Genomic DNA, 44,519 nt, shown 5'->3' on the forward strand with positions numbered 1-44,519 from the left:
GCTTAGGCGTGGCATGGGGGCACTTGTGAGGCCGGGAGGTACGGTCAGTCAACCCTTCTTCCCCCTCTTCCTTAAAGCGCTTGAGCCATTTGTAGGCCGTTCGGACGCTGACACCGGCCGCATGCGCCGCTTCTTCCACACGCAACCCCTGAACAAGGATGCGATCCACAAGCAGGGCTCGACCGCGAGGGCTCAAACGGGCATGTTTATGCAGGTTCATTCGGGGCTCCTGGGGGCTGGGTTGGCTTGATAACCCCCATCTTCCAGAGATGCCCCGGATGAACAACCTACTGAGAGATCACACCTAGCGGCGGCATCTGGCGGTGTTGGCCCACCCCTCGGGACCCTTTCCGCTCGCGGGAAGAAGGCAGTGCGGTTGTGGTGATTGCCATGCACCTGTCGCGCAGCCCATACGACCTGGTGCTGGACCCCTCGCATACCTGGCTCACCATCCACGACCTGGTGCTGAGTCCTTCGCATACCTGGCTCACCATCCACGAGTCGGTGGGCCACCCGCTGGAGCTGGACCGTGTGCTCGGCCACGAGGCCAACGATGCCGGTACCAGCTTCGCCACGCTGGACAAGCTCAAGGCCGGCTTCCTGGTTCGGGCATCCAGCGGGCGGGTATCTGGCAATGGGTGATGCCCGTCCGCGTCGGGACCTTCTCCCGCACGCTGGGAAGGCAGCGAGTGGGGTACGTCACGCTCGCCTGTCGCATATCCGACCCATCCACTCAGATCTCCGGCAGGTAACGTCTGCCCCATCACCGTGCAAGGTTGTGCAATGCCAGTCGCGATGCATCACCGTCGCGATCGGCCGATGATGCACCGGCCCACCTGGTGTTGGCCGGCTCCCCTCTCCCGCCTGCGGGAGAGGGTGCCCGAAGGGCGGGTGAGGGCCGGGGGCCGCTCAAACCGGCAGGCGCACCTGCACCCGATACACCTGGCCGGCGGTGATGTCGTGCACCCGCTGGTCGGCGCAGACCACGCCATCCACCAGCACCTCCATCGCCACGCGTCCGGCCTCGCGCTGCAGCTGCACCTCGAACTGCGCACCGCGGAACTGGCGCGTCACCTGCGCCTGCGGCCAGTGCGACGGCAGCTGCGGGCGGATCGCCAGCGCATCGCCCTCGCCGACCAGGCCAAACAAGCCCTCCAGCACGCAGCGATAGACCCAGGCCACCGTGCCGGTGTTGAACAGCTGGCTCGAGCGCCCGGCGGTGCGCGGGTATTGATGCCATGCACCACGGTAGTAGTTGGGCAGCGACACCGGCAGATGACCGCGCTGCAGCACGTCCTCGCGGGTCGGGCCGGGCAACAGCGCGCGCAGGATCTCCCAGGCGCGGTCGGACTCGCCGATCTGGTAGAGGCTATACAGATAGAACGCGGCCGCATGGTTGTACACCGCGCCGTTCTCCGCCGCGCCCGGCCACTTCTGGGTCAACCGGCCCACGTCGTCGCGCATGTGCGTATACGCCGGCGCCAGCATCACCGGGCCGTACGGCGTGTGCAGCTGCTCACGCACCGCCTCCAACAGCGCTGCGCGTTGCTGCGCATCGGCCGTGCCGGCGAGCAACGCGAAGCTCTGCGGGTTGAGGTAGATGCGACCTTCCACATCATCGGCGATACCGAACCGCACGCCGTCGTCGGTGATGCCGCGCGCATACCAGTTGCCGTCCCACAGCTCGCGGTTGGCATCGGCGTTGACGGTGCTGACCGCTTCGCCGAAGGTCTGTGCCTGCACGCTGCGGCCGTGCGCAGTGCAAATGTCCGACCACAGCCGCAGCGCATAGGCGGTGGCCACGGTGAGCCAGCCGGACACGCCCTTGCCGCGCCAGCCAACCATGTTCATCGGGTCGTTCCAGTCGCCTTGCGCGATAAAACTCAGGCCGCGTGCGTCGCGTGCATCCAGCAGCCACTGCATCGCCGCATCCAGCCGCTCGGCCACACTCAGGCGCTGCCCGTCATGGGTCTGCACGATCGCATCCAGGATGCTGGCATCGCCGGTTTCGGCAAGGTACGCGCTCAGGAACATCGGCAACCACACGCAGTGGTCGGTATGCGGCACCTGGTTGATGTACTTCAGCTCGGCGCCTTCCACCAGCAGGATGCCGTCCGGCATCGCGCCGCTGGGCTCCTGCTGCGACAAGGCATGCAGCAACGCCGCACGTGCGGTGGCCGGCTGCAGATAGGCCATGCCCATGTGGTCCTGCAGATAATTGCGGGTCTGCGGATCGGTGGTCAGGCGGTTGACGTCACCGTGGTAGAACACCTGCCGCGGCAGCCAGTGGTTGACCAGGTTGTCCAGCGCCGGGTCCGGCGTGGCGATCTGCACGCAGCCACGCCCGCCCTGCAGGTACTGCGCGTAGTCGCGCGCAGCGGCAGCAAAACCGTCCTGGGACAGATAGCGCGCGCGCAGCGCGGCGATCTCCGCATCGTCCTTGGCCGGCCCGAACGCGAAGCGGTACACGCTGCCTGCATCCGGCTCCAGCTGCAGGCGATATTGCAGCGCAGCCGCAGGAGTTTCGTAATGCGCTTCGTGGTTGCCCAGCTGCTCGGCCTGGATCGCCGACGGCGCATGCAGCCCGCCCTCGCCTTCGAAGGCCAGTTGCTGCGCCTCCCAGGCGACTGGCGGCTGTTCGTGCAGCAGGAAGGTGCAGTCCTTGAAATTGCGCTGGCGAAAATAGTCGTCGATCTTCTGGTACGGCGCCACGCTGCGGCAGACGATGCCGCCCAGCGCCGGCTCATAGCCGCCGGCCTGGTGCATCCACGACATGTAGCCGACCGGGAAGTACGCATACAGGCTGAGCCGGCGGGCGCGCCCGGACTGGTTATGCACGCGGCATTCCCACAGCTCCACCGCATCGTCGGTGGGCAGGGCCACGCACAGTTCCACCACGATGTCGTCATGGCACACGCGCCACCGCACATCGTGCTTGCCGGCGGAGAATTCGAACGCCTGCGGCGGTGCGCGCACCGGTTCGTGTGGCACCGAATACAGCGCCCCGCTGTCTTCGTCCTTGAGATAGAAGAAACGCCCGGGATGGTGCGCGTAATACGGCTGCTCCGGCATCATGAAGTTGCGCGCTTCCAGCATCGGTGCATGCGCATACTTCGATGGCTCCGGCTGCATGAACTGGCCGGTGGCGTAACCGCGGCAGGTGAGCTGCAGCATCATGCGGCGGTTCCACAAGAACCCGCCGGCGTTGGGCATGGCGGTGGGGCTGTACAGCGCGTAGCGCGCGCCGTCGGCGCTGGGCCCCAGCAAGGTGGACAGATCGTCGGAAGCAGCAAGAGGCGTTGCAGACACGGTCAGAGGTGCTCCTGTTCGTCGCGCTTGCGCGCAGCCAGTTCATGCTGGATACGACGCAGCAACGCGTCGTCCAGCGGATAAAAACGCATGGTCCATGCCGCCAGCAGGGCAACCGCACCGGGAATCACCGTCAGCAGCAGCACGATGCCGGTCAACGAGCCGCTGGACTGCGCACTGTTGGCGACATAGCCCATGCCGGCCAGCACCCAGGCAATGCCGGCCGAGGCGAGCGCGCCGCCAAGTTTTTGCGAAAAGGTCGCCGCCGCGAAGGTCATCGCGGTCGCACGCCGGCCGGTGCGCCACTCGGTGTAATCGGCGCTGTCGGCATACATCGAAAACGCCAGCGGCGACTTCGGCCCCAGTGCCAGGCCGATCAGCATGTTCAACGCAAAGATGGCCCACACCGCATCGGCCGGCACGAAGAACATCGCACAGCTCAACAGGCCGACGATCACCATCAGCCCGCACATCAGCTGGCGCTTGTCCCAGTGCCGGGTCAGCAGCGGCGTGATTGCCGCGCCGACACCCAGCGCTACCGAATAGCAGCCCAGGAACAAGCCGACCAGATCCGGACGTTGCACGTAGTACTTGAGGTAATACACGCCTGCACCACCGCGCATGGTGATGGTGATCATGATGATCAGCGACAGCACGAACAGCACGCACCAGGGCTTGTTCTGCAGCAGATCGGCGATGTCCCGGCCAACCGGCGTGCGCTGTTGCGGCGGTGGCTGCACGCGCTCGCGCGTGGTCAATGCCACGCTGACGAACAGCGCCACCGCAATGGCGCCGTACAGCATCATCGTGCGCTGCCATCCCAGCGCATCGTTGCCGCCGCCGAACCAGCGCACCAGATCCATCGTGAAGTAATTGACCAGCGTGGTGCCTGCAAACGCGCCGATGAAACGCAGGCTGATCAGACCGGTACGCTGCTTGCTGTCGGCGGTGATCACGCCCGACAGCGCCGAGTACGGAATGCTCACCACGGTGTAGGCCAGCATCATCACCAGGAAGCTGATCGTGGCCCACCACATGCGCCCGTTCTGATCCAGGTCCGGGGTGGTGTAGGCCACCACTCCCGTCACCGCCATCGGCACCGCACCCCACAGCAGATACGGGCGGAACTTGCCCCAGCGACTGCGGGTACGGTCGGCGATGGCGCCCATGGCCGGGTCCGCGATCGCATCGGCGATCTTGGTCAGCAGGATCATCGTGCCCACGGCCGCGGCCGGTAGATGCATGGTGTCGGTATAGAAGATCAGCAGGAACGCGGAGATGTTGGCCCAGTACAGATTCAGGCCCAGATCGCCGGCGCCGTAGCCCAGCTTTTCGCGCCAGCGCAGGCGCGCCGATGCAGGAGACGGTGCGGGTGTTGACGTCATCAGGTGACCTTCGGATGCGTTGTACCCGGCCGGTCACGCCGTTACGCTGGGCGCCCGCTCACCTGGCAAGGAGCGCCGACGCTACACCACGCATCGGCTGCCGCCAACGTGAAATCCGCTCAAATGCCGAATCGATCCGGAGATATAACCTGACGTGATGGACACCGCCGTCCCCACCACGCCCGCGTTCGCTTCCCCCTTGGCCATCGTCGTGATGGGCGTGTCGGGCAGCGGCAAGACCACCATCGCGCAGGCACTGGCCGCACACTACGGCTTCCGTTTCCTGGATGCCGACGACTATCACAGCGTGGCTGCGCGCGCGCAGATGGCCGCCGGCCAGCCGCTCACCGACGCCATGCGGGTGCCGTGGGTGGAACTGCTGTCGGCCACCCTGCGCGAGTGCGTGCAGGCCGGCGAATCGGTGGTGCTGGCGTTCTCCGGATTGCGCCACACGCATCGCCAATTGCTGCGCAGCAGCGGCGTGCCGATGCGCTTCGTGTTCCTGCATGCCGCACCGCACGTCATCGCCGCGCGCCTGGGTGCGCGCGCCGGCCACTTCATGCCCCCGAGCCTGCTTGACAGCCAGCTGCAGACGCTGGAACTGCCGCTGGACGAAGCAGACGTGGTGTCGGTGGACGTGGACGCCAGCGTGCCGGAGGTGGTGCACGACGCGATCGCACAACTAGCGCTCATCGACACCGCAGCCGCCAACGCCGGCACACCTTCGTTGCCCAGCGCGCCCTAGCGGCGCCGCCATGGCAGCGGAATCGCCAGGACGCTCACCACCACCAACGCAAGGCGCGCCGATAGCGTGTCGTGGCGTGCATGCGGCAACGGCGCCTCGTCAGCACCGTCGGGCAAGGCGTGTGCGCCGGCTTCCAGGTCGGCCAGCACGGCACGGGCCTGCGCCCAGTGCGTTGCCTCCACGCGAACCTTGATCCCACCCAGTGCCTGGCACAGATACCACTGCGCAAGGCATTGCTGTTCGTCGGCCAGATAGACCGCGATGCCTTCGGCCTGCAGACGTCCGGCCACCAGTCTTGCCTGCAGGGCATTGTCGTAAGACACCAGCGTCAGCCATGTCGACATGCGGGCTCCGTGCGCCATCGGACGCCGACATCTTAGCGGCGGGCGCACGCTATTTGGCGTCAAGCCGCCCGCTCACACGCTGGCGATGCCGGTGAAGGCCCGACACGCATACAGCCGGCACAACGCGCGTTCGCCAGGATCACACGCGTTCCATCCATGGCCGCGCCGCACGTTGCATGCCACGCCACGCACAGGCGTGGCCGTCCGCAGTCCACAGACCGCTAAACAAGGTGGCGCAAGATGTCCTGGTTACTTTTTGCAAACCGATGATTTTCCTGCCAATTCGACGTTGCCGTCCTGAATGATTTTTTCTATCGCAGATCCGCGAAATAGTGATGGATCATCACCATTTGCGCGATTAACGCACACGCTGAACGCAAATTTTTCGACTTGGTCATACCAGATCCAGGCAGACCCGACCGCTATCTAAATGCAGGTCCGCACCACTGTTGCAGGGGCGCGGTGATCGGCGATCTTCACCACGCAGATCCGGGGGGATCCAGCGCTTCCTTCCATCAATGGATACGCCGTGATGACCAACTCCAATCGCCGCTTGCGGTTACGCAGTTTGACGCTCCTTCCCTGCCTGCTTGCCAGCGCAGTAGCTTTCGCCCAGTCCAGCCCAGCTGCCGCACAACAGTCGGTTTCCTCCCTGGATGCCCAGGCGTTCGCGCGCTCCGGCCAGGTGTGGAGCGCCTTCGGCAGCAACCTCCCGTTCGCGAGCCCCTCCAATTGGCCCACCGCCGGTGGCGGTTACTTCAACGCGCGCTTCGCGCCGGGTGAGTGGAAGATCAATCGCACCACCGTCAAAGGCCTCAAGCCGGCCTGGACCCTGACCACCACCGGCGACATCTCGGCCACGCCGAGCGTGGAGGGTGGCACCCTGTACGTGCCCGACTGGGGCGGCACCCTGTACAGCGTCGATACCCAGACCGGCAAGCCGAACTGGCAGGCCAAGTTGTCCGACTACACCGGCAACGCCGCCTCGGTGACGCGCAACACCCCGGCCATCAGCGCCAAGAGCATCATCGTCGGCGACCAGGCTGCAGGCACCGTGCTGGCGATCGACAAGAAGACCGGCAAGCTGCTGTGGAAGACCACCGCCGAAGCCAACCCGCAGGCGCGCATCACCTCCTCGCCGGTCATCTACGGCAACCGCATTTACGTGCCCGTGTCCTCCGGCGACTGGGGCAATCTCGACCCGACCCATACCTTCAGCTTCCGCGGCAGCGTCGTGGCGCTGGATCTGAACACCGGCAAGAAGCTGTGGCAGTTCTACAACGTACCCGAGGGCTATACCGGCGCCTCGGTGTGGGGCCAGGTGGCGATCGACCCGATCAGCCGCCGCCTGTATTTCGGCACCGGCAACAACTACAACATTCCGCAGAGCGTGGGCAACTGCGTCTCCAATGCGCGCTCCTACCGCGGTAGCGAACTCACCGTGCAGGACGAACTGAACTGCATGGCGCCGGATAACTACGTCGACTCGGTGGTGGCGTTGAATCTGGATACCGGCAAGCTGGCCTGGGCCAATCGCGCACAGGGGTACGACGCCTGGAACCTGTCGTGCATCGTCGCACCCACCAACGGCCTGTGCCCGAATACGCAGGCAACCAACCTGACCGGACCCGATTACGATTTCGGTGGTGCCGGCGTGCAGTTGTTCACCGTGTGGCGTGACGGCAAGCCGCAGCAGTTGGTCGGCGCAGGGCAGAAGAGCGGGATCTATTGGGCCTTCGACGCCAGGACCGGCGCCAAGGTGTGGTCCACCCAGGTCGGCCCCGGCGGCACCACCGGCGGCGTCGAATGGGGCACCGCGTTCGACCCGTACAAGTCGCAGGTCTATGTGGCCATCAACAACAGCTCCAACGCCACTTACACCCTGGGCCCGGCCAACACCGTCAGCCACAATGGCGGCTCGTGGGCAGCGCTGGATGCCGCAACCGGCAAGATCAAGTGGCAGGTCAAGGTGCCCGGCATCAACCGCGTGAATCCGAACGTACCGGCCGGCGGCCAGGGCTCGCTGACGGTGTCGCCGAACCTGCTGTACGCCGGTTCGATGGCCGGCAACATGGTCGCCCTCGACACCGACACCGGCGCCACGCTGTGGAACTACGACGCCACCGGCTCGGTCATCAGCTCGCCGGCCGTGGTCAATGGTGCGTTGTATTGGGGCGCCGGCTACGGCCGCTTCAACTTCGGTACTGCAGCGACCAGCAACCAGCTGATCAAGTTCGTGCCCGAGAGTGGTGCGGCCAAGTAAGCGGTGACCGCATGCTCTGCGTTGAGTAACGCGCAGTGATAGCAAAACGACGGCGCCACCTTCGGGTGGCGTCGTTGTATGCGGTCGTAACGTGTGTCGGTGCTGGCTGCCACACCGACGCAGATGCCGGCCACGTTGCGGTAGCGGCATGACCGCTACAAACGCGTGACCTGGCACAGCCGGATCTGCCCCGCTTCCAGCCCATGCGCCTCGGCCGCGCGACGGCGCAACGCGCACACCAGTCCTGCGGCATCCAGCACACCGTCGGCAGGCACCTCCACGCTATGGGCGAGTTGCCCCCACAGCACCGGTCGACCATCGCAATAGCCTTCGTAGTCGGCGAAATAATGCAGCTGGCGCAGCTCAGGTACCGACGTGGACATCGCCCTGGATCTCCGTGCAGCCCAGATGTTCCAACGCGATTTCCAGCCCGAGCAGATAACTCTGCGCGCAGTAACCGCGCACCGTCGCAATGCACTCGCCCAGGCCCGCCGGCAGGCAGCGCTCCGGCCGGTCGGTGCTGTCGTCATGCGCCTCCACGTAGGGGTAGCGCAACGACGCCAGCACCCGGTGCAGGCGTACGCTGTCCACGCAACTGCCCGGATCGATCAACGCAATTTCCATCCGCGCCTGTCCGGCCACGCGCAAGGCATCCAGCAACTCCTGCTCCGACCCGCAGGCACGCAAGGCCACCGTCTTGCCCGCGTCGCCGGCACACTGCACCAGCTGCCGGATCACGGCCCGCGGCAACGGCTGCGGCCCACGCACCAGCGGCGACGATGCTTCCGGCCCGCGTACGATCATGATCGACATGCCGGCGTCCTCAGGCAGCCACGCGCAACGGCGCGTGCAACGACGGCAGACAACGCGCGGCAATGCCCAGCGACATCGCATAGGCACGCGGCGCATCGTGCGGCGCAATTACCACCGCCAACGGCGCATGCTGCGGATGCAGCCACGGCTCCAGTTCCTGCGCCGCATCGGCATGCAGCTCGATGTACGGCGTGGGCAACGCATCCACCGCCGCACGCAAGGCCCTGGCGCAGCTACGCTCGGACAAGGGCAGATCGCCCGAGTCCAGCAACACCAGTTCCACCTCGGCATCGCCACCGGCCGCATGCAGCTCGGCAATCAAGCTATCCACATCGGCACACGCCAGCGTGCGCAACGCACGCCCGGCACACTCAGGCAACTGCACCGGCACCAACCGCGCCGGATCGGCCTGAGGACCTCGCAAAATCAGGATACACATCGTGTTTGGCTCAACGCACCATCGTGCGGGAGTGCCAAGGTAGGGGCGGGCGCCATAAAGGCGCTATCCGTGCGCGCCAGCGCCGGCGTAAAGACTGTGTAATGGCGCCGCTGGGCAGCACGCATCGCGTTGGTAATCAAGTTCCACCGGTTGGGGCCGATAACCCGGCACCGGATACTAGGAGCAGGCCTGGGATGGAACGCAGACAAGGTAGCGATCACGCAGAGCCGTGCCGGTGAGCTGGGCTGTCGAGGCGCTTGGACTGACACACGACGCGGACGCACGTGCGATCAAGCGCGCCTACGCTGTGCGCCTGAAGACAACACGTCCCGACGACGACCCCGCCGCGTTCCAGCAACTGCACGAGACCTACCAGGCCGCACTGGCGTGGGCAGCGGCAATCACGCGCTCGCACGCCGAGGCAAGCGCCGAAGAGGTTGATGCCGGCAGGCCTGTAGGGGTCAACGCAGGTGTCGCGTCGCTGACCGAAGAAGTACGCACCAGGCGCCAGCCGTGGGCCGAGGCGATAGAGGGGACAGCCGAAGACATTGATGCCCACATGCCCGAAGCGGCGCACGCAGGCGCAGCGCCACCGGCCGAGGAAGCACGTAGCAGGCGCCAGCCACGGGCCGAGGTCATACAGGATCCGATCCTGAAGGCCGAACTGGCAAGGTGGCAGGACAATGCGTACGTGCAGGACGGCGTCACGCGTATCCTTGCTGCGGCGGACTCACTGTCAGCGGCAGACTTCAGTGCCTGGTTGCGTGCCCTGCCCGAAACCTGGTCCCTGGAGCTGCGCCCACGCATTGGCTACGCCATCGCCAGCCGCATCGCACACGACGGCGTTGCGCTCTCGGACGCCACATTCGATGCCTTCATTGCCTGCTTCTCCGACGACGAGGACAGCGACCTGGGTCATGCGCTCTGGGCGGGCCGAGTGATGGCCATCGTGCTGGGGCAGTCGCCGGATTTTCTGGCGCACTGGATGGAACACCGAGTCACCGTGCTGCCCGACGAAGAGCGTGGCGCGATCGGTACGCTTGTCCTGCGCGCACTGCGCGAGCGGCAGGCAACGTTGCAATTGAAGGCGATCGACGCGCTATCGAGGGCCCTGTGCTGGAGTCAGCTCGATCACAATCGCCATGATCGCGCGTGGCTGCACGATGCGCGCAAGGTGGCGCAGGTGCAGGGACGTAGTCGGCGACGGCTAGCCGCACTGTCGCCTGGCGGAGACGCAGCCGTGCTGGCCCAAGAACTGGAGGCATCCCACTGGCGACATATGACGCCGCAATGGGCCGCGGCGCTGAGGGCGCGCGTGGTCGGGCCACCCTCTTGGCGGGCGTGCTTGCTGTCCGCCCTGCTGCCGATGCGGCCGGCATGGATGTACCGTTTCTGCGGGATCATCAACCATTGGTTCCCGGATGGTTTGCCCACAGCGCTGCAACCACAACACGTGCGTTTCTGGAAACAGCTCGGCAATCGGCGTCGCCCGCACGGCTGGCAGTTGGCGGTCGGCATCGGACGCGGACTGGCAGTCGCCGTCCTGCTCGCCGTCGGCGCGACCCTGATGCTTCCGATTGCCGGTATCGCCGCCAGCGCCTGGGTATTCCCCACCCTGGGAGCGGGCCTCATGATCTGGAGTGCGCTGGTGATGGTCCAGATGGCAGCACGCTGGCAGGCATGCACCGCATTCTCGAGCGAAGGCAAGCGTGTCGCGCATCGCTGGGCGATACCGGTCACCAGCGCAGTTATTCTGGCAGTGATGCGCAGTGGTGCTTCGGGAGCTGCCAGCAGCGCAGCGCTTGCGTACATCGCTATTTTTCGCCTCACTGGACGCATGGACCCTGATTCACGCTCCGCGGTCATGCCCATGCTCACGTTCGTCGGCCTTGGCACGCCGATCCTGATGGTGACGCAAGCCGGGGCCTGGTTCGGCACGGTGTTCGCTCTGCTGCTCTGGGTGGTTTCGTTGATCCAGGACGCACAGCACCGCCGCCTGCAAGGCGGCCAATAGACTTCTGCAACTGAAGGGACACAAGGGATCTGCTCATGATCGTAGGTATCGACCTCGGCACCACACACTCGCTGATCGGCGTGCACGATGCCGAGGGTGGTCGGTTGTTCACCAATCCGCACGGCAGTCTGCTGACACCGTCGGTGATCAGCATCGGCGATGACGGCAGCCTGTTAGTGGGCCAATCCGCCCGGGAGCGTCTGGTAACGCATCCAAAGCACAGCGTGGCGGCGTTCAAACGTTGGATGGGGAGCCCGCGCGAGACCAAGCTGGGTGAGCGCAGCTTTCGTCCCGAAGAATTATCGGCGCTGATCCTGCGCTCGTTGATCGCCGACGCCGAAGCGGCGCTAGGCAGCAAGATCGAAGAAGCGGTCATCAGCGTGCCGGCGTACTTTTCCGATGCGCAGCGCAAAGCCACGCGTGTGGCCGGTGAACTGGCGGGTATTCGCGTGGAACGGCTGATCAACGAGCCCACGGCTGCCGCGCTGGCCTACGGGCTGCAGGAACGTGGCGGCGAAGGCCGGGTGTTGGTGCTAGACCTGGGCGGCGGCACGTTCGATGTGTCGCTGCTGGAAATGTTCGATGGCGTGGTCGAAGTGCACGCCAGTGCCGGCGACAATTTTCTCGGCGGCGAGGATTTTCTCGAGGTCCTGGTGGAAGGCTTCTGTGCCGAGCATCGCCTCGATGCCGCCAAGCTTGCGCCTGGCGACAGCGCGCAGCTGCGCCGCCGGCTGGAACAGCTCAAGCGCGAGCTGAGTACGCAGGCGCAAGGTGCCATCAACCCGAGCATGGCTGGACAGAGCTATGCCTGGGAGATCGACGAAGCGCGCTTTGCGCAGCTGGCCGAGCCGCTGTTGCAGCGGATGCGCACTCCGATCGAGCGCGCCTTGCGCGATGCCAAGCTCAAACCGTCGGAGCTGGACGATATCGTGCTGGTTGGCGGCGCAGTGCGCATGCCGATGATCAGCCGCCTGGCCACCCGCATGCTTGGCCGGCTACCGCTGCGTCACGTCAATCCGGATCATGCCATCGCGTTGGGCGCGGTCGTTGCCGCCGGCCTGAAAAGCCGCGACGAGAGCCTGCGCGAAGTGGTGCTCACCGATGTCTGCCCATACACGCTCGGCACGCAAATCGCACGTCACAGCAACGACGGCCAGGTGCGCTCCGGTTACTTCCATCCCATCATCCCGCGCAACAGCGTGGTACCGGTGAGCCGCGAGGACCGCTTCTACCCGATCAACGAGCAGCAGAGCCAGGTCATCATCGATGTCTACCAGGGTGAAAACCCCATGGTGGAAAAGAACATCAAGCTCGGTGAAATACGCGTCCCCCTGGACCCCAGGCGCGCACGCAGCGAGCAAGGCGTGCTCACCCGCTTTACCTATGATGTCGATGGGCTGCTGCAAGTCGAGGTGATCGAGGATGCCACCGGCAGGCGCCACGAACTGGTGCTGGAACAGAACCCCGGGCTGCTTGATCGTGATGAAATCGCGCGCCGGCTGCAGGCCCTGGAGGCTCTCAAGATACATCCACGCGACCAGCAGCAAAATATCGCACTGATGGCACGTACCGAGCGCGTCTATGAGGAATATATCGACGCGCGCCATCTGGTGCAGCAGTGGATCGTGCAGTTTCGGGAAGTGCTTGAGAGCCAGGATCTGCGACACATCGAACGCCACCGCGATGAACTTGCGCAGGCACTGGACGAACTGGAAGCACGCGCGTGAGTTGGGCGTTGGACGCGCTGGGGTTGGACAAGGATGTAGATGAGCGCGCCATCAAGCGGGCCTACGCAGCACGCCTGAAAGTGACTCGCCCGGATGAGGATCCGCAAGGCTTTCAGCGACTGCATGAGGCGTATCAGGCTGCGCTGGCCTGGCGACGCGCACGGACCTCACGCCTGGACGCGGCCGCATCGCTGCATGGTGATGACGATGTTTCATCGTCGCCGATTGCGGTCGAGTGGGTGATCGACCCGCCCATACCCAAAACCGCGCCTGCGAATCCGGCCGGCGACGACATGGCAGCAAGGCCGGCGGCTAGGCAAACTCCCGATCACGTCGACGTCATCGCTCCGCCGGCACCGGTCGACATCACCGCCACCGTCCACGACATCCTGGTCCAGGCCTGCATCCTGACGCCAGCCGCACTGGCGAGCTGGCTGCAGGCGCAGCCAGCGTTGTGGTCGCTTCAACACAAGCCGCTCATCGGTCATGCACTCGCCAACCGCTTGTTCCAGTCCCGTCCCGGCATGCACGAAGACAACTGTACGCTGCTGGTCCGCTGTTTCGACTGGGACCAAGTGGGGAGCGAGGTCGATGCGCTGGCGCTCGGCGAGCTGCGCCAGCGCATGCACAAGCACTGGTTGCTGGAGCCGGCGGGCGAGCAGACCCTGCACTGGCACCTGATCCAGCGCATGCGACTGGCGTCCTCCACCGGCCAGGCGCGCTCCCTGGTCGGTCAGCTGCAAGGCGCCTTTTCCTGGAGCCGGCTGTTGGGTGCCGCGCTCTTGCCCAGCAAGGTCGCCAAGGTGCTGCAGCTCCTTGCAGCTTTCGGTCATCCACGCGAACCGCTGCCTGCGCAGTTCAACCTGCGACGTGTGGCGTTCTGGTCGGCATTGGACCAAGCCGGACACGCCAACCTTCCGCGCCTGCTGGTCGGACTGGCACGTAGTGCGCTGGTAGGCACGGCGATCGGTCTGCTCACCCTGCTGCTCACCCTGTCCAGCGGACGGATGGACGCGGTCAATCTCTCGCTTGGTCTGGCGATAGCCACCGTCTTCGCCTGGTTGAGCTGGTTTGGTTTCGCTGCGCTGATAGGCTGGCAGTCGCAGGACGAAAATATGCGATCCAGTCGACAGGCCATCTTCTGGCGACTGGCCTTCATTCCTCTGCTGGTATGCCTTGGCATGCTGCTGATCCATCTGGGCGGCCAACGCATCCTGGGCAGCATTGTCTTGATACCTGGGCTGATACTTGCCGTGCGCCGCTACATGCAACGGGCCCGCCTTGCGTTCGAGCTCAAGGGCTGGAGCCTTCTGCTGTTGTTGCCGATATTCAAAATGGGGGCGGTCATTTTCGTCTTCAGTGAAGTCGCCGCCCTCGGCGCATTGGTTTTGTGGATCATGGACACGATCAAGCACCGCCAAACCATTGCCCGGACCTGGCGCGCTGGGTAAGCACGGAGACGGGTCACGGCACTGACTCCTGTCGCTTCCAGAGCAAATTACATGTGCTCAGCGGCCCGTCCCGTCGCGGCTTCGCTCGGCAACATCGCCAAGGAACGAGCGATGTTGCTGATGAAGAGTGGTCAGCTGGTGCGCCGTTCGACGCAGGGTTGGCAATGCATCTTTGGACGTACGCATTGCGCTTTGCTCAAGCGCCACCTCTGACGATGCCCGAACCTCTCACACGTAGCGTTTCTTGCCCCATTTGCTGGGCGGCTGTCCCTTGAACACCGGAGGACCATCCATGCTGAGAACCAGGCAATCGAGCTTGCGCGAAAGCCAGGGCGTTTCTTCGCTGCCATCATCGGAGGTCACGCCGGCGGGACGGATATCGATCGTGTCGCCATCGATATCGATCAAGCCGATGACATAGGTGTAAATCCCGTAATCCTCGTCGTGCTCGAAGGCATACGCACTCCACGACGTGCTGGCCATACTCGATACGCATTTGCGGCTTGAGCGAAGCGACCGACACGGCACCGTTGGAAATTGCAGAATAAACGCTGAAGACCAGCCCGACCTTGCCGCCCAACTTCTTGGAAATGTCCGGGTTGACTTCAACCTTCTCGGTGCCGGGAGCGGACACACTCGCGCTCACCACATCTCCGGTATGAAACACATACGGCGCCGACAACAGGGATCCGGCCTTATCGGGTGCCTGGATGATGCCCATGCGGCCATCCGGATACAGGATGCCAACCCGCAGATCCAGATCATCGTTATCCAGGCCGTCGCCATTATCGATCCAGGTGGCCTTTACCACGATTTTCTCTGGACGGCTTGGCCCCTTTGCAAGCGAAATGCGATGGGATTGGTCGCTCTTGCTCAACGTCACCTTGGCAACTGACACCGGAGCGGGGGCGGGGGCGGCAGTTGCAGGTTCATCGCTGACGCTGACGCCATAGTGATCGCATAGCCCCTTCAGACCTGAGGCAAAGCCCTGCCACACCGAGCGCACTTTGGCTTGGCCATTGCGCAGGTACATCTCCAGGACGATGATGCCTTTCTCGGCTGCGAATGTGGCCGGCATTAACTCGAAGACGTTGCCGTTGACCGTAACCTTCGCGACAAGCTGCTCTACCGATGCAAAGCCTGCGCTGCTGCCATCCTCGCTGAGTGTCACTGCAATGCGTGCGATTCCCGGCGGCAGCAGCGCAAGATCAAACAAAAGCCGATGCTGGATGGACGCACCGGATTGCACCGGCAATTGATAGGTTGCGGCTCCGGAAGGATGCCGGTCGGCGTTGAAAAAGACCATGTCGCTGTCTTTGGAAATCTTGCCGCTCTCATCGACAAGAAACGCCGTGAGATTGATGTCGAGGTTGGCAGCACTTTGGTGGGAAATGACAATTTCGCCTGCCGCGGCAGGTAGCTGGGTATTTTCACCGGCACGTAAAACCTGAGTCATGCTATTCCTTGAGCATAGGGACGACCGGAGCAAGGGCAATGCCGGACCGGACTGCAATCCAGGCACGCATGCACTCACCGGGTCTTTCGCATGATAGCCAATCCGGCATGGCCCGAAACGGTCCTGGCCGGGGCAAGGCAGCCATTGCCGGAGCATCCCATGCCGTCCCGTGGCGGTCCTGCTTCGTCAGGTCGACAGGCAACGGCACACGAGGTCTGGTGTGATGCCTGTCGGCGGCAACGCGTACCGCATCCACTCGTGCGGGCGCGAATACGCGGCTGGTCCGCCTTGCAACGCAGTGCGACCGATGGCCAAGGTTGTGGAATACCCCAGCGAGATGGGCGATACATCCACGTTCCAACCACCCGGCATGCGATTGCCTGCCGCATCGGCGGCCTGGTGCGGCCGATCGACCCGTCAGGTGCATGCAGGCCAGAGCGTTTCGCTTCGTGACTCGCCCACCAGAACTGGCGGCATGCACAGGGCGAGCGCAAGTGACAAGCCGCTGTCGCCTCCCGGCGGTTCTACTTCTCCCGCCGCCAGTTCACCGACCCCTTGGTCTCCACCGTGCTGGATTCGGCCTCGATGTCGAAGCCGCGGCTGAGCAGGTATTTCAGCGTCAGGACCGAACCGCTGCCGATCATCGAGACGCCGTAGCCGACGTAGAGTTTGGGCGAGAGGTATTTGCCGAAGCCCACCACCGAGCCCAGCGTGCTGGATTGGCTGACGCCGGCGTCGTCCAGGCCGAGCTTGGCGCCGATCTGCGAGGCGATCAGGCTGCTGCCGGCCGACAGCGCGGCCGAGGCGGCGCTGACCTGCTGGGTTTCGTCGCTGCTGGCGGTGGACAGGCCGCGACCGAGCACCAGGTAGGACAGCGCTTCGGATTGCGACATCGCCGGTTCCGACCACACATCGGCACGCGGCGATTCGGCGCGGCCGCTGACGTCGATGCCGGCGGTGACGTCGCCGATCTTGCGTTCGGCGCGCAGGCTCACGCGCGGGTCGGAGACGATGTTGTTGTTCCAGGTCAGCTGGCCGCGGCTGATGGTCAGGTCCTGACCATAGGCCTTGTAGCGGCCGCGCACATCCAGCCCGCCGTTGGCAGTCATTTCGCGGCCCGGGCGCGCGCGGATCTGCATCTGCCCGCTCAGCCCGCCCTTCAGGCCGAAGCCGCTCATGTTGACCTTGTCGCCGAGCACGATGGCCAGGTCCATATCCAGCGGCGAGGCCGGAGTTTCTTCCGGGTCCACCGGGTCCAGCACCACCACGTCTTCGGACACCGAGGTGCCGCGATCCAGGCGTTCCAGATCGATGTCGGCTTCGGGCACGGTGACCTTGCCGCGCAGCTGCATGGTGTTGTCGGTGATGCCGAACTGCATGTCCGGGTTGGCGATGATGCGCAGCTCGCTGGTGTTGTAGGCCAGCACGTTGTCGCCGCGGATATTGAGCAGCAGCGGCGTGCTGGTGCCGAACCACGACAGCCCGCCGTCGATGGTGAGCGTGCCGGGGCCGGACTTGGCCGAGGCGGTGATCTTGGCCGAGCCATCCGGCAACGCGTCGAAGCGGCCCTTGCCCTCGCTCAGGGTCAGGCCCATCGATGGGTATTCGGCGGTGAAATCGCTCAACGTGGCATCGCCGCCGAGCAGCGGCTTGTCGCGGGTGCCGCGCAGGCTCACGTGGCCTTCGACCAGACCCTTGGGCCGCACCACATCGGCCACCACCAGCTCCAGCCAGTACAGCCGCGACATGTTGAGATACAGCTCGCCGTTGAGCGGCGCGTACGCGTCCCAGCCGGTGGTGAACTTGGCATCGACAAAGCCTGCGCCCTGGAAGCCGATACCCAGCTTGGCCTGGATCTGCTGCTGGGTGAAGTCGGCCTGCATGCTGAACTGGTCGTAGCGCAGCAGTTCGCCGCGATTGGGATTGCCGGCCACCGCCGCATAGCGGGTTTCGCCCAGGCGGATGCCACCTTCGGGCGAGGCGATGCGCAGGCTGCCTTCCCAGGCATTGCCGCGCGGCTTGAAGCTGCCATCCAGCGACAGCTCGCCGCGCAGATAGATCTGCCGGCCTTCCTGCTTGGGCAGCCACGGCTGCACCAGCGACAGCGGCAGCGCGTCGCCATGCACCACCATCCCCTCGCGCGGCCAGTTGGCGCTGGCGCACAGCGCGCCACCGGTGGCCGCACCCAGGCAGGTATCGGACAGTGTGAAGGCCGCGCCGTCGGTGCTGAACTGCGCCGGCTGACGCAATGCCCAGGCATCGCCCTTGGCCGGTGCGATCCGCAGCGTGGCGACCTGGCCCTGCCAACGCTCACCGTTGCGTTTGACGTCGCCCTGCAGCGCGACGCTGGCCATGCTGTTGGCGATGTCGGCATCCAGACGCAGCGCTTCCACCGCGCCGCGTGCCTGCACGCGCACGCTGTCCAGCACCACGCCGGCCTCGATTGCGCTGCCCTGCAAGGCCAGCTGCCCGTCGCTGCCGCGCCACGGCAGCCGGCCGCGCAGGCTGAGACTCTGCGCGCTGTAGGTGTTCCAGCGCAGGCCATTGCCGGCGATGTCGGCGGTGATGTCCGGTGCATCGCGCTTGCCGCTGACCTGCAGCTGCCCGCGTACCACGCCGGTGGCGCCGGGCAGCACGTCGTCCAGTTGCAGCGGCTGCAATTGCGCGGCGATCTCCAGCTGGTCGCCGACCTTGCCCTTGGCGGTGACGCGGCTATTACCCAGCGCCAGTTGCAGCTCGCCCTCGCCCTGTTCGCCACGCAAGGCGAACTTGCCGTTGGCCGACAGCGCGCGCTGGCGCAGCTGGCCGCTCAGGCCGGGGATGTCGGCAGTGGCCTCGAAACCCGGCGACATGCCACCCGCCGGCGCCGGCAACTGCCGGCCCTTGGAGGCGATCTTGCCGGAGAGGTTGCCGTTCCAGCCCGGCGCGAAATAGCCCGGATCGAACTTGGCCAATTGCGCAGTGACATCCCATTGCAGCTCCGGCGCCCAGGCCACTTCGCCGGTGACATCCAGCGAGCCGCCCGGGGTGGTGGCCTGCACCTGCTTGAGCTGCGCGCGTTGCTCGTTGCCACGGCTGTCGAACACCAGCGCGGCCTGCTGGCCGTCGCGCTCCACGGTGGCGCGGCCGATCGCCGCCCAGGCCTTCAGCGTGCCGGCAACGCCCAGGCGCGCGTCGATCAATTCCACCGGCACCACCGGCGCATCGGGGGTGGCCGGGTCGGCCGCAGGAGTGAAGCGTAGGCCCTTGGCATTGACCGCAAAGCGGAAGCTCGGATTCTGCGTGTCGCGGAAATCGGCGGTACCGCGCAGCTGGGTGCGCCCTTCGAAGGTGTCGATCACCAACGGTTCGACCGTCAACACCTGCTCCTGCAGGCTGATGTGCGACGGCTGCAAGGTGGCGCTCAGCTCGCCCTGTTTGACGCTGCCCTGCAGGTCGGCATTGCCGCCCTTGCCGGAGGCTGTCAGGTTCAAGGCGATCGGCGTGGCCGGTGCGGCGGCCGCACCATCGGCGGCCGGCATCAGCAGCGAGGTATCCAGTGCCTCGGTGACGGCCTTGAGCGCCCAGGTCGGGTCGTCGCGGCCGGTGAACACCAGGCTGGCCTGCAGCGGGGCCGGCGCACGGCCGGCGATGGCCACTTCCATCTTGTCCAGGTCACCACGCGCCACCAGGCCCAGGCTGGCCGGCGTGCGACCACGCGCGGCCGGCAGCACCGCGGTGGCGGTGAGATCGGCGTGGTAATCGTCGTTGGGGATGTAATCGCCATGCAGGCGGAAATCGCCCATGTCGGTATCGATCACCAAGCCGCGCGTGCGCAGTTCGCCGGTCGCCACTTCCAGCCCGCCCTGCATCTTGTGCAGCACGATCATCGGCTGCTGCAGCTGGGTGATGCGCAGGTTCTGCACATCGATCTTGTCGGCCTGGATCGCCAGCGGCACCTCGATCTGCGGCAGCGATTCGGGCCAGCTGGGAAGTTTGAATGGCTCCTCGCTCTTGCCCAGGTTCAAGGTGGCGTTGCTGACCTGCACCGCGTCCAGCTGCAGCTTGCGCCCCAGTAGCGGGCGCAGATCCGGCTCCAGATACACGCGCTCGGCGGTGAAGTGGATGTCCTGGTATTTGAAGTCGACATTGCGCAGGGTCAGCGGGCCGGCGACCGGGCCTTCCACGCTGCCGTAGGTGAAACTGGCACCCACCGGCAGGCGCGCCACCACCTGCGCCAGCAACACGTCGCGCCCGGCCACGGTCTGCAGCAACCAATAGATCGCGATCAAGGCCAGCAACACCAGCCCGAGCACGGTCAGCCCCGAGCCCACCCAGAACCGGCGCCGGCGATAGAAACGCGCGCGGCGCGGTGCGGCAGGTGGCGTGGGTGTGCTCACAGGTTGGCCCCGATATCGATATAGAGCTGGAACTGCGAGTCGGGGTCGTTCAAGCCGTGTGCAATGTCCACGCGCACCGGCCCCACCGGCGAGCGCCAACGCAAACCGAAGCCGATACCGGTATGCCAGTCGGGCGTGTCGTCGAAGGCGCTGCCGCCATCGACGAATACCGCGCCGCCCCAGGGGCCGCCCTTGAGGTAGTGCTCGTATTCGGCGCTGGCGGTGACCACGTTCTTGGCACCCAGCGCAAATTCGTCCGGCTTGGGCGTGCGCGGGCCCACTTCGCGGAAGGCGTAGCCGCGGATGCTGTTGGCGCCGCCGGCAAAGAAGCGCAGGCTGGGCGGCATCGCCACCAGGTCGCTGGTCCAGGTGGTGCCGCCTTCGCCGCGCAGGATCACCCGGCCGTTGTCGCCGGCGCCCAGGAACCAGCGCAGCTGGCCATAGAGCTGGCCGAAATTGGTATCCGAGCCGGCGCCTTCGGCACCGCCGCGGATGAACGCCTGCCCGGACACGCCACTGCGCGGAAACAGCCGGTCGTCGACGTTGACGTAGTTGGCCTGCAGCTGCGGGTAGACCAGGGTGGAGGTCTCGTACACCGCGCCTTCGAAGTCGTCGCCGCTGCTGAAGCGCCAGCGCTCACGCAAGGCGTTGATCGAGGCGATGGCGCTCCAGCGCTCGTTGATCTGGCCGCTGCGGCTGCCGGTGAGTTTGACGTTGCGCAGGTCGATATACTCGGTTTGCTCGTCGTACAACCGCGCCGAGGCGGTATACCAGCCGTCGAGCCAGCGGAACGCCGGCACCCGGTAGCTGGTGGTCAGGCTCTTGCGGTTCTGTGCGTAGTCCAGCTGCGTGTCCATCTTGTGGCCGCGCGAATTCACATAGCGCCGCTCCACACCGCCGCGCACACCGGCCCCGCTCTCGCTGCCGTAGCTCAGGCCCGAGGTATAGACGGTGCGCTTGGCGCGGGTGAGCTTGACGTCCACCGGTACGCGGCCATCGGCATCGGCTTCTTCGGGCTTGGGCTGGATGTCGATGGTGCTGAAGTAATCCAGCTTGGTCAGCGACTCGCGTAGCCGATCCAGCTTGCCTTCGTGGTAGTAGCTGCCTTCGTCCCAGTACACCAATGGGTCGAACAGGCCATCGCGAAAGTAGTCGTAGTCGAAGCGTACCTTGCCCATGTCGTAGCGGCGGCCGCTATCCCAGTTCAGGTCGATGTCGGCAGCGTGCTCGGCACGCGTCACCGCCACCCGGCGCTGGGTGAAGTCGGCATCGAAGTATCCGCGCTCGGCCAGGCGCCGTGTGATGCGCACCTTGCTGGCTTCGTATTGCGGGTGGCTGAAGACCTGGCCTTCGCGCGGCTCGAACTGCTTGAGGTCCTGCCCCAGATAACGGTCCTGCTCGGCCCAGCCGGTGATGGAGATATGCGAGGTGCGTACCCGGACCGGCTCGCCACGGTTCACGGTGATCACCACCGTCACCCTGTCGCCGTTGCGCGGCGCGGCAAGTTCGATGGTCGGCGAGTAGTAACCGAACGGTTCCAGCGCCTCGCGCGTCTGCCGTTCCGCCTGCGCCAGCAGGTACTCCAGTCGCGACTCGCCCTGCTCCTTGCCGACGGCCTCATACAGAGACAACGAGACCTCGATGTTCTCGATCATCTCGGCATCATCGCCGTCGTCCAGCCCCTTGATCTCGATCTTGTCGATGGTCGCCCGGGCAACCGCTTGCAACGGAACGAACAGGGTGCACAGCAGGGAGAGAGCAAACGCGGCTTTAAGCATCGGCAAAGGATACCCAGCCTGGGCGTGAAGGGACAAAAAATCTGAGGAAACACGCCTATACGGCACCGGACGGAACTCGTACAGTCGGCACGTTGTTAACGTTTCGTTGACACCCATTGCGTGCGGACCCCCGATTGCCGCACGCCCGTTCAGACCTTTGGAGAGAGAGGTGCGTTTCATGAAGCGTCATTTATTGGTGACCGCCGTGTGTTCCGCCCTGACCATGCCATCGCTTGCGATGGCACAGCAGCAGGGCGAAGTGACTCAACTGGACAAGGTGACGGTGACAGGGTCGTTGATCCCCCGTTCCCAGGTAGAAACCGCAACCCCGGTGTTTTCGATCACCGCCCAGGACATCCAGCGTCGCGGCTTCAAGGACGTCTACGACGTGCTGCGCTCGCAACCGATGGCCACCGGCGCGGTCCAGGACGGCCAGTTCAATGGCGGCTTCACCGCCGGCGCCAAATCGCTGAGCCTGCTCGGCCTGGATCCCGGTTTCACCCTGGTCCTGATCGATGGCCGGCCGATGGCCGACTACCCGTTGCTCTACAACGGCCAGAGCAACTTCGTCGATCTGGCCAGCGTTCCGGTGGGCATGGTCGAGCGCATCGACGTGGCGCCCGGTAACCAGTCCTCGATCTACGGCTCCAGCGCCATTGCCGGTGTGGTCAACATCATCCTGAAAAAGCGCATGGACGGCGTGCAGATGAATTACCGCATGGGCACCTATGACGGCGGTGGCGGCAACAACCAGCGCTTTCAGCTCACCGGCGGCAACGAGATCGGCGGCGCCAACATCGTCTGGGGCCTGCAGCTCAACAACCAGGATCCGATCTACGGCTATCAGCGCCGCGATTTCGATTCCACCGACGACAATCCGGACCCGACCCTGCGCTATGGTTCACGCATTGCGCTGCACAGCCTCCCCGGCCCCCCGGCCAGCTATGTCGATCCAGGCGCAGACAACTGCGCCGCGTTGGGCGCATTGTTCAATGGGTCTGTGCAGTACGACAACCGCGCCAACCGCGGCAACTTCTGCAGCAGCCGCACCGAGCCGGGCTATGCCAGCATCCTCAACAAGGAACGCAGCGCCAGCGGTTATGCCAACCTGAGCTATGCGTTCAACGATAACGTCGAGCTGTACTCGACCCTGCTGCTCAACCGGACCAAGGTCGAGGTCAATGGCGGATCCCGCTTCTGGCAGAGTTCTGTCGACACCGGCGGCTTGTTCTACAACGGCGACAGCCAGCAGCTCGAAGGCTATCAACGCGTGTTTGCACCGGAAGAAACCGGCAGCAACGATTTCAACAACAACCGCCAGACCGCCGACTCCTACAACATCGCGCTCGGTCTGAAAGGCGGCCTGGGTGCCAGCAACTGGACCTACGATGCGTACTACGCACGCTCGGAATACCGCATCGACAGTCGTCAGCAGTGGCCGCTGGCCGACCGCATCGAAGATTTCTTCCGCGAACAGTTCCTTGGTGCGCCGCAAGGCGAGTACTACGGCTACCCGATCTATTCGCCCAACGACGCCAACTTCTACCGCGCCTTGACGCCGGCGCAGTACCGCAGCTTCAACGACGAAATCCGCACCAAGTCCAGGACCTGGACCCAGAACGTCAACCTGCAGCTGACCAACACCGAGTTGTTCAACCTGCCGGCCGGTGCGGTCGGTGTCGCCGGTGTGTTGCAGGCTGGGAATCAGTACTGGACCAACCCGACCGACCCGCGCGTGATTGCTGGCGACTTCTACCAGCTGACCGGCACCCAGGGCAGCGGCAAGCGCGAGAACTGGGCGGCGGCGTTCGAAATGCGCGTGCCGATCCTGAGCACCTTGACCGCCAACCTGTCCGGCCGTTACGACGACTACAAGAACCAGGGCGGCGGTGGCGACTCCAAGTTCACCTACAAGGCCGCGCTGGAATTCCGCCCGATCGATTCGCTGCTGTTTCGCGGCAACTACGCCACTGCCTTCAAGGCGCCGGACATGGCGTTCTCCTTCGCTGGCGACAGCGGCTTCTTCCAGGGCGTCAACGACTACTACCGCTGCGCGGTCGAGGAACCCGGCGTGCCGATCTCCGACTGCACCTATGCCGGCACCAGCATCCAGGGCCGTCGGTCCGGCAATGCGGATCTGAAATCGATCACCGCCAAATCCTGGGGCGCCGGCGTGGTGTGGTCGCCAAGCGCACGCTTCAGCGTCAATGCCGATTACTACAACATCAAGATCGATGACAAGGTCAGCGACCTGAGCACCGATGCGTTGCTGCAGAACGAATCGGCCTGCCGGCTCGGCGCCCTCGACATCAACTCGCCCACCTGCGTCGACGCGCTGTCGCGCATCGATCGCACCGCCGCCGATGCGCTGGTACCCAATCGCCTGAGCAACATCCGCATCAACCCGGTCAATATTTCCAACGAGGAAATCTCCGGCGTGCTGACCAAGGCGACCTACAACCTGGCCACCGAATCCTGGGGCCTGTTTGTGTTCGACGCGCAGTACAACCTTACGCTCAAGCACGAAAGTCAGCAGTTCCCGCAAGACCCGGTGCGCGACCTGCTGAGCGAGCCGTTCTTCTCTTCCGAGTTCCGCAGCATCACCAATGCCTCGATCACCTGGCAGAAGGATGCGTGGACCACCACCTTGTTCGGCCAGCGTTACGGCCGCACGCCCAACTTCACCGCGGGCCAGAGCACCGATGGCTATGCAGTGGAAGGGGCGCGCAAGGTCGGCGCCTGGACCACCTTCAATGCGACGCTGGACTACGCGATCAACGACGACATCTCGCTCACGGCCACGGTCAACAACCTGACCAATGAGCGTCCGCCGCGCGACCGTACCTACACCGACTACCCGTACTACAACATCTTCAACTACACCGGCTACGGCCGTTCCTACATGCTGGAATTGAACTGGCGCTTTGGCGCGCAGTGAGTCATCGGTTGTGACCAACGACCGGCAGTCATCATGACTGCCGGTCTTTTTTGATGCACCCACGCCGACCCGGATGCGCCTGGATTGGACTTGGAGCAGCGATCGACGGCGCTTGAATGCACGCCGGTGGGCCAAGGCGCGCAGATTGGCCAGACCCACCAATGACGTGTTCACCGCGCCGGATCCGGTCTCTGTCGCAACGCGCAGCCGATGTGCACCCCAGCCAACGATGCCGGCCTGCGCAAGAACGGCTACTACCCGCCATCGGCTGGGCATTGCACGACACGCCGCGCATCGGTCTACGTGTTCTCACGCCGCATCCATCCGGCCACAGGGTCCGGCAAGCAGCGAGGGCATCGGCACCTGCCAACCCGGCAGTACGCTGATCAGGATCAAACAGCAGGCCGCACCCACCTGGCCGCGAGCGCAAGCGCTCTGTCGGCTGGGCTTAGCGCGTATTGCCCGTTTCGATCATGCCCGCCTGCAACAAGGCCTGCTTCAGCGGCTCCAGTTGCGTTGCGTAGCGGCGCCACGCTTCCACATTGCGTGCATGCACACCCTCGCGTACCTGCACGCTGCTCAGCGTGGCCGACGCGGCCGTATTGCGGGTGATATCGATCTGTCCCGGCTCTATCGCCAACCCGCAGCGCGTCATCAACTGCTCCAGCAGCGCCGACGGATCGCGCACCATCTGCGCATAGTCCACATCGATCACCCGGCCCGGTAGCGCAGCGCGCCACTGCGCCATCAAGCCGTGATACGCCTGGTAATGACGCGCCAGTGTCTGCAGGTCGTAGCTGTAGGCATAGGAATCGCCGAACAGCGCGCGATAGTTGGAAAAGCACACCGCCATCGGCTCGCGCACCAGATGCACGATCACAGCGCCCGGCAAGGCACGTGCGATCGGCCCGATCGCCACCGCATTGGCAGGCAACTTGTCGATGTACCAGCGCGCCGACCCCGCACGCCACTGCGTCTGCTCCAGATAGCGCTGCCCGATCTGTGCGTAGTCCAGCGTGGGCAGCGCCTGCAACAGGCCTGCATCCAGCAGGCTGCGCCCGGCCTGGTCTGCGCCCCAGCGCAATTGATGGCCGAAGTCGGTCAGCTCGCCCGCAGAGACAACCTGCGAATGATTGCCCAGCATGCGCTCCAGCACCGTGGTCCCCGAGCGCGGCAGGCCGAGCACGAAGATGGGTTGCGGGCCGTGTGCAGCATCGGCCGCCTGGGCCGCAAACACGCCCTGATCGGCCAAGCCGCCCAATTGCGCGTACAGCGCTGCCTCGGCCTCGGCATCGTGGCGCAAGCGTGCGTGCATGACCGCATTGCCCTGTTGCAACGCATCCCAGGCGGCATCGGTCTCGCCCAGATCTTCCAGCTCCTTGTACAGCGCGAACGCCAGCCCGGCCCGGTCTTCGCTCCCGGGCGCAGCGCGCTGCAACTGCTGGCGCAGTGCAGCGACATGGTTATCGCTCGCGCTCTGGCGGCGCAAGCGTGCACGCGTCAGCGCCGCACGGCCGTAGCCAGGCTGCTGCGTCAAGGTCTGTTCCAGCGCCTGCGCTGCCGCATCCAGCTGCCCGTTGAACTGCAATTGCACGGCAAGGAAAAAGCGGAAATCCGCGCCATCGAATCCGCACGCCTGCGCGCGCTGCATCATCGCCAACGCCTCGGGATGTTCGCCCAGCGATTGATGCACATGCGCCAGCAAGGCCAGCGTCGCGCCATCGCCACACTGCAGCACCGATGGATGCCGCAGCAGCGCATGCAACGGTCGATGTTCGCCAACGCGCAGCAGCGCTTGCGCCACACGGCAACGCAGCGTCACATCGTCGCCCAGATCGCGCGCGGCCAAGCGCAGCTGCGTGACTGCCTCGCGCATTTTGCCGCTCGCCAGCACGGTGCCGGCCAACAGCACCCGGGCCGACACATGCGTCGGCTCCACCGCCAACACCGCCTGCAACGCCGACGCCGCTGCGGCCATGTCGCGGCGGGCCAGCGCGTCCTGGGCACGTTGCCACTGCGTCGCGCCGGCAGCGGTGGACATCAGCTGGACAGATGCTCGATGGCGGCAACGCTACCGAGGCGGTCGCCGAGCTTTTTCAGCAGCGCCAGGCGGTTGGCACGCAGCTGCGGGTCTTCGGCATTGACCATCACGCCATCGAAGAACGCGTCCACCTGGGGGCGCAGGCGGGCCAGGCGCGCGAGCACGGCAACGTAGTCGTGGCGGTGCAACGCATCGCCGGTGTCGCCGATGGCCGCTTCCACCGCTTCGGCCAGCGCTTCTTCGGCCGGTTCGCGCAACAGCATGGTGTCGATGTCGCCGGGGATCTCGCCGTCGACCTTGCGCAGGATGTTGCGGATGCGCTTGTTGGCCGCGGCCAGGGCTTCGGCCTCGGGCAGCGTGGCGAAGATGCCGATGGCATCGATGCGGCGGTCGAAGTCGTAGAGGGAGCCGTGGGTCGCGCCCAGGTGCGCTCCTACGCCACGCGGTGCAGGAGCGCCCTCGGGCGCGACCGAGAACAATGCAGCGACTGCATTGAAGTGCGTGGCAGGGACGCCTTTGTCTGCGTAGTAGCCTTTTAAGCGGTCGAGGATGAAGTCAACTAGTTCGTCGGCGAGGCCATTAGGGACTCCAATCTCGTCGAACTCGATGCCAGATATTTTTACTCCGTCCTTCTTTGCTTTTTCTGAAGCCTGTGCACGTGCATCGAACTTCAAGAAGTTTTTCATCATTGCAATCTGGGTAACCGCTTCCTCGACAAGCGCGCGGATATTCAGATCAAACCCACTCTCAATCACCGTCCGCGCCAAGCCCAGCGCATTACGCCGCAGCGCAAACGGGTCCTTGTTGCCGGTTGGCTTCAAGCCGGCTGCAAAGCCACCAGCCAAGGTATCCAGACGCTCGGCAATCGCCAGCACCTTGCCCAGCGGCGACAGCGCGATGTCGTCGCCGGCAAAACGCGGCTGGTAGGCCTCGTCGATGGCCAGCGAAATCTCGCTCGGCTCGCCTGCGGCCTTGGCGTAATGACGCCCGGCAATGCCCTGCAGTTCCGGGAATTCGTTGACCATGCGCGACTGCAGGTCGTTCTTGGCCAGCTGCGCAGCGCGACGCGCCTGCACCGGATCGGCGCCGACTTGCGGCGCAATCACTTCGGCCAGTGCCGCCACACGCGCCACCTTGTCGGCCACCGTGCCCAGCTTGGCCTGATACGTCACGCTGGCAAGGCCCGCACCCATCGCTTCCAGCCCCTGCTTGAGGTCTTCGTCGAAGAAGAACTTGGCATCGGCAAACCGCGGACGGATGACCCGCTCGTAGCCCTTGGCCACTTCGGCCACGTCCTTGGAGACGATGTTGGCGATACCGATGAACTGCTCGGTCAACTTGCCGCCGTCGTCCAGCACCGGGAAGAATTTCTGGTTGATTTCCATGGTTTCGATCAACGCTTCCTGCGGCACCGCCAGGAACGCGCGCTCGAAACTGCACAGCACCGCCGACGGCCATTCGACCAGGTTGACCACCTGTTCCAGATTGTCGTCGCTGATGCGCGCGCTGCCGCCAGCCTGTTTGGCAGCCGCTTCCACTTCTTCAACGATGCGGGTACGGCGCGCATCGGCATCCACCAGCACATGCGCAGCACGCAGCGCATCCACGTAGTCGCCGGGCGCCGCCAGCGACACCGGACCCTCATGCATGAAGCGATGCCCGCGCGTCACGCGGTCGCCACGCACGCCCAGCAATTCGGCCGGAATCACCTCATTGCCGAACAGCAGCACCAGCCATTGCACCGGCCGTGCGAAGGCATATTCGTGGGCGCCCCAGCGCATCGGCTTGGGGATCGGCATGGCGGCGATGGCCTCGCGCAGAATCTCCGGCAATAGCGCGGCGGTTTGCGCGCCCGGCGTCACTGCGCGATGCACGAAACGCTCGCCCTTGGCGTCGCTGGTGCGCTCCAGCGCGGTCCAGTCGATACCGGCCTTGGCCGCAAAACCGGACAGCGCCTTGGTCGGCTGGCCTTCGGTGTCGAGGGCGATGTTGAGGTACGGCCCCAGCACTTCGGAGCGCTGCTCCGGCTGCTCGGTGGCCACGCCCGGCAGCAGCACCGCAAGGCGCCGCGGCGTGGACAGCGGCTTGGCGTCGCCACGGGTGACGGCGATGCCGCGCTTTTCCAGCCCGCTCAACACGCCGTCGAAGAAGGCCTGCGCCAGGCCCGGCAGCGCCTTGACCGGCAGCTCTTCGGTGCCCAGTTCGATCAGCAGGGGGTGCATCTGAGTCATTGCGTCCGACCTTGGTTTTCGCTTCGTTCGTCACCGGACGAAGGTGGCTTGATGATGTCCTTCTCCCGCGTGCGGGAGAAGGTGGCGCGATGCGCCGGATGAGGGTTGTAAGACGACGGCGAAGGCGTGCTGCCCCCATCCGCCCTGCGGGCACCTTCCCCCGCCAGCGGGGGAAGGCAACAGCATCAGCGTTTGACCCCGGGAAACCCCAGCTTCTCCCGCTGCGCGTGATACGCCTGCGCTACGCCCTGGGCCAGCGCGCGCACGCGCAGGATGTAGCGCTGGCGCTCGGTCACGCTGATCGCGCGGCGCGCGTCCAGCAGGTTGAATGCATGGCTGGCCTTGGTGACCTGCTCGTACGCCGGCAGCGGCAGGCCGACCTCGACCAGGTGTTTGGCCTCGGCTTCGCAGGCATCGAAGCGATGGAACAGCTCGGCCACATTGGCATGCTCGAAGTTGTAGGCGCTCTGCTCCACCTCGTTCTGGTGATACACATCGCCGTAGCTCACCGGGGTGCCGTCCGGGCCGTAGGTCCACACCAGGTCGTAGACGTTGTCGCAGCTCTGCAGGTACATGCACAACCGCTCCAGTCCGTAGGTGATCTCACCGAGCACCGGCTTGCACTCCAGTCCGCCAGCCTGCTGGAAGTAGGTGAACTGGGTCACCTCCATGCCGTTGAGCCAGACTTCCCAGCCAAGGCCCCAGGCGCCGAGCGTGGGCGATTCCCAGTTGTCTTCGACAAAGCGCAGGTCGTGCACCAGCGGGTCGATACCCAGCGCCTTCAACGAGCCCAGGTACAGGTCCTGGATGTTGTCCGGGTTGGGCTTCATCGCCACCTGGTACTGGTAGTAGCGCTGCAGCCGGTTGGGGTTTTCGCCGTAGCGGCCGTCGGTGGGGCGGCGCGAGGGCTGCACGTAGGCGGCATTCCACGGCTCCGGGCCCAGCGCGCGCAGGAAGGTGGCCGGATGGAACGTGCCCGCACCCACTTCCAGGTCCAGCGGCTGGATCAGCACGCAGCCCTGATCGGCCCAGTACTGGTTGAGGGTCTGGATCAGGCCCTGGAACGTGATTGGAACGCGGCGGGAATCGGACATGCAGCAGGGGCCGTGCGAAAGGGGTGCGTTAGTATACCGGCCCACCCGCGGCGCTTTGCCGCGGGTGCATCGCGGCAGGGGAATCACCAGCATGGAACAGCGGCGCAACGCCGACCCGGACAGCGCAGCGGCCATCCTGCCGCGTGGCCGGTTGATGTTCGACCCGGTCGCGGCCGCCCTGCTGGCCGACGGCATGGTGGTACCGCACGAACACGAACGCGTGCAGTTCTCCGCTGCGGGCGTACGCAACGCCAGCGAAGTGCATCCGCTGGTGCTGCTGGCCAACCTCAAGCTGCATGCCGCGCAGGCGCCGGCCGGCGAGCTGGGCCTGGAACGGCTCACCGAATGGCTGGCCACCCGCACCGGCCTGCGTTATCTGCGCATCGACCCCACCCGCATCGACGTGGCCGCGGTCACCGGCGTGGTCTCGCATGCCTACGCACGCCGCCACCGCATCCTGCCGCTGGCGCTGGATGCCGAGCGCGTGCTGATCGCCACCAGCGAGCCGCTGGCGCTGGACTGGCTGGCCGACGTGCAGCACCTGAGCCGTCGCCGCATCGAACTGGCGCTGATCAACCCGCTGGACCTGCATCGCTACACGATGGAGTTCTTCGGCGTGACCCAGTCGGTGCGCGGTGCGCGTGGCGATGCGCGCGGCGCCGAGTCGAGCTCGGGCCTGCCCAGCTTCGAACAACTGGTGGAACTGGGCCGCGCCGGCGACGTCAATGCCGACGACCACCACATCGTGCATATCGTCGACTGGCTGCTGCAGTACGCCTACGAACAGCGGGCCAGCGACATCCATCTGGAGCCGCGTCGCGAGGCCGGGCGCATACGCTTTCGCATCGACGGGGTGCTGCACAAGGTGCTGGAAGTACCGCCGTCGGTGATGACCGCGGTGGTCAGCCGCATCAAGGTGCTCGGCCGCATGGACCTGGCCGAACGCCGCCGCCCGCAGGATGGCCGCATCAAGACCCGTTCGCCGGGTGGGCGCGAGGTGGAAATGCGCCTGTCCACCATGCCCACCGCGTTCGGCGAGAAATGCGTGATGCGCATCTTCGACCCGGATTCGGCGTTCAAGAGCATCGAACAACTCGGTTTCAGCCCCGAAGAAGCCACCGGCTGGAGCGCGCTGGTCGAGCGCCCGCACGGCATCGTGCTGGTCACCGGCCCCACCGGCTCGGGCAAGACCACCACGCTGTATTCCACGCTCAAGCGCTTGGCCACGCCGGACGTGAACGTGTGCAGCGTGGAAGACCCGATCGAGATGATCGCGCCGGAATTCAACCAGATGCAGGTGCAGCAGAACATCGACCTGGATTTCGCCAGCGGCGTGCGCACGCTGCTGCGCCAGGACCCGGACATCATCATGATCGGCGAAATCCGCGACCTGGAGACCGCGCAGATGGCGGTACAGGCCTCGCTCACCGGACATCTGGTGCTGTCGACGCTGCACACCAACGACGCCGCTTCGGCGATCACCCGCCTGCTCGACCTGGGCGTGCCGCATTACCTGGTGGCGTCCACGCTCAACGGCGTGCTGGCGCAGCGGCTGGTGCGCACCCTGTGCGTGCACTGCAAGCGCCCGCACACGCTCAGCGACGACGACTGGGCGGCGATCCGCGAACCCGGCGAAGCGCTGCCGGAGGTGCTGAACGTACACGCCCCGGTCGGCTGCCTGGAATGCCGCCGCACCGGCTATCTGGGCCGGGTGGGCCTGTACGAACTGCTGCCGGTCACCCCGCGGCTGCGTACCCTGATCCGCCCCGACACCGAACTGGCCAGCTTTAGCCACGCCGCCCGTGGCGAAGGCCTGCGCACGCTGCGCCGCACTGGTCTGGAGAAGGTCGCCGCCGGACTGACCACCATCGAAGAAGTGCTGTCGGTGCTGCCGCCGCGGGAATAGCCGGGCCGGCTCGGCGGGCCGCTTGCGAGCTGGTACGCCTTCCAGGCGAGCCGGGTGGCCATCTTGGTGACGCTGGGCGTGCCGGTGCGCATGAGGTCCCGGCGACCGGCCCACCCGAGTGCTGGCGGAAGGCCCGGCGTCGGTGAGCCCCGCCGCCTTCGGCGGTGCCGCAGCCACCACAGTCGCTGGCGCCGGTTTGCCCGTGCCTGGGCCGGCACTCCCGCCACGGCAATCGCCGACTCGCTCAAGCCGCCCAAGCACACCGACACGCAACGCAACGTCCGCAGCCACGCGGCCATCGGGCCGTGCCATTGACCGCGCCCTGCTTTGTCCAAGCAGACAAAAGCACGCCCCGCCGCAAAAACCCGTCGCACCACCGTCCAGTCGGGCAGGCAGCTGCCGATATCCAGGGCATGCCACCGCCGTGGCCCATTGCATCGACCCCGCTTGGAGGGAATCAGGACATGTCATTCGGCAATGACCCGCAGCGACCACAGCGGTACGCCACTTGAAAAAACCGCGCCGCTGCCGCCTACAATCGGGGGCATCTGTCGTGTCCGGGTGTTCGCGCATGTCCGTTTTGCCGTTCCTGATCATCGAAACCGGGCAACCCGTGCCGGAGATGAAGCGTTACGGCCGTTTTCCGCACTGGATCCGCGTGGCCGCCGGGCTGGCCGAGCATGAAACGGTGGCCATCGACGTCGCCAACGGCGATGCGCTGCCCGACCCGGCGGCCTTTGCCGGCATCATCGTCAGCGGCTCGGCCGCCTTCGTCACCGACCGCGCCGACTGGAGCGAACGCAGCGCCGAGTGGCTGCGCACTGCCGCCCACCAGGGCATGCCGTTGCTGGGCATCTGCTACGGCCATCAGCTGCTGGCCCACGCGCTGGGTGGCGAGGTCGACTACAACCCGGCCGGGCGCGAGTCGGGCACCATCGCGCTGGAACTGCACCCGCCGGCCGGGCAGGACCCATTGTTCGCCGGGCTTCCGGCGCAGTTCCCGGCCCATGCCACCCATCTGCAGACGGTGGTGCGCGCCCCGGACGGTGCCATCGTGCTGGCCCATTCGCGCCAGGACCGGTGCCACGCCTTTCGCTGGGGCCGGGCCACCTGGGGCATGCAATTCCACCCGGAGTTCGCTACCCACCACATGCGCGGCTACGTGCAGGCGCGCGCCGAGTGCATCGCCCGCCATGGCCGTTGCGCCCGCACCGTGGCCCGCGAGGTCACCGCCGCGCCGGTGGCCCGCAAGCTGCTGCGCCGGTTCGTGCATCACGCACGCGGCCTGCAAACAGTGAACGCTCGTCCCGCCGCGCACACGTAAAAGCAGCGATAATCGCGTCACGCCGGATGGTCCGGCGCGCGTATCGATCCGGAATGGGAATGAGCGAAATTCGTAAGGTGCCGGCATCTGCCGGCGCAGAATGGCTGTTGACCGGTTTCTCGCTGTTGAAGCGGGCGCCGCTGGCGCTTGGCTCGCTGGGGGTGATCTGGAGCGTGGCCGCCTCGCTGGTGGTGTCGCTGTCGGTGCTGGTGCCGCTGCTGGGCCCGGCCCTGCAGTTCCTGCTGGTGCTGGCCGGCCCTCTGTTCATGGGCGGGCTGCTGTGGGCGATCCGCGAAGTGGACGAAGGCCGCATCGCCAAACCGTCGCATCTGCTGCACGGCCTGCAGGACGGCCGCGCGCCGCACCTGCTGGTGTCGCTGCTGCCGCAGCTGATCGCCGGCCTGCTGCTGGGCGTGCTGCTGCTGGTGATGATCGGCGCCAGCGGGCTGCAGCAGTTGTCCGAGGTGATGCTCAAGATCAACCAGATCAGCCAGTCCGGCGCGCAGCCGGACCCGGTGCAGATCGAGCAGCTTGCGGCCAGCCTGCCGGCCGGACGCATCCTGTTGTGGCTGCTGCTGACTATCGCCACGTTTGCGGCGATGACGCTGGCGCTGTTCGTGATGCCGCCGCAGGTGATGTTCGACCGCAGCACCGGCGGCCACGCGCTGCGCGAGAGCCTGCGCGCCAGCCTGCACAACCTGCCGGCGATGCTGGTGTTCTTCGTGCTGGCCTTCATCGCCATCTTCGCGATCTATTTCGCGGTGATGATCGTGGCGCTGATCGTCGGCCTGGTGGCCGGCCAGACCGTGGCGATGTGGCTGGCCCAGCTGCTGCTGATGGCCGTGCTGATGCCGGTGTTCGCCGGCTCGGTCTACGCTGCGTGGAAGCAGATGTTCACCCACGAAGGCGCCGCCGCCCAGCCGATCAAGCCCGCACGGCCGGATGTGTTTGCGGCTTGATCTTGCGAGCCGTAGGAGCGCACCTGGGCGCGACGAAGCTTTCCTGGGACCGCCCGTCGCGCCCGGCTGCGCCCCTTGCATCTGGACATGGCCGCCCAACAGCGGCATGCCTTCCGACTGATCATCGGAGCAGATGCAAGAAGCCCATGCGCTCCTGGAGCCTGGAGCTTGTATCGTAGATCGGCTCTGCATCTACGGAATTCGATCTGTCTGCGTGGTGTCAGTCTGTCCGATTGAGCTCCACGCGAACGGCCGTGATGCAGTCGGGTATGTCGCCGAACGAGAATGGATGCGCTGCAAATACGTTCTCGTAAATGATCACCTCTGCACCGGAGCGGGTTTCGCGCAGGTGTCCCACGCCGCTGAAGGACGTATTGGCATTCTCTCTCAAGGTGGCATTACGGCCGTGGAAGAGGTCACTCGCAGCGTTACCGCAGGTATCGATGCGTACCGTCAGCTCGCCATACATCGCGCTGACGAAGTCGTGTTGTTCGGTGCCGAATAGCTGGAGTGGATCGACGGCGTTGTAAATCAGCAACACCGTCGGCATACCGACACTGGCAGCAGCGCGGAGTTGTCCCCGCGCTTCAACAATCTTCTGGCGCACATGCCAACCGATCGTCCTGGACCACACGTCATCCGGATCGATTCCGCGATCACTCTCGATCTGCTTGATCTCCACCGCCACCAACGTGCTGCCAAGCCACACGTGATAGTCGGGCGTACGGCTGGATGTCTCGACAATCCGTTGGCAGTTCAGCCGATGGTGCGCGCAGAATGTTTCGAACACCTGCTCTGACCTGGTTCTTTGCATTCCCAGATCAGCTCGCAGACCGAGCGCGAATCAGGCGCTCTTCGGCCCCACCGCCCGCGAGGCGATGATGCCCAGCTCGTAGAGCAGGCACATCGGGATGGCCAGCATCAGCTGCGAGACCACATCCGGCGGGGTGAGTACGGCGGCCAGCACGAAGATGCCGACGATGGCGTAGCCGCGGCCCTCGCTGAGTTGCTTGGGGCTGACCCAGCCCAGCAGGACCAGGATGACCAAGGCCACCGGCAGCTCGAAACTCGCGCCGAAGGCGAAGAAGATCGCCAGCACGAAATCCAGATAGGAATTGGCGTCCGGGGTGATGGCGATCACGTCCGGCTTGAACGTGGTCAGGAAGTGGAACACCGCCGGCAACACCAGGAAATAGGCGAACGCACAGCCGATGTAGAACAGCGCCACCGCCGAGGCCAGCAGCGGGAACGCGAGCTTCTTTTCGCGCTGGTACAGCCCCGGCGCCACGAACGCCCAGGCCTGGAACAGCAGCCACGGCACGCTGATGAACACCGCCACGAAGAAGGTGAGCTTGAGCGGCGCGAAGAACGCGCCGGCCGGATTCATCGCGATCATGGTCTGCCCCAGCGGCAGCTGCGAGATCAGCGGCGCGGCCAGCCAGGAATAGATCGCCCGCGAGAACGGCAGCAGGATCAGCAGCACCACGCCCAGGCCAATCAGCGCGCGCACCAGACGGGCACGCAGTTCCACCAGATGCTCGATCAGACTGCTTTCGGCCTGCGCATCGTCGAACAGGCTCACGGCTGCTTCTCCTGGAGGGGGCTCGGTGCAGCCGGCGCCGGCGCGGTGCGCGACTCGCTCGGCACGGCGCCTACCGGCGCCTGTGCGCTGGTGCTCTGCAATGCATGTGGTGCGGGCACCAGCGTGTCGTGCGGGGACGGTACCGGCGTCTGGTGCGGCGCCGGGGCGATCGGCTGCGCCTGCGCAATGACGGGTGCGGCAGCCGCGTGATCGGAAGCATCTGCTGCGTCGGCGGCCAACTCGCCACCCGCGCCTGCCGCCAGATCCGCATGCGCCAGCTCCAGCGGCGTGGCCGCCGGCGTGGCGCTGCTACGGATGTCGATATCGCGGCTGACATCGTCATGCAGCGTGCGCGCACCCTGCTCGACCTGCTGCTGCGTGTTGCGCAGCTGGTCTTCGGCTTCGCGCAGCGAGGCCTGCACGTCCTGCAGGCTGCGCTTGAGCTCTTCGGCTTCCAGCTCGCGTTCCAGCTCCTGCTTGACCGAATCCCACTGCGCACGCGCGCGGCGCACCCACAGCCCGGCAAAGCGGGCAGCCTTGGGCAGGCGCTCGGGACCGAGCACCACCAGGGCAACAATCGCGATCAGCGTCAGTTCGCCAACACCAATGTCAAACACCGACGCTGCTCCGGATCAGCGCGCGTCGCGGTCGCGGTCGCGTTCGGCCTGCGCCTCACGCGTCTGCTCGGCAGTGCGGGAGTCGTCGCCGAGCTTGCCGGCCGGCTTGTCGTCGTCGTGCATGCCTTTCTTGAATTCCTTGACCGCGCTGCCGAGATCCTTGGCACCGCTGGTGAGCCGCTTGGTACCGAACACCAGCAACACGATCACCAGCACGATCAGCCAGTGCCAAATGCTGAAACCGCCCATGATCTGCTCGCTTGCTGAGAAAGAAGGAAGACGCAGGATACCCCAGCGCACCGCGCAGGGGGATGACAGTCGGTCAGCGCGTTCCGTCCAGGGACTCGGTGCGGATCTCGCCCTCGGATACCGGCTGGAAGCCTTGCTGGGCCGGCGGCGTGGCGGCGGGCTGCATCGGCACCGTGCTGGCGGCGTTGGCCGGCGGCGGTGGTGCGGGCTGCGCCGGGGCCTGCGTGGTGGTCGCTGCGCGCGGCGGAGGCGGCACACTGTCGCTGTCGTCGCCATCGCTGTTGCGATTGGCACGTGCGGTGTAGGTGACCTCTTCCAGACGGTCGCGGAAGGCCACCACGTCGGTGGAGGGGCGCTCGTTGGTGCGGCCCTCGAAGATCATGCGCGGGGTGGCGCCGCCGCCGTAGGCGTTGAGGTCGGCGGCATCGTCGATCTGCAGCACCGCGCCATCCAGCGCCACACCGGCAAACAGCCCGCGGGCGCGCGACCACGACCAGATCTCGGCCTTGAGCTGGCCGTCGGTGGCGGCGGCGGCATTGCGGCCCACCGGGCCTGCGGCCACGCCGGCATCGGCGCCCAGGGTGAACTTGCCGTTGACGATGTTGTCCAGGCTGCGGTCGTTGCGGAACACCAGCACCACGTCGGAGGACTGCACACCGGCCTGGAAGCCGATGCTGCCGCCGGTGAGCTTGACGAACACCGGCTGCGACCAGCTGCCGTCGGCATTCTTCATCGACATCAGGCCATGACCGCGGCGACCACCGATCACCAGGCCGGCCTTGAGCGTGTCGGGGATGACCACGATGGCGCGTGCCTCGTCGAGCAGCTTGTCCGGGATGGACTGCTCGGGAATCTTCATGATCTCGTTGAGCACCCGCACCGCGTTACGCGCACGCTGGTCCTCTTCCGGGCCGGCAACGGCATGGCCGGCGGCAAGGGTCAGCGACAACAACAGGGCCAGGCGCGACAAACGAGGCATGACAAGCTCCAAGGGGCGATCCGTCAAAGATAGCAATGGCGCGACGGTAGTGGTGGCGCAATGAATCGGTGGTGAGCGCAATCGGCGCCCAAGATGGCGCCGATTGCACCGATCGGCGCGCTTTTGTCGGCAGGGTTGCCCGGCTCTGCCAGAATGGTGCGCATGAACACGACACCCGATTCCGCCCTGCTGGTCGTCAACCTTGGTACGCCCGAAGCGCCCACCGCGCCGGCCGTGCGCCGCTACCTGGCCGAGTTCCTCAGCGACCGCCGCGTGGTCGCGATTCCGCCGCTGTTCTGGAAACCGCTGCTGTACGGGGTGATCCTGCCGATCCGCGGGCCCAAGTCCGCCGAGAAATACGCCAAGGTCTGGCTGCCGGACGGCTCGCCGCTGGCGGTGTATACCCGGCGCCTGGCCGAGGGACTGAAGGACGTCATGCCCGACTGGCAGGTGGAATGGGCGATGCGCTACGGCGAGCCGGCGCTGCGCAACACGCTTGATGGCCTGCGCGCACGCGGTATCAAACGCATCGTGGTGCTGCCGCTGTATCCGCAGTATTCGACCACCACCACCGCCTCGATCCAGGACGTGGTGGATGCATGGCGGCCCAGCGCACCGGAGGTCGAGGTCAGCGTGATCCAGGACTATTGCGAGGACGCCGGCTGGGTGGCGGCGATTGCCGATTCCATCCGCGCGCACTGGCAGGTACACGGGCGCAGCGAGAAGCTGATGTTCTCCTTCCACGGCCTGCCGCAACGCGTGGCCAATGCGGGCGACCCGTACCCGCAGCAGTGCGAGCGCAGCGCGCAGGCGATCGTGTCCGCGCTGGGCCTGGGCGCGGACGAGTGGCAGATGGGCTACCAGTCGCGCTTCGGCTCCGAGCGCTGGCTGCAGCCATATGCAGAGCCCACGCTCTGGAAACTGGCCGAAGGCGGTGTGCGCAGCTTCGACCTGGTGTGCCCGGGCTTTGCCACCGATTGCCTGGAAACCCTGGAAGAAGTGGCGCTGGGCTTTGCCGAAACCCTGGCCGAACGCGGTGCCACGCTCAGCTACATCCCCTGCCTCAACGCCACCCCGGCACATGCGCAGGCATTGGCCGCACTGGTGCGTCGCGCGTGAGGCTGGAGCCGTTTGCGTGCGAACTGGCCATCGGCCAGGTGACCGGGTTGCGCAACACCGAGCGGGGACAGCGCCGGGTACTGGCATTGCATGGCTGGCTCGACAATGCGGCCAGCTTCGTGCCGTTGAGTGCGCACCTGCAGGCGCCGGACCTGGATCTGGTGCTGCTGGACCTGCCCGGCCACGGCCATAGCGCGTGGCTGCCGGTGGGCGCCGAATACACGCTCAGCAGCGCCATTCACAATCTGCTGCAGGTGGCCGATGCGCTGGGCTGGGAGCGGTTTACCCTGCTCGGCCATTCGCTGGGCGGCGGGGTGGCCAGCCTGATGGCCGCCGCTGCGCCGGAACGCATCGAGGCGCTGGTGGTCATCGAGGCCCTGGGCGCCCTGGCCGAGCCGGTGGAAAGCACTGCCGAACGGCTGCGCGATTCGGTGCGCTCAACCCGTAGCCTGTCGCAGCGGCCGTTGCGGGTGTTTGGTTCGATGGAAGCGCCAATCCGTGCTCGCATGATGGCCAATCAGCTCACCGAGCCGGCGGCACGGCTGTTGGTGGAGCGCGGCCTGCGCGTGGTCGAAGGCGGCTACAGCTGGTGCACCGATCCACGCCTGACCCTGCCCACTGCCATCCGCATGACCGAAGCGCAGATCGACGCAGTGCTGTCGTCCATCGGGTGCCCGACGCAGGCGATTTTCGCCACGCCGGCACAGCCGTATTTTTCCGATGCGCTGCGCGATCACCGGGTGGCGATGGTGCCGGACGCGCGCCTGGAACTGTTGCCGGGCACGCACCATGTGCATATGGAAACACCGCAGCCGGTGGCGGCGGTGATCAATGCGTTTCTGGCGTCATTGCCATTGCCATCGCCACGCACATGCAGCGAGAGATGACGTGTACGGGCACTGGTGCCTGTGATGCTGCCATTGGCTGACCCGGCAGCTGCACCATCCCTCGGCGCGCCCGATGGCTGCAGGTGCGCGCCGGGTGGCGACAGGACGCCTGCATGGCAGCACGCCGGCAGGGAAATCGCGTGACGCGTCAGCCCGTGCAGTTGCTCGTGGCGATCGAGGGCTTCGACCTGTGGAGTTCACCCTGGACCTTCCTCGACACGGTGCGTGCGGCACCACCCCTGGATGCGGACGATCGCCGGTTGCTGGACGCACTCTGGGCGGTGGCCTGCCATGCCGAGCATTGGACGACGACGTGCACGCTCCAGACGGGCACTGCAGCTGCCGAGACGGCGCTGGCCCAGCGCTACGCCTGGCTGTCGCCGCTGGCCTGCAGGCAGCTTGCCAGGGCGGCATCCTACCAATGGCGCTAACGCGTGGCGGACGCAGTGCGACGGCACTCTAGCCGTGCAATGCGACGCCCTTGTGCCGGGGCGAGGACGCGTCCGGCCTTGTGCAAACCTGACGCACTCGGCATTGCGCACTGGCTGAATTGCGCCTTGCGGAGCACACCGATCGGCTAGGTCGGTTGCAGCAACCGCCGCAGCTGCGCCTTGAGCTGGCGGCCCTGGTCGTGGAAATAGCTGCGCTCGTCGCGCCAGGCGGGAAAACGCCGCTCCACTTCGGCCCAGAACGCCGGCGAGTGGTTGGCCTGCAGCAGATGGCAGAGCTCATGCACCAGCACGTATTCGAATGCCGAGGAGCGGCCGAGCACCAACGCCAGATCCAGCGCCATCGAACCGTCCGGTGCCAGCGAGCCCCACTGCGAAGACATCACCTTCAGCCGCAGGCGCGCCGGTGGGCGCGGCAGCCCGGGCAGATAGGTGGGCAGCCAGCGGCCGACGTCGGCGCGCGCCTGCGCTTCGTAGAATTCCTTCAGCGTGCGGCGCAGGCCGGCTTCGCCCAGCCGTGCCGGCACATGGAAGTGCGCGCCGTCGTCATCGAGTTCGATGCGCGCGTAGCGCCCTTCGTGCCAGGACAACGGCAGCAGCGCGCCACGCAAGGGCAGCAGCCCGGGCACGCCACGTTGCAGCGCCGGAAATGCATCGACCTGCTGGTAACGCGACAGCTGGGTGCCCAGCCAATCCAGATGCGCGTGCACGAAGCGCTCGCCGGCCACCAGGCTCGCACGCAGCGGCAGGGTGAGCCGTGCGCCGCGCTCGTCCACGCTGAGCTTGATCCGCCGCGCACGTGGGTCGCGCACGCGCAACACGTCGATCTCGCTGCCGTCCAGCTGCACACGCAAGCAATCGCGTTCGATGACGTGCGGGGTGGGCGCGATCAGGCGGCGGACGGGCTTGAACATGCGCACAGGATAGCGCCGCGATGTGTCAGGTGGTGAGACAGGGCGATCGATTCATTCGATGCTGGCGCGACTTGGAGCGGCTAACGCAGCGACGTTGCCCATAACGAGGTTGGCGCGACCGACTCCGCTCCCGTCCGTACGCGACCACTTTAGGAGCCGTGTCCTTGCAGATTGCGGCATCCCTGGCGGCATGGATGCCGCCAGGGGGCCTGCAGGGATGGATTCACGCGTGTCCCGGAACTGGCGAAGGCAGTGCGCTTTCGCCTCGTCCAACGCCCTGACGTGAAACCCCGGAGCGCGCCTCAACGACGCTACGGCTCCAGGCCGGGTTACTCGGCCTTGCTCAGCTTCAACGCGGTTTCCAGCAGCAGGAACAGCCGGCGGATTTCGGCGCTCATCAGCGCAAAGCGTGCGTCGAGTTCGGCGCGCGCGCCGTCGTCCTCGCTGTGTTCGAGCTGGTCCAGCGCGCCGTCGAGGAACTTGAGCTTGCGGATCACCAGGTCGTCGCCGAGCACGAACGACAGGTTGTCGTCCATCACCAGGGCCAGCTTGGTGACCTGCTTGCCGGCTTCCAGGTGCTTGTCGATCTCGTCGCCGCGCAGCTCCTGATGCTGGCACTTGACCACCGCGCCGCCTTCGATCGGGTCCTTCATCTCGCATTCTTCGCCCAGGCTCAGGCCCTCGGGCAGGGGCTCGCCGGCGATCCAGCCGGTGAGGATGGCGCGCGGGGCGACTTCGGCATTGAGCGGCAGCGCCGGGAAGCTGCCGAGCGCGCCGCGGATCTCGCTCATCACGTTCTCGCCGCTCTTGCGGCTGGAGGTGTTGACCGCGATATAGCCATGCTGCAGGTCCAGGATGGCGTCGGTGCGCGAGCTCTTGACGAAGGCGCGCGGCAGCAATTCATGGATCAGGTCGTCCTTCAAACGCTTGCGCGCCTTGCCGCCGGGGCGGCGGCCTTCCTTTTCCTCGATCTCGGCGACCTTGCGCTCGAGCAAATCGTTGACTACCGCACCGGGCAGGATCTTGTCCTCGCCACCGACGGTGAGCCACAGGAAGTCTTCCAGTCGGTGCGAGAGCACTTCCTGCTCGTCGCGGCCGAAGGGCGAAATGAAGCCGCGCGAGCTCATTTCCAGCGGGCCGACCGGCTTGAGCTGCACTTGCGGCAGCAGCGTTTCGATCTGGGTGAAATCCAGCGTGGTGGGAAAGCGGAACAGGGTGAGATTGCGAAAGAACATGCGTAAGACCGAAGAAGAGAAACGTGGAGGTGGAAGACCGATGGCGACCGGGCGGGCGCGTCAGTCGCTATCGTCTGTGGTGTCGCCGGCGGCGTGCCAGGCGGTGGACGCATGCGCGACCGTGGCTGCGTCTGGCGCGAGGCCCAGGCGCATGAAATCGAACAGCGTGCGGTCGGCCAGCTGCTCGGGGCGCACGTCGCCGAGCGCGCGCGCAATCTGCTCGACCCGGCCGGGCTGCTCGTGGTCCCACTGCTGCAACATGCGGCCGACCTGCTGGCGCTGCAGGTTCTCCTGGCTGCCGCACAGGTTGCACGGGATGATCGGAAATCGCCGCAGCTGTGCGTAGGCGGCGATATCGGCTTCGCGCACATAGGCCAGCGGGCGGATCACCACATGCGCACCGTCGTCGCTGCGCAGCTTGGGCGCCATCGCGGCCAGGCGCGCGTGGTGAAACAGGTTCATGAAGAAGGTGGCGACGATGTCGTCGCGGTGGTGGCCGAGCGCGATCTTGGTCACCCCATGCGCTTGCGCATAGGCATACAGCGCACCACGCCGCAGCCGCGAGCACAGCGAACAGAGGGTCTTGCCGGCCGGGATCACCCGGCTGACCACCGAATAGGTGTCCTGCTCGACGATGTCGAACGGCACGCCCAGTTCGCGCAGGTAGGCCGGCAGCACATGGGCCGGGAAGTCCGGCTGCTTCTGGTCCAGGTTCACCGCCACCAATGTGAACGGCACCGGCGCCTTGCGCTGCAGGTGCAGCAGCATGTCCAGCAAGGTGTAGCTGTCCTTGCCACCGGACAGGCACACCATCACCTTGTCGCCGGCCTCGATCATGCCGAAGTCGGCGATCGCCTGGCCCACCTGGCGCTGCAGCCGTTTGCCCAGGCGCAGCTGATCACGCTGCAACCGCTGGCGCGGGTCGCGCGGCGCGGGGTCGGCCAGGGGTTGCGGCAGCGGCAGGACAGCGGTCATGAGCCGCCCATTGTAGCGGCCGGGGGGATTGGGATTGGGATTGGGATTGGGATTGGGATTGGGATTGGGATTGGGATTGGGATTGGGTCGTGAGGCCAGAGGTGGCTGCCCCCATCCGCCCTTCGGGCACCTTCCCCCGTGAACGGGGGAAGGACGCAAGCCCTCGTCGACGGAGAGCGCCTCCCCCAACTCTTTCCCGGCAGTTTTCTCTCCTGGCGACTCCCTGTCTTGATGGTCCCTTCTCCTGCTGCTCCCTTCTCCTGATGCTCCCTTCTCCTGCTGCTCCCTTCTCTTGATGCTCCCTTCTCTTGATGCTCCCCTCTCTTGATGCTCCCCTCTCTTGATGCTCCCCTCTCTTGATGCTCCCCTCTCTTGATGCTCCCCTCTCTTGATGCTCCCCTCTCTTGATGCTCCCCTCTCCCGCATGCGGGAGAGGGTGCCCGAAGGGCGGGTGAGGGCAGCACGCCAACGCACATCAACGGTATCCCCACATCCGACAGCCATGGACCAGCTCGCATCTCGCAGCGCAGCAAGCCTTTCGGCGGCGGGCTGGGTAAAGTCCGCAGGACCGTTTCAGCTGGGATCGGCATGACACCTTCGGCTTCGCTGTATGGCGCGGCTTTTTTCAGTCGGCTTTTTGGTAGCGCTAACATTTTGGGCATTGTGTAGCAGTACCCACATGCACAGCTGCGCTGCAGCGACGCGGCGCGACTGGTCGTTGCGCGTTCCGGCGTCGCAGTGTGCCTATGCCATCCCTCTCCCCCATGACATCCCCCTTTTTGCAGGAGCCCACCCCATGAGCAACACCGTTTACATCGGCGCGAAGGAATATTTCCCCGGCATCGGCAAGATCGGCTTCGAAGGCCGCGACTCCGACAACCCGCTCGCGTTCAAGGTCTACGACGCCAACAAAAAAA

General features: G+C 65.7%; 34 protein-coding genes. 13 read left to right on the forward strand and 21 right to left on the reverse strand.

All coding sequences use genetic code 11. The features are described 5' to 3' along the window. Nucleotides 1-220 (reverse strand): leucine zipper domain-containing protein (locus A7D17_RS23070; protein WP_153041972.1); only part of this gene is annotated, 220 nt, incomplete at its 3' end. Between the two features lie 170 nt (nucleotides 221-390). Here A7D17_RS23070 and A7D17_RS24935 point away from each other — a divergent pair. Next, a complete protein-coding gene (locus A7D17_RS24935; protein WP_239692227.1) occupies nucleotides 391-642 on the forward strand; it encodes a hypothetical protein in 252 nt (83 codons plus the stop codon). A 267-nt stretch (nucleotides 643-909) separates the two neighbouring features. Here A7D17_RS24935 and A7D17_RS15695 read toward each other — a convergent pair whose 3' ends face one another. Next, nucleotides 910-3,309: a GH36-type glycosyl hydrolase domain-containing protein gene (locus A7D17_RS15695; protein ID WP_064509946.1), complete on the reverse strand. Its 2,400-nt coding sequence runs from the start codon at nucleotides 3,307-3,309 to the stop codon at nucleotides 910-912. A 2-nt stretch (nucleotides 3,310-3,311) separates the two neighbouring features. After that, nucleotides 3,312-4,694: an MFS transporter gene (locus A7D17_RS15700; RefSeq protein WP_064509947.1), complete on the reverse strand. Its 1,383-nt coding sequence runs from the start codon at nucleotides 4,692-4,694 to the stop codon at nucleotides 3,312-3,314. A gap of 157 nt (nucleotides 4,695-4,851) precedes the next feature. Here A7D17_RS15700 and A7D17_RS15705 point away from each other — a divergent pair, with 157 nt between their 5' ends. After that, the gene (locus A7D17_RS15705; RefSeq protein ID WP_064509948.1) at nucleotides 4,852-5,439 is read left to right on the forward strand and encodes a gluconokinase; all 588 of its coding nucleotides are present in this window, start codon (nucleotides 4,852-4,854) and stop codon (nucleotides 5,437-5,439) included. Here A7D17_RS15705 and A7D17_RS15710 read toward each other — a convergent pair. Beyond that, a complete protein-coding gene (locus A7D17_RS15710; RefSeq protein WP_064509949.1) occupies nucleotides 5,436-5,783 on the reverse strand; it encodes a putative signal transducing protein in 348 nt (115 codons plus the stop codon). The two genes, A7D17_RS15705 and A7D17_RS15710, sit on opposite strands and share 4 nt — an antisense overlap. A 532-nt stretch (nucleotides 5,784-6,315) precedes the next feature. On the opposite strand from A7D17_RS15710, the gene A7D17_RS15715 reads away from it, so the two are divergent. After that, nucleotides 6,316-8,046 carry an outer membrane protein assembly factor BamB family protein gene (locus A7D17_RS15715; RefSeq protein WP_064509950.1) on the forward strand — a complete coding sequence of 577 codons (1,731 nt, stop codon included), beginning with the start codon at nucleotides 6,316-6,318 and terminating at the stop codon, nucleotides 8,044-8,046. A gap of 155 nt (nucleotides 8,047-8,201) precedes the next feature. Here A7D17_RS15715 and A7D17_RS15720 read toward each other — a convergent pair whose 3' ends face one another. Genes A7D17_RS15720 through A7D17_RS15730 form a run of 3 tightly spaced genes read right to left on the reverse strand, consistent with a single transcriptional unit; the run spans nucleotide 8,202 to nucleotide 9,298 of the window. After that, nucleotides 8,202-8,429, reverse strand: coding sequence for a hypothetical protein (locus tag A7D17_RS15720; RefSeq protein ID WP_006449106.1), 228 nt, complete (start codon nucleotides 8,427-8,429; stop codon nucleotides 8,202-8,204). Beyond that, nucleotides 8,410-8,859, reverse strand: coding sequence for a hypothetical protein (locus A7D17_RS15725; protein ID WP_064509951.1), 450 nt, complete (start codon nucleotides 8,857-8,859; stop codon nucleotides 8,410-8,412). The genes A7D17_RS15720 and A7D17_RS15725 overlap by 20 nt, the downstream gene beginning before the upstream one ends. Nucleotides 8,860-8,869: 10 nt before the next feature. Then, nucleotides 8,870-9,298, reverse strand: a complete 429-nt coding sequence (locus A7D17_RS15730) for a hypothetical protein (RefSeq protein ID WP_064509952.1) — start codon at nucleotides 9,296-9,298, stop codon at nucleotides 8,870-8,872. 235 nt (nucleotides 9,299-9,533) lie between these two features. Between A7D17_RS15730 and A7D17_RS24940 the strand changes: the two genes are divergently transcribed. From A7D17_RS24940 to A7D17_RS15745, 3 genes are read left to right on the forward strand one after another with little or no spacing between them, the layout of a single operon-like run. Further along, nucleotides 9,534-11,312: a J domain-containing protein gene (locus A7D17_RS24940; protein WP_239692225.1), complete on the forward strand. Its 1,779-nt coding sequence runs from the start codon at nucleotides 9,534-9,536 to the stop codon at nucleotides 11,310-11,312. Between the two features lie 35 nt (nucleotides 11,313-11,347). Further along, the gene (locus A7D17_RS15740; RefSeq protein WP_064509954.1) at nucleotides 11,348-13,039 is read left to right on the forward strand and encodes a molecular chaperone HscC; all 1,692 of its coding nucleotides are present in this window, start codon (nucleotides 11,348-11,350) and stop codon (nucleotides 13,037-13,039) included. Next, entirely contained in the window at nucleotides 13,036-14,490 is a 1,455-nt protein-coding gene (locus tag A7D17_RS15745; RefSeq protein WP_153041973.1) for a J domain-containing protein, read from the forward strand. The genes A7D17_RS15740 and A7D17_RS15745 overlap by 4 nt, the downstream gene beginning before the upstream one ends. A 349-nt stretch (nucleotides 14,491-14,839) precedes the next feature. On the opposite strand, the gene A7D17_RS15750 is transcribed toward A7D17_RS15745, so the two are convergent. The 3 genes from A7D17_RS15750 to A7D17_RS15760 all read right to left on the reverse strand — a co-directional run bounded on the left by A7D17_RS15750 (nucleotide 14,840) and on the right by A7D17_RS15760 (nucleotide 22,103). After that, nucleotides 14,840-15,946 carry a TerD family protein gene (locus tag A7D17_RS15750; protein WP_204377365.1) on the reverse strand — a complete coding sequence of 369 codons (1,107 nt, stop codon included), beginning with the start codon at nucleotides 15,944-15,946 and terminating at the stop codon, nucleotides 14,840-14,842. 524 nt (nucleotides 15,947-16,470) lie between these two features. Continuing rightward, on the reverse strand, nucleotides 16,471-20,325 hold the full coding sequence (locus A7D17_RS15755) for a translocation/assembly module TamB domain-containing protein (RefSeq protein ID WP_064509956.1): 3,855 nt from the start codon (nucleotides 20,323-20,325) through the stop codon (nucleotides 16,471-16,473). Then, nucleotides 20,322-22,103, reverse strand: a complete 1,782-nt coding sequence (locus A7D17_RS15760) for an autotransporter assembly complex protein TamA (RefSeq protein ID WP_064509957.1) — start codon at nucleotides 22,101-22,103, stop codon at nucleotides 20,322-20,324. Before A7D17_RS15760 ends, A7D17_RS15755 begins: the two co-directional genes overlap by 4 nt. A gap of 238 nt (nucleotides 22,104-22,341) precedes the next feature. Between A7D17_RS15760 and A7D17_RS15765 the strand changes: the two genes are divergently transcribed. After that, the gene (locus tag A7D17_RS15765; protein WP_193395353.1) at nucleotides 22,342-25,041 is read left to right on the forward strand and encodes a TonB-dependent receptor domain-containing protein; all 2,700 of its coding nucleotides are present in this window, start codon (nucleotides 22,342-22,344) and stop codon (nucleotides 25,039-25,041) included. A gap of 448 nt (nucleotides 25,042-25,489) precedes the next feature. On the opposite strand, the gene A7D17_RS15770 is transcribed toward A7D17_RS15765, so the two are convergent. The 3 genes from A7D17_RS15770 to glyQ form a co-directional block, all read right to left on the reverse strand. Next, nucleotides 25,490-27,082 (reverse strand): tetratricopeptide repeat-containing sulfotransferase family protein, encoded by a 1,593-nt coding sequence (locus A7D17_RS15770; protein ID WP_064509958.1) that lies wholly within the window; start codon nucleotides 27,080-27,082, stop codon nucleotides 25,490-25,492. After that, complete coding sequence (gene glyS / locus A7D17_RS15775; RefSeq protein ID WP_064509959.1) at nucleotides 27,082-29,313, reverse strand: glycine--tRNA ligase subunit beta; 2,232 nt, start codon at nucleotides 29,311-29,313, stop codon at nucleotides 27,082-27,084. The genes A7D17_RS15770 and glyS overlap by 1 nt, the downstream gene beginning before the upstream one ends. 185 nt (nucleotides 29,314-29,498) lie before the next feature. Further along, the gene (gene glyQ / locus A7D17_RS15780; RefSeq protein WP_064509960.1) at nucleotides 29,499-30,407 is read right to left on the reverse strand and encodes a glycine--tRNA ligase subunit alpha; all 909 of its coding nucleotides are present in this window, start codon (nucleotides 30,405-30,407) and stop codon (nucleotides 29,499-29,501) included. Nucleotides 30,408-30,498: 91 nt separating this feature from the next. Here glyQ and A7D17_RS15785 point away from each other — a divergent pair, with 91 nt between their 5' ends. From A7D17_RS15785 to A7D17_RS15795, 3 genes are all read left to right on the forward strand, one after another. Further along, nucleotides 30,499-32,313 carry a GspE/PulE family protein gene (locus A7D17_RS15785; protein ID WP_064509961.1) on the forward strand — a complete coding sequence of 605 codons (1,815 nt, stop codon included), beginning with the start codon at nucleotides 30,499-30,501 and terminating at the stop codon, nucleotides 32,311-32,313. 571 nt (nucleotides 32,314-32,884) lie between these two features. Beyond that, on the forward strand, nucleotides 32,885-33,637 hold the full coding sequence (locus A7D17_RS15790) for a glutamine amidotransferase (RefSeq protein ID WP_064509962.1): 753 nt from the start codon (nucleotides 32,885-32,887) through the stop codon (nucleotides 33,635-33,637). A gap of 59 nt (nucleotides 33,638-33,696) precedes the next feature. Then, nucleotides 33,697-34,596, forward strand: a complete 900-nt coding sequence (locus A7D17_RS15795) for a BPSS1780 family membrane protein (RefSeq protein WP_064509963.1) — start codon at nucleotides 33,697-33,699, stop codon at nucleotides 34,594-34,596. Between the two features lie 220 nt (nucleotides 34,597-34,816). Here A7D17_RS15795 and A7D17_RS15800 read toward each other — a convergent pair whose 3' ends face one another. From A7D17_RS15800 to A7D17_RS15820, 5 genes are all read right to left on the reverse strand, one after another. Beyond that, on the reverse strand, nucleotides 34,817-35,386 hold the full coding sequence (locus A7D17_RS15800; protein WP_239692226.1) for a hypothetical protein: 570 nt from the start codon (nucleotides 35,384-35,386) through the stop codon (nucleotides 34,817-34,819). A 54-nt stretch (nucleotides 35,387-35,440) separates the two neighbouring features. Beyond that, nucleotides 35,441-36,178, reverse strand: coding sequence for a twin-arginine translocase subunit TatC (gene tatC, locus A7D17_RS15805; protein ID WP_064509964.1), 738 nt, complete (start codon nucleotides 36,176-36,178; stop codon nucleotides 35,441-35,443). Then, on the reverse strand, nucleotides 36,175-36,795 hold the full coding sequence (gene tatB / locus A7D17_RS15810; RefSeq protein WP_064509965.1) for a Sec-independent protein translocase protein TatB: 621 nt from the start codon (nucleotides 36,793-36,795) through the stop codon (nucleotides 36,175-36,177). Before tatB ends, tatC begins: the two co-directional genes overlap by 4 nt. 15 nt (nucleotides 36,796-36,810) lie before the next feature. After that, nucleotides 36,811-37,044, reverse strand: coding sequence for a Sec-independent protein translocase subunit TatA (tatA, locus tag A7D17_RS15815; protein ID WP_064509966.1), 234 nt, complete (start codon nucleotides 37,042-37,044; stop codon nucleotides 36,811-36,813). A 73-nt stretch (nucleotides 37,045-37,117) separates the two neighbouring features. After that, nucleotides 37,118-38,023, reverse strand: a complete 906-nt coding sequence (locus A7D17_RS15820; protein ID WP_064509967.1) for a lipid-binding SYLF domain-containing protein — start codon at nucleotides 38,021-38,023, stop codon at nucleotides 37,118-37,120. Between the two features lie 153 nt (nucleotides 38,024-38,176). On the opposite strand from A7D17_RS15820, the gene hemH reads away from it, so the two are divergent. From hemH to A7D17_RS15835, 3 genes are all read left to right on the forward strand, one after another. Then, nucleotides 38,177-39,142 carry a ferrochelatase gene (hemH, locus tag A7D17_RS15825; protein WP_064509968.1) on the forward strand — a complete coding sequence of 322 codons (966 nt, stop codon included), beginning with the start codon at nucleotides 38,177-38,179 and terminating at the stop codon, nucleotides 39,140-39,142. Nucleotides 39,143-39,144: 2 nt separating this feature from the next. Continuing rightward, the gene (locus tag A7D17_RS15830) at nucleotides 39,145-40,029 is read left to right on the forward strand and encodes an alpha/beta fold hydrolase (protein WP_064509974.1); all 885 of its coding nucleotides are present in this window, start codon (nucleotides 39,145-39,147) and stop codon (nucleotides 40,027-40,029) included. Nucleotides 40,030-40,142: 113 nt separating this feature from the next. Beyond that, nucleotides 40,143-40,460, forward strand: a complete 318-nt coding sequence (locus A7D17_RS15835) for a hypothetical protein (RefSeq protein ID WP_064509969.1) — start codon at nucleotides 40,143-40,145, stop codon at nucleotides 40,458-40,460. Between the two features lie 146 nt (nucleotides 40,461-40,606). On the opposite strand, the gene A7D17_RS15840 is transcribed toward A7D17_RS15835, so the two are convergent. The 3 genes from A7D17_RS15840 to ttcA form a co-directional block, all read right to left on the reverse strand. After that, nucleotides 40,607-41,392 carry a YgjP family zinc-dependent metalloprotease gene (locus A7D17_RS15840; protein WP_064509970.1) on the reverse strand — a complete coding sequence of 262 codons (786 nt, stop codon included), beginning with the start codon at nucleotides 41,390-41,392 and terminating at the stop codon, nucleotides 40,607-40,609. A gap of 329 nt (nucleotides 41,393-41,721) precedes the next feature. Continuing rightward, nucleotides 41,722-42,627: a recombination-associated protein RdgC gene (locus A7D17_RS15845; protein ID WP_029218276.1), complete on the reverse strand. Its 906-nt coding sequence runs from the start codon at nucleotides 42,625-42,627 to the stop codon at nucleotides 41,722-41,724. 60 nt (nucleotides 42,628-42,687) lie between these two features. Further along, the gene (gene ttcA, locus A7D17_RS15850; protein WP_064509971.1) at nucleotides 42,688-43,602 is read right to left on the reverse strand and encodes a tRNA 2-thiocytidine(32) synthetase TtcA; all 915 of its coding nucleotides are present in this window, start codon (nucleotides 43,600-43,602) and stop codon (nucleotides 42,688-42,690) included. Nucleotides 43,603-44,519 lie beyond the last annotated feature (917 nt).

Origin of the sequence: Xanthomonas floridensis (genome assembly GCF_001642575.1) — a bacterium.
In the GTDB taxonomy this organism is placed as follows: Bacteria; Pseudomonadota; Gammaproteobacteria; order Xanthomonadales; family Xanthomonadaceae; genus Xanthomonas; species Xanthomonas floridensis.

Bases quoted from the DNA above. Each gene is read 5' to 3' on its own strand.
- A7D17_RS24935 (WP_239692227.1), top strand. From the start codon at position 391: ATGCACCTGTCGCGCAGCCCATACGACCTGGTGCTGGACCCCTCGCAT.
- A7D17_RS15700 (WP_064509947.1), bottom strand. From the start codon at position 4,694: ATGACGTCAACACCCGCACCGTCTCCTGCATCGGCGCGCCTGCGCTGG.
- A7D17_RS15705 (WP_064509948.1), top strand. From the start codon at position 4,852: ATGGACACCGCCGTCCCCACCACGCCCGCGTTCGCTTCCCCCTTGGCC.
- A7D17_RS15710 (WP_064509949.1), bottom strand. From the start codon at position 5,783: ATGTCGACATGGCTGACGCTGGTGTCTTACGACAATGCCCTGCAGGCA.
- A7D17_RS15715 (WP_064509950.1), top strand. From the start codon at position 6,316: ATGACCAACTCCAATCGCCGCTTGCGGTTACGCAGTTTGACGCTCCTT.
- A7D17_RS15720 (WP_006449106.1), bottom strand. From the start codon at position 8,429: ATGTCCACGTCGGTACCTGAGCTGCGCCAGCTGCATTATTTCGCCGAC.
- A7D17_RS15725 (WP_064509951.1), bottom strand. From the start codon at position 8,859: ATGTCGATCATGATCGTACGCGGGCCGGAAGCATCGTCGCCGCTGGTG.
- A7D17_RS15730 (WP_064509952.1), bottom strand. From the start codon at position 9,298: ATGTGTATCCTGATTTTGCGAGGTCCTCAGGCCGATCCGGCGCGGTTG.
- A7D17_RS15740 (WP_064509954.1), top strand. From the start codon at position 11,348: ATGATCGTAGGTATCGACCTCGGCACCACACACTCGCTGATCGGCGTG.
- A7D17_RS15750 (WP_204377365.1), bottom strand. From the start codon at position 15,946: ATGACTCAGGTTTTACGTGCCGGTGAAAATACCCAGCTACCTGCCGCG.
- A7D17_RS15760 (WP_064509957.1), bottom strand. From the start codon at position 22,103: ATGCTTAAAGCCGCGTTTGCTCTCTCCCTGCTGTGCACCCTGTTCGTT.
- A7D17_RS15765 (WP_193395353.1), top strand. From the start codon at position 22,342: ATGGCACAGCAGCAGGGCGAAGTGACTCAACTGGACAAGGTGACGGTG.
- A7D17_RS15770 (WP_064509958.1), bottom strand. From the start codon at position 27,082: ATGTCCACCGCTGCCGGCGCGACGCAGTGGCAACGTGCCCAGGACGCG.
- glyS (WP_064509959.1), bottom strand. From the start codon at position 29,313: ATGACTCAGATGCACCCCCTGCTGATCGAACTGGGCACCGAAGAGCTG.
- glyQ (WP_064509960.1), bottom strand. From the start codon at position 30,407: ATGTCCGATTCCCGCCGCGTTCCAATCACGTTCCAGGGCCTGATCCAG.
- A7D17_RS15785 (WP_064509961.1), top strand. From the start codon at position 30,499: ATGGAACAGCGGCGCAACGCCGACCCGGACAGCGCAGCGGCCATCCTG.
- A7D17_RS15790 (WP_064509962.1), top strand. From the start codon at position 32,885: ATGTCCGTTTTGCCGTTCCTGATCATCGAAACCGGGCAACCCGTGCCG.
- A7D17_RS15795 (WP_064509963.1), top strand. From the start codon at position 33,697: ATGAGCGAAATTCGTAAGGTGCCGGCATCTGCCGGCGCAGAATGGCTG.
- tatA (WP_064509966.1), bottom strand. From the start codon at position 37,044: ATGGGCGGTTTCAGCATTTGGCACTGGCTGATCGTGCTGGTGATCGTG.
- A7D17_RS15820 (WP_064509967.1), bottom strand. From the start codon at position 38,023: ATGCCTCGTTTGTCGCGCCTGGCCCTGTTGTTGTCGCTGACCCTTGCC.
- hemH (WP_064509968.1), top strand. From the start codon at position 38,177: ATGGTGCGCATGAACACGACACCCGATTCCGCCCTGCTGGTCGTCAAC.
- A7D17_RS15835 (WP_064509969.1), top strand. From the start codon at position 40,143: ATGGCAGCACGCCGGCAGGGAAATCGCGTGACGCGTCAGCCCGTGCAG.
- A7D17_RS15840 (WP_064509970.1), bottom strand. From the start codon at position 41,392: ATGTTCAAGCCCGTCCGCCGCCTGATCGCGCCCACCCCGCACGTCATC.
- A7D17_RS15845 (WP_029218276.1), bottom strand. From the start codon at position 42,627: ATGTTCTTTCGCAATCTCACCCTGTTCCGCTTTCCCACCACGCTGGAT.
- ttcA (WP_064509971.1), bottom strand. From the start codon at position 43,602: ATGACCGCTGTCCTGCCGCTGCCGCAACCCCTGGCCGACCCCGCGCCG.